The sequence below is a fragment of the Pseudomonas sp. genome, assembly GCF_033723075.1.
Classification (GTDB): domain Bacteria; phylum Pseudomonadota; class Gammaproteobacteria; order Pseudomonadales; family Pseudomonadaceae; genus Aquipseudomonas.
On the sequence record NZ_JAWVXU010000006.1, the window covers coordinates 229957 to 273531 of the forward strand.

The window sequence follows — 43575 nt, forward strand, 5'->3', positions numbered from 1 at the left end:
GCCCACGCCATAGGTGGTGTAGCCCAGTGCCAGCTCCGAGAGGTCGCTGGTGCCGATCACCAGGCCTTTGTTCAGGTTGGCCAGGCGGAACAGGTGCGAGCTGCGCTCGCCGGCCTGGACGTTCTCGAAGGTGATGTCGTAGAGCGCTTCGCCGCGCGCATAGGGATGACCGATATCGCGCAGCATCTGCAGGCAGGAGGGGCGGATGTCGATTTCAGCGGCGCTGAAACCCAGCGCCTGCATCAGCGCCATGGCGCTCTTGCGCGTGTGTTCGCCGGTGGCCAGGCCGGGCAGGCTGTAACCGAGGATCTGCTGGCGCGGCAGGCCGAGCAGATCGAAGGCGCCGGCGGTGACCAGCGCCGCCTGGGCCGAGTCGACGCCGCCGGAGATGCCGAGCACCGCGCGTTGGATGCCGCTGGCCTGGAGGCGCTTGGCCAGACCCTGCTGCTGGATCGCGTAGACCTCGGCGCAACGCGCATCGAGGCTGGCCGGGTCGCTCGGGACGAAGGGAAAGCGCGCGATGCGGCGTTGCAGCGCCAGCGGTTCGTGCGGCGCCAGGAAGTCCACGCCGACGCGGCGCCAGCTGCCGAGCTGCGCGCGGTGCTGGCTGGCGCAATCGCTGAAGCTGGTGGTGCGGGCGCGGTCCTGGCGCAGCCGGTCGAGATCGATATCGGCGACGATCAGCCCCGGGGCAGGGGAGAAGCGCAGGCTCTCGGCCAGCAGCTCGCCGTTCTCGTGAATCATCGCGTGGCCGTCCCAGGCCAGGTCGGTGGTCGATTCGCCGAAGCCGGCGGCGCTGTAGACGTAGGCGGCGATGCAGCGGCCGGACTGGGCGGCGCCGAGCAGGCGGCGGTAATCGGCCTTGCCGATGGTGGCGTTGCTCGCCGACAGGTTGGCCAGCAGCGTGGCGCCGGCCAGCGCCGCGTAGCTGCTCGGCGGCAGCGGCACCCAGAGGTCCTCGCAGACCTCCATATGCAGCACCAGCCCCGGTACCTGCGGCACCTCGAGGAGGATATCGCTGCCGAACGGCAGCGTCTGCCCGGCGATCTTGATCGTCGGCAGGATGACATCGCTGGCCGAGGCGAAGTGGCGCTTCTCGTAGAACTCGCGGTAGTTCGGCCGGTAGGTCTTGGGCACCGCGCAGAGAATCCGCCCGCGGTGGATCGCCAGCGCACAGTTGAACAGCACACCCTGCGCTCGCAGCGGCGCGCCGACCAGCAGGATCGGCAGCAGTTCGAGGCTGGCGCGGCACAGCTCATGGAGTACCTGGTCGACTTCATCGAGCAGGGCATCCTGGAAGAACAGGTCGTCATTGGCGTAGGCCGACAAGCCCAATTCCGGGAACACCGCCAGGCCGGCCTGTTGCCGGTCGGCCGCGCAGGCCAGCTCCAGGGTCGCGGCGAGGTTGCCGCGCGGATCCGCCGGTGCGACCCCGGGAGTACAGGCGGCGACCCGGAAAAAGCCGTGAGCATAGGGCGTTCGAGCGAGAGGCATCGGTCATGTCCCCGAATCCGCAGAAGCCAACAAGCAAGCCATTCTGCCATTGCGTAACGGCATGCACGCAGGATGCGCCCAGCAGCGGCGCATCGGCTTGATGTAAATCAACACGAACGCCAGGCCTGTGGCGCAGCGTGTAAGGCATTCGCTAGTGCGCAGATCCCTGCCCGCGGTAACGCACAGAATCAGCCCCACGGAGGTGCCCCCATGAGTCAATATCAACGCCTGTTTCTCATCGCCGACCGGGACATGCGTCATTCGCCGGGCCTGCAACGCGCCGCCGCCCTGGCCACCGCCAGTGGTGCCGCGCTGCATATTGCCGCCTTCGTCGAACCCTTTGCGACCCTCTCGCTGCTGGACAAGAGTGTCCAGGAAAAAACCCGCGAGAGTTATTTGCAGGAACACCGCGAATGGCTCAAGGATGAGGCTGAATTGCTGCGCAGCAAAGGCCTCAAGGTCACCACCGAAGCGGTCTGGACCAACCATCCGCTGGAGGAAATTCTCCAGCACGCGGCGGAAATCCAGGCGGACCTGCTGATCAAGGATCTGCAGCACGAGCCGGCGCTCAAGCGGGCATTCATCACCCCGCTGGACTGGCACCTGCTGCGCGAATCGCCGATACCGGTGCACCTGGTCAGTAGCACGGGCAATCAATTGCCGCGCCGCGTGGTCGCGGCAGTCGACCCGTCCAACCCGCAAGCGCAGGCAAGCGGCCTCAACCAGCGCATCATCGAAACGGCCAATGGCCTGGCCCTGCAGTGCGATGCCGAACTGCATCTGTTGCATACCTACGACCCGACGCTGGCCTACCTGACCAACGCGGTGGCAGGCAGCGTGTCCAGCGGTGGCGACCTGGTCGAAGAATTGCGCAACAAACTGCAAACCGGGTTCAACGCGCTGGCCGACGAATACGGCGTGCCGGCCGAGCACCGCCATTTCATTATCGGCGCGCCGATCAGTGCCATCGCCGACTTCACCAGGCTGAACCAGACCGATGTGATCGTGATGGGCACCGTCCAGCGCAAGGGCCTGGACAAGCTGATCGGCAGCACCACCGAACATGTCCTCTACCAGGTGCCATGCAGCATCCTGGCGGTCAAGGCGTAGCAACACAGGCCTATAGGATGGCGCTGGCCGCGGCGGCTGAGCGTAGCGATTCCTTTCACAACCAATATCAGCCGTCGCCGGGACATGGGGCATCTGCAGGCGATCGCGCTACGCGGTGATAGGTTGATCGCCGAGCCGATGGGTATCGCTACGCTCAACCGCACCCTGCAAGTACCGAGGCTCACCAAGGCGGCTGTGCGCAAGCAGTTCCAACGCAAAAAAGAGGCCCCTGCGTGTTGCCGCCAGGGGCCTTGGTCATTGCCAGCACTCAGCTGACTTTGATGTCGATGTGTTTTTCCGGTTTTATCGCTTCTGGCTTCTTCGGCATGCTGATGGTCAACACACCCTTACTGAAGCTGGCCTCGATCTTGTCGGCATCGACGCCCTTGGGCAGGTTGAAGATGCGTTCGAATGACCCGTAGTGACGTTCGGAGAGGTAGTAGTCCTTCTTCTTCTCCTCGGTTTCTTCCTTTTTCTCGCCCTTGATCACCAGATTGCCGTTGGACAGCTTGATCTCGATGTTCTTCTCATCCATGCCGGGCAATTCGGCAGTGATCTCGAAGCTCTTTTCCTTCTCGGCGATATCCACGGCAGGGATGCCATGGCCCATCAGCTCGCGCCGAAAGAATGGCTCGACGTCGAGCATCCTGCGGCCGAAGGGCAGCTGCAGCGGGCCGCGGGAAAAGTCCTCGAACAGATGATCAATCTGCTGGCGCAGGTTGGCCAACGGGTGCCAAGGGGTCGCCAACTCCGTGCGTTTACTCGCAGTGTCTTCGGTTTTTACCGGCATTTTCTTTGCGGAACTGGGCATTTTCATTCCTCCTGAAGGTCGTCCTGGAGTGGACAAAACGATTCTGCTTGCACTCATGGCCAGCAACTTTGATCTTGATCAAACCGACGCCCTTCCTTGCGGGCACTGCACCGCGAATCGTTGATCTTGATCAAACGCGTTGCACCATCTGCGGCCTAGCCTGAATTGGTACAAGCCAACTCTGGAGATCGGCATGCGCGTGGTACCGAGTACTTGCACGTTTTGCGGGGTAGGGTGCGGCCTTGGGTTACGCATCGAGGATGGCCGCGTCATCGGCGTCGAGCCTCAACCCGGCCACCCGGTCAGCCAGGGCCAGCTCTGTTCCAAGGGCTGGGCCACCAGCTTCGCCATAGACCCGCACAACCGCCTGACCCAGCCGATGATCAAGGAGCATGGACATTTCCGTCCTGCCAGTTGGGACGAGGCGCTGGGTCGGGTCGCCGAGGAGTTTCGCGCCGCGCTGGATGAGCTGGGGCCGGCTGGCGTTGGCGTGATCAGTTGCGCCCGCGCCAGCAACGAGGATAACTACGCCGCGCAGAAATTCGCCCGCGCGGTGCTCAAGACCCACAACATCGATCACTGCGCGCGCATCTGCCACAGCCCCTCGGTGGCCGGCCTGGCACGCACACTCGGTTCCGGGGCGATGACCAACAGCATTGCCGATATCGACGTGGCCGACCTGATCCTGGTGATCGGCGCCGATGTCACCGAGAACCACGCGATGATTGGCGCGCGCATGTTGCGGGCCCAGGCCCGTGGCGCCACCCTGGTGGTGGTCGATCCGCGCAAGACGCGGCTGGCCCGCCTGGCGGACATCCACCTGCAAGTGCAGCTGGGCAGCAATATCGCGTTGCTCAACGGCCTGCTGCAGATCATTTTCGCCAACGGCTGGGAGAACCACGCCTTCCTCGAGGCCCGCTGCGAGGACATCCATCCGTTGCGCCAGCATCTGGCCGGACTGACCCCGGAGCAGACCAGCGCGGCCACCGGCGTGGCGGTGGCCGACCTGCAACGCCTGGCCTTCCTCTACAGCCACGCCAAGGCGGCGTTTACCGCCTATGGCATGGGCATCACCCAGTTCCAGAGCGGCACCAACAACGTCATCGCGGTCTCCAACCTGGCCCTGGTCTGCGGGCAGATCGGCCGCCCCGGCACCGGCATCAATCCGCTGCGCGGGCAGAACAATGTGCAGGGCGCCTGCGACATGGGCTGCCTGCCGAACGTCTACCCCGGCTACCAGGACGTCGCCGACCCGGCGGTGCAGGCCAAGTTCGCCGCGGCCTGGGCCACCGAACTGGCGCAGGCGCCCGGTCTGACCTCCCAGGGCATGCTCAAGGCGGCGCAGGCGGGCGAGCTGCGCGCGCTGCTGATCATGGGCGAGGACCCACTGTTGACCGACCCGGATCAGAACCAGGTGGCCCGCGCCTTCGCGGCCCTGGATTTCCTGGTGGTGATCGAACTCAGCCTGACCGAGACGGCCAAGTGCGCCGATGTGCTGTTGCCGGCCGCCGCGTTCGCCGAGAAGGACGGCACCTTCACCAACTGCGAACGCCGGGTGCAGCGCATCCGCCAGGCCATAGCCGCGCCAGGACTGGCCCGCTGCGATTGGCAGATACTGGCTGAACTGGCCCTGCGCATGGGTTATCCGGGCATGGCCTGGGCCGATGCCGAGGAGGTCTTCGCCGAGATGGCGGCGTTGACCCCAATTTATTCCGCGATCGGCTACCCGGCCCTGGACGCCCAGCATGGCCTGCAATGGCCCTGTGATGCCGCGCATCCGCAGGGTACGGCGATTCTCCACGAGCAGACGTTCCCCCTGGGGCGCGGGCGCCTGTTGCCGGTGACCCAGGTGGCGCCGGACGAATGCCCAGACGCCGAGTATCCGTTTGCCTTTACCACCCACCGCCTGCACTTTCACTACGGTGGCGGCTCGATGACCCGCAAGTCGCCGCTGCTCGAACGCGAGATCCCGGCCGGGCTGCTGTTCATGCACCCGGCCGACGCGGTGAAGCTGGGGCTGCACGATCACCAGGGCGTGCGGGTGAGTTCGCGCCGCGGGTATCTGGAAACCCGTGTGCAGCTCAGCGATGACGTGCCTGCGGGCACCCTGGCCATGCCCTATCACTTCCATGAAGCGCCCTGTAACCGCCTGACCAACGACGCCCAGGACCCGATCAGCAAGATGCCCGAGCTGAAAGCCTGCGCGGTGAGGGTCGAGCCACTACCGTCCGGCCAGGCGCCCAGCGCCCAGGCCGGTAGCCGCGAGGTTCGTCATGCAAGCCTATAGCCTGGATCAACCGGAGCGCCTGCGTGCTCATCTGGCGTTGGAGCACCGATTGTATGAAGTGCGCGACGATGGCCAGGGCGGGTACCACTGGCAAGTGGTCAGCGCCAAGGATTTCGAGGCATTCGACCCCTTGGCCGAACCACCGCCGTTTTCCGCCAAGAGTTTTTTCTTCGCCGAGCGCGAGTTGCTGTTCCGCTTCGACGGTGGACAGTTCTACTCGGCGCTGCCCGCTGTGGTGCCCCAGGTGCTGTTCGGCCTGCATGCCTGTGACCTCAAGGCCGTGGTCTACCAGGATCGCTTCTTCGCCGCAGACCCGCATTACCAGGCGCGCCGCCGCGTCACCCTGCTGGTGGGCGTAGATTGCCTGCACAGCTGTGTCGGCGGTTTCTGCAGCATCGTCGGCAGCGGCCCGACGGTAGGCGAGCAGACCGCCGATCTGATCCTGTTGCCACGCCAGGACGCAACGGCCGACTGGCTGTTGCTGGTCGCCAGCGAGGCCGGCCGCGCCGCCTTGCGCGGCCTGCGCTTGCCGCTTGCCAGCGATGACTGGCAAACCGAGCGTAGCGCCAACGAAGCCTGCGTGGCGGCTGAGCAGGGGCCGCAGCAAGAGATAGTCGACGGCATCCTGTCCCTCAACACCGGGCGAATCGACGCCGATACCTGGGAAGCGCTGGGGCTGCGCTGCCTGGGCTGCTCCGGTTGCACGACGGTGTGCCCGACCTGTTCCTGCTACGCCCCGCTGGACCGTCTCGGCGTGCCGGACAATATGCAGCGCGAACGGGTCTGGGACTCCTGCCTGTACCAGGGCTTCCAGCAAGAGGCCAGTGGGCACAATCCCAGCGTCACGTCGGGGCAGCGGGTGCAGCGCTTCTGGTCGCACAAGTTCGGCGATGGCTTCAAGGCACAATTCGAGGCCTATGGCTGTGTCGGTTGCGGACGCTGTGACCGGGTCTGTCCGGGCGGCATAGGGGTGCACGGGGTGATGCAGAGGGTGGCACAGCCATGATCAATCCAACGCCACGCAAACTGCTGTTGCTCGACCACTACGCGGACGGTGAAGAGGCGCGCCACTTCAGCCTGCGCATCGACAAGCCCTTGGACGGCGATCTGGCGGTGATCCCCGGGCAATTCTTCATGCTCGCGGTGCCAGGCTTCGGCGAAGCGCCGTTCACCTACCTCAGCCTGCCGGACCAGCAGGGTCGCTTCAACGCTCTGGTACGGCGCATGGGCGCACTCACCCAGGCCTTGTTCGAGCAACCAACGGGCGCCGTGCTGGGTTATCGCGGTCCCTTCGGCAAGGGCTGGCCGCTGTTCTTCTGTGCGCGCCGGGTGCTGGTAGTGGCGGGAGGCTGTGGCCTGGTGCCGTTGGCCGGGGTGATCGAAGAAGCCAGCCGGCACCGCCTGCCGGTGCAGCTGAGCGTCATCTATGGCGCACGTAACAGCGCTGCCCAGGTACTGGGCAGCGAGCGCGAGGGCTGGCGGCGGACCCTGCACTTCATCGAAACCTGCGACGAGGCCAAACCGCTCCAGCGCCAGGGCTCGCCGCTGGATCACTTCGACGAACTGTTTGCCGCTGAACCGCCTGAGGCGGTGCTCTGCTGTGGCCCCGAGGCGCTGATGCTGGCGACCGCCGAGGCGTGCGTGCAGCGCGGCATCGCCGCCGACAAGATCTGGCTCTCGCTGGAACGGCGCATGCACTGCGCCGATGGCCTGTGCGGGCATTGCTACCTGGGCACCAGCTACGTCTGCAAGGACGGCCCGACCTACCGTTATGACCGTTATCTGCAATTGCAGGCCGGTGGCTATCGAACATTCATTGCGCAGGATCAGCGGCTCTGTTGAGTCGGCACCCGGGGATTAGTCTATGCGAGCAGCCATCATCGAAAAAACCGCAACGGACCTGCGGGTCAAGCCCAACTGGGATGACAGCCCCGAAGCCCGCGCGGCCTTTTCCTGGGGAGCCCAGGCCAAGGGGTTGGCCGGCCTGCCCGATGGCGGCCTGAACCTGGCCTACGAGGCCGTCGACCGGCATGCCCATGGCCGGCGCAGGCGTCATGTCGCGCTGCGCATCCTCGAGCGCAATGGCGGCCATTGTTCGATCAGCTACGCGCAGCTGAGCAGCCTGAGCAACCGTTTCGCCAATGTCCTGCAGGGGCTTGGCATCGGTGCCGGGGCGCGTCTGTTCGTGCTCTGCGAGCGCGGCCTGGAACTTTACCTGGGGGTGCTTGGTGGCTTGAAGAACGGTTGCGTGGTATCGCCGCTGTTCTGCGCCTTTGGCCCCGAACCGCTGGAAACCCGCCTGCGCCTGGGCGAGGGCAGCGTGTTGCTGACCAGCGAGACCCTCTATAGGCGCAAGATTGCCGGCATCCGCGAGCGGCTGCCGGCGCTCGAGCACGTGCTGTTGTACGACGAAAACGGCGCCACCAGCACCCCGCCGGAGGGCACCCTGAGTTTGCACAAGCTGCTGGCCCTGGCGGCGGAAGACTTCAGCATTGCCCCGACCACTGCCGACAGCCCGGCCTTGCTGCACTTCACCAGCGGCACCACCGGCACGCCCAAGGGCGCCCTGCACGTGCATGGCGCGGTGCTGACCCATTACGTCAGCGGCAAGTACGCCCTCGACCTGCACCCCGATGACATCTACTGGTGCAGCGCCGACCCCGGCTGGGTCACCGGCACCTCCTATGGCATTCTCGCGCCGCTTCTGCTGGGTGTGACCAGCGTGGTCGACCGTGGCGAATTCGATGCCGAGCGCTGGTACAGCATCCTGGAAAAAGAAAAGGTCAGCGTCTGGTACACCGCGCCCACGGCCATTCGCATGTTGATGAAGGCCGGCCCCGAGCTGGCCCAACGGCATAATTTCGCCCAGCTGCGCTTTATCGCCAGTGTCGGCGAGCCGCTCAACCCGGAGGCCGTGTGGTGGGGCAAGGAGGTGCTCGGCAGGCCGATTCACGACAACTGGTGGCAGACCGAGACCGGCGGCATCATGATCGCCAACACCCTGGCCATGCCGATCAAGCCCGGTTCCATGGGCAAGCCGCTGCCAGGCGTCGAGGCGGCCATCGTTACCCGCGGCGAGGACGGCAGCCTGCAACTGCTGGCGGACGAGCAGGTCGGCGAACTGGCGTTGAAGCAACCCTGGCCGGCGCTGTTTCGCACCTACCTGGGCCAGGAGGAGCGCTACCGCCGCTGCTTCGTCGGCGACTGGTACCTGAGTGGCGACCTGGCCCGCCGCGATGCCGACGGCTATTACTGGTTCGTCGGCCGCGAGGACGACGTGATCAAATCGGCGGGCCACCTGATCGGCCCGTTCGAGGTGGAGAGTGCGCTGATGGAGCATCCGGCCGTGGCCGAGGCCGCGGTGATCGGCATTCCCGACGCGTTGCTCGGCGAACTGGTCAAGGCTTTCGTTTCGCTGAAGAGCGGCTTCGTGCCCAGTCAGGCGCTGCACGACGATCTGCTCGGCCATGCGCGCAAGCGTCTTGGCGCCGCGGTGGCGCCCAAGGCGCTGGCGTTCCTGCCGAGCCTGCCGCACACCCGCAGCGGCAAGCTCATGCGCCGCCTGCTCAAGGCCCGTGAACTGGGCCTGCCCGAGGGCGACACCTCGACTCTGGAGAAGCCGGCATGAGCGCGCCCGTACCGTTTGCGCGCGACTTCGCCCTGGCTCTGCTGCGCGACATGCTGCGCATCCGCCGTATGGAGGAGCGCGCGGCCGAGCTGTATGGCGCCGGCAAGATCCGGGGGTTTCTGCACCTGTATATCGGTGAGGAGGCGGTGGCGGTCGGCGCCCTGCATGCTCTGGCGCCCGACGATGCGGTGCTCGCCACCTACCGCGAACACGGCCATGCGCTGATTCAGGGCGTACCGATGACGGCGATCATGGCCGAGATGTATGGCAAGCAGGAAGGCTGCTCGCGCGGGCGCGGCGGCTCGATGCACCTGTTCGACGCCCGAACGCGCTTCTTCGGTGGCAACGCCATCGTCGCCGGCGGCTTGCCGCTGGCCGTCGGCCTGGCCCTGGCCGAGCGCATGCAGGGCGGCAGCCGGCTCGCCGCCTGCTTCTTCGGCGAAGGCGCGATGGCCGAAGGCGCCTTCCACGAAGCGCTCAACCTGGCCGTGCTCTGGCAACTGCCGGTGCTGTTCTGCTGCGAGAACAACCTCTATGCCATGGGCACCGCCCTGGCACGTTCGCAGTCGCAGACCGATCTGTGCGCCAAGGCCGCCGCCTACAAGATCGCCACCCAGGCGGTGGACGGCATGGACGTGGTCGCCGTGCACCAGGCCACCCGCACGGCGGTCGAGCAGGTGCGGGCGGGGCTGGGGCCGTATTTCCTCGAATACCAGACCTATCGTTTCCGTGCCCACTCGATGTTCGACCCCGAGCTGTACCGCGAAAAAGCCGAAGTCGAGCAGTGGAAAGAGCGTGGGCCTATCCTCGCCTACAAGGTCCGGCTGATGGCCGAGGGGTTGCTCGACGAGGCAGGCCTGGCGGCACTCGAGGCCGAGGTGGAGCAGGAGGTGGAAGCCGCGGTGGCTTATGCCGAGGCCGGCAGCCCGGAGCCGCTGGCAGACCTGTGCCGCGATGTCTACACGCCGGCGCCCGAGCCGACGAACCCGGAGGGTGCGCCATGAGCCCGCGCACGACCTACCGCGAAGCGCTGCGCGACGCCTTGCGCGAGGCGTTGCAGCGCGACCCACGGGTGTTTCTGATGGGCGAGGACGTCGGCCGCTATGGCGGCACCTATGCCGTGTCCAAGGGATTGCTGGAGGAGTTCGGTGAGGAACGCATCCGCGACACGCCCTTGTCCGAGCTCGGTTTCGTCGGCGCCGGCATCGGTGCGGCGCTGGGCGGCATGCGGCCGATCGTCGAGGTGATGACGGTGAACTTCAGCCTGCTCGCCCTCGACCCGATCATCAACACCGCCGCGACCCTGCGCCATATGTCCGGCGGCCAGTTCTCGGTACCGCTGGTGCTGCGCATGGCCACCGGCGCCGGGCGCCAGCTGGCGGCCCAGCACTCGCACAGCCTGGAGGGCTGGTACACGCATATTCCCGGCCTGAAGATCCTCGCCCCGGCGACCCTCGAGGACGCCCGCGGCATGCTCTGGCCGGCGTTGCAGGACCCCGATCCGGTACTGATCTTCGAACATGCCCAGCTCTACAACCTCGAAGGCGAGCTGAATCAGGCCGAGCCGGTGGACATCAGCTCGGCGCGGGTGCGCCGCGAGGGCAGCGACCTGAGCCTGATCGCCTACGGCGGCACCCTCGGCAAAGCCCTGGCGGCGGCCGAGCAACTGGCCGGGGAGGGCATCGCCGCCGAGGTCATCGACCTGCGTGTGCTGCGCCCGCTGGACGATGCGACCATTCTCGCCTCGCTGCGCAAGACCCGCCGCGTGCTGGTGGTCGACGAAGGCTGGCGCACTGGCAGCCTGGCCGCCGAGATCATCGCGCGGATCGTCGAGCAGGCGTTCTACGAGCTGGATGCAGCGCCGATGCGGGTGTGCAGCGCCGAGGTGCCGATCCCCTACGCCAAGCACCTGGAACAGGCCGCGCTGCCGCAGGTGCCGGTGATAGTCGCGGCGGCCCATGAGTTGTGCGGCTAACCAGTCGGTAACGGTTTGTAGGAGCGGGGGATGTAGGAGCGGGGGGACGCCTGGTTCCATGCCCGCGATAGCTTTGTGCGCATGGTGCCAGGCATCGCGCCCACCCCGAATCGATTCGACAGGAGCGACGCATGATCGATTTCAAACTGCCATCCCTCGGCGCCGACATGGACGAGGGCACGCTGCTGGAATGGCGGATCAAGCCTGGCGATACGGTCAGGCGCGGCCAGGTGATAGCCGTGGTCGATACCGCCAAGGCCGCAGTCGAGGTGGAGTGCTGGCAAGACGGCGAAGTCTTCGAACTGCTGATCGAACCCGGCGCCAAGGTGCCGGTGGGCACGCCGATCGCCAGTTTGCTGCAGGCCGGGGAAAGCGCCGCAACCGCGCGCCGCCAGGTACCGCCCAAGCCACCTGTTGAGCAGGCTGTACCGGCGCCAAGCACACCGGCCGAAGCCGTGGCGCCGGCCAGCCGGCCTCGGGTTTCCCCGGCGGCGCGCAAGCGTGCCGGCGAACTGGGCCTCGACCCGGCGGCGCTGATCGGCAGCGGGCCGCATGGCGTGGTCACCCTGGAAGACGTCGAAACTGCCGGCCGGGCGCCGGCGCCAACCGAACGCGGCCCGTCCGATCGCCAGGCCGCCATGCGTCAGGCTATCGGCGCGGCCATGAGCCGCTCCAAACGCGAGATCCCGCATTACTATCTCAGCCAAACCATCGCCCTCGGTCAGGCCATGACCTGGCTGCAGGTGCGCAATGCCAGTACCACACCAGAGAATCGACTGTTGCCCGGCGTGCTGCTGCTCAAGGCGGTGGCTCTGGCGCTGCGCGAGCATCCACAGCTCAATGGTTTCTGGCGCGAGGGCGCCTTCCAGCCGGCCGCCGACATCCACCTCGGCGTGGCCATCGCCCTGCGCCAGGGCGGCCTGATTGCGCCGGCGCTGCACGCGGTCGCCGACAAGTCGCTCGACCAATTGATGGGCGAATTCGCCGACCTGGTGCAGCGCGCCCGTAGCGGCTCGTTGCGCAGCTCCGAACTGAGCGACGCCAGCCTCACCGTCACCCAACTCGGCGATCAGGGCGTGGACACGGTGTTCGGGGTGATCTACCCGCCGCAGGTGGCCCTGGTCGGCTTCGGCTGCATCGCCGAGCGGCCCTGGGTCGAGAATGGCCAGCTCTGCGTGATGCCCAGCGTGGTCGCCAGCCTGGCCGCCGATCACCGGGTCAGCGACGGTCACTATGGCGCGCGTTTTCTCGGCGAAGTGCGACGCCTTCTGCAAAGCCCGGACAACCTCTGAGGAGCATGACAGTGGATCGACAACAGCTGCGCCAGCAGGTGCTCGAAGAGTTGCAGCACATCGCGCCGGAGCTCGAGCCAGAGATGTTGCGCAGCGACCGCCCGCTGCGCGCCGAGGTTGACCTCGACTCAATGGACTGGCTGCGTTTTCTCGGCGCCTTGCACCGGCGCCTGGGCGTGAATATCCCCGAGGCCGATTACCACAAGCTGGATAGCCTCGATGCACTGGTCGACTATCTGGAGCCGCGTCTGGCCGCTTCGTCGCCCTGATGCAATAGCAACAGCAGCACTTGATCTGCATCAAACCGAAGTTTGCGGCGGCTGATTAGGGTGAAGCCTCGTTTCTTGGGCGATTCCCTTGCGGAGTCGGAGGAAGCCTTGCGCATGACTACCGACCATATTTCTCCTGACTCGGCTCAAAACACCGCGGCGCTGCCTGCCAGAGGTTTTAGCCGGGTGGTGGCCTGCATTGGCACGGGTGAGCCACTCAGCAGGGTGATCCAGCATGCTATTGCGATGGCCAACAGCCTGTCTGTTCCGCTGCTGTTGCTGCGGGTATTCGTCACTCGCCCAACCGGCGAGGAGCGCCAGGATCCACTCGACTGGGAGATTCGCCGCCGCGAGGCCTACGGCCGAGTGGAAGTCCTGGTCGAACAGTATCGACACCTGTGTGGGGGCATCGAGGCCGAAGTCGTCGAGGGCCAGGCGGCCGAACAGATCAGCCTGTGGGCGCAAAGGCACCCCAACGAGCTGATTGTTCTGGGCTCCCACGGCGAATGGCGGCCGGAAGGCTGGGGACTGGGCGATACGGCGCGCGAAGTGGTCGATCATGTCCCGGGTTCACTGCTGTTAATCCCCTGTTCGGCGCCAAATATGCCGAAAACGGGGTATCGACGCCTGTTGGTGCCGCTCGATGGTTCCTGCCGGGCCGAGAGTGTATTGCCCTTCGCCATGCACCTGGCCAAGGCGCAGCACGCCGAACTGCTGCTGGTGCACGTGGTGCCGCCTACCGCGTTGACTGAAGTAGGGCCGGCCGAAAGTGAAGACGTCGAATTATGCGAACGTCTGCTGCGGCGCAATCAACGGGTTGCCCAGCAGTACCTGGCACGTTTGCAAAGCCGCGCCAGCGAACATGGCCTTATGGTGCGCGCCAGCGTGCTCTGCGAAGACGTGCGCAGCAGCTTGATGCGTATCTCTGCCCAGGAAGGTGTGGATCTGATTGTGCTCTCCGCGCACGGCTGCAGCGGGCGTCTGGATATGCCCTATGGCAGCGTCACCAGCTTCCTCATGACGCATATCCGCCAGCCCTTGCTGGTCATGCGCCAGCAGCCGCCGTTCAACGCCTTCGAGGATGCCGGAGGCGGTCAGTTGGAAATGCGTTTTGCCTTGCAGAGGGTACGGTGAACCTTACTGAACCCGGTCCTCCCAAAGGGTTGCTCGATAGGGTGGCCAGCCAGTTGCGCGAACGCCATCTGCTGGTCGCGGGCCAACCCGGTGATTTGTTGGTGTGGCTGCATATCGATAAGTTGGAGGCATGGCTGCAGGCCGCACAGCGGCATTGCCTCGATCCGGCACCGGAAGTTGCAAAAGCTGCCGAGTGGTTGCTGGACAATGACTACCAGGTGCAGCGCGCGGCACGGCAAATTGGCGAAGATCTACCGCGCGAGTTCTACCGGCGCCTGCCTTGCCTGAGCAATCCGGGCGAGGAGGGTATTCCGCGGATTTTCGCGGTTGCCCAGGGCTATCTGCACGCCTCGCGCCTGCAGTTGTCGCTGCCCGGTGCCGTACAGTTCGTCAGCACCTACCAGGCCGATGCGCCCTTGACCATCGCCGAATTGTGGGCGTTCCCGACCATGCTGCGCCTGGCCTGTGTGGAGATTCTGGTCAGCGCGTTCGGCCGTTTGCTACCGCAGCTGCAGGCGCCCTTCGAACCGACCCGGCATTGCGTCGAGCTGGCCGCCTTCGACGACACCGAATGCGTGGCCCGTGCCTTGGCTAACCTGGGCATCATTGCCGCAATTCCCTGGAAGGATTTCTTCGAACAAAGCAGTCGTGTCGAAGCGACTCTGCGCACCGACCCTGCGGGCGTCTATCCGTATATGGACTTCGACACCCGAGATCGCTACCGCAAGGCACTGGAGGAACTCGCAACAGGCGCGCAGTGCAGCGAGACTGAGGTGGCCGAGCAGGTACTGCAGCACGCCCTGGCCGGCAATCCGGCGGATGCCAGCGGGCATGTCGGTTACTGGCTGATCGGCCCGGGACGCGAGCACTGCGAGAGCGCCCTGAGTTATCGGCCAAGCCTGGCTGCGGCCTGGCGGCGCTGGCTGTTTGGGCATGCCGGACAGTTCTACGCCGCGGCGCTCGGCCTGGCCGGTGGCGTCGCCTTGCTGCTGCCAGCCTGGTATCTGGCACTGGTCGGTGCGACTCCGACGACCTGGGCTCTGGGCATAATGTTGGCCGTGCTACCGGCCTCGGTGCTGAGCATTACCCTGGTGCACTGGCTGGTCACCCTTAACCTGCCGCCACGGGTGCTGCCCAAGCTCGACTTCAGCAAGGCCATCGCCCACAACTGCGCCACGGCCGTTGTGGTACCGGTGCTGCTAGGCAGCACCGACGAAGCCATGGAGGTGCTCGAACAGCTGGAAATGCACTACCTGGCCAACCCGGACCCGCTGCTGCGCTTCGTCCTGCTCAGCGATCATGCCGATGCGCCTGCGCAGCGCATGCCCCACGATGCAGAGCTGGAACAGTTGCTGGTTGAGGGTATTCGCCGGCTCAACCTGCGCCATACCGACAACGATGGCGGGGTTTTTCACCTGTTGCAACGCCCGCGCCGGTACAACCCCGGTGAGGGTTGCTGGATGGGTTGGGAGCGCAAGCGTGGCAAGCTCGAACAGTTAAATCACTACTTGCTGGGCGCCGAGGAGGGCGCTTTCAACCTGCATGAAGGCGACCCTGCGGGCTTGCGCGGCATCCGTTTCGTGGTGACGGTGGATGCCGATACCGGCTTGCCCGCGGGGACGGTCGCGCGGCTGGTCGGTACCCTGGCCCATCCACTCAATGGCGCCGAGTTCGACCCCCTCAGTGGTCGGGTACTGCGTGGTTACACGGTGTTGCAGCCGCGGGTGGAAATCGCCCCGGAACGCGGCAACCGCTCGTTGTTTGCACGGTTTTATACCGGCGACACGGCCATCGATATCTATACCCGGGCGGTTTCCGACGTTTATCAGGATCTGTTCGGCTCCGGCATCTTCGTCGGTAAGGGCATCTACGAGGTCGCGCCTTTCCAGCGCAGCCTGGAAGGCCGCATCCCGGAAAACAGCCTGGTCAGCCACGACCTGTTCGAAGGTATCCACGGCCGCGCCGGGCTGGTCAGCGACATCGTGCTCTACGAGGGTTTCCCTGCGTCCTACCTCGACTATGCCCGCCGGCAGCATCGCTGGCTGCGCGGCGACTGGCAATTGCTGCCCTGGTTGTGGCGCAAGGTGCCGGCCAGCGATGGCTCCAGGCTGAGCAATCGCCTGCGCCCGCTCGACTGCTGGAAGATACTCGACAACCTGCGCCGCAGCCTGATTCCACTGTCACTGGTAGCCCTGGTGACGGCCGGTTGGCTGTGGTTGCCCGGCTCGCCCTGGGTCTGGACCCTGCTGGCCGTGGCCACACCGGGGGCCTCACTATTCACCGACCTGGTCACAGGCCTGGCAGCCGGACGCCGGCGCGGTGCAGTTAAAGGCATGTTCAGGCGCTTGCGTGACCATGCTGGGCGCTGGTTTTTGGCATTGGTATTTCTGGTCAACGATGCAGTGATTGCACTCGATGCGCTGGGCCGTACCCTCTGGCGACTCATGGTCTCGCGTCAACACTTGCTCGAATGGACCACTGCTGCGCACCAGGCACGGATGCTCACCGAGCGCGGCTCGCGCGCTTATGTCTGGCGGCACATGTGGGGGTCGCCGGTATTTGCCATGCTGCTGGGCAGCCTGCTGGTGCTGCTCAATCCAGCTGCATTGCTGCCTGCCGCGCCCTTGTTGCTGCTCTGGCTGCTGGCCCCGGAAATCGCCCTGGGCATTGCCAAGCCACGCCGGCCGGTCGTGGTTGAGCTGGATCAGACCCAGCGCACCTTCCTCCGCCAACTGGCGCGACGTACCTGGCTGTTCTTCGAAACCTTCGTCGGCCCCGACGACAACTGGCTCCCCCCGGATAATTATCAGGAAGAGCCCTACAGGGAGATCGCCCACCGCACTTCGCCGACCAATATCGGCATGCTGTTTCTGTCCACCCTAGCGGCGGCGGACCTGGGTTATGTCGGCGCCAGCGACCTGTCCACCCGCATCCGCCGCGGTCTGGACACCCTGCAACAGCTCGAACGTTACCGTGGCCACTGGCTCAACTGGTACGACACACGCCTGTTGAGTCCGTTGGAACCACGCTATGTCTCGACCGTCGACAGCGGCAATCTGGCGGTCTGCCTGTTGACCCTGCAACGCGGCTGTCTCGAAATCGCCTGCGGTACAGCGCTGCGCGAGCAACGCTGGGCAGGTCTGGTGGACGCGGTCGAGCTGCTGCGCGCCGCCCTGAGTATGGTCGAGCATGCCGAGGTGCAGGAGTACTTGGCGGCCTTTGTCAGCGAGTGCCAGCAAGCCAGTGGCAATGCGCTCGGTCTGGACGCGTTGCAAGAGCAGGAAAGCGTGTTGCGGGTGGCGATAACCCAGGCCATCACCCGCCAGCAGGGGTTGAGCGTCCAGCAGCTCAAGGAGATCCAGTGCTGGCTTGAGCGTATCCATCATCACCTGCTCGATATCCGCCGCGACCGCGAGCGTCTGCAGCCCTGGCAGAGCCTGCTGGAAGCGCCGCTGCCAGGCCGCAGGCAGTTGGTAGCGCAACTCGCCGCCTGCCTGCCGACAAGCATGAGCATGAGCGAAGTCGCCACCGCCTGCATTGAAGCTCAGGCCTTGCTGGCCAGCTTCGTTGCGACCGACGAGGCTGATCAACACTGGCAGAGTGAACTCAAGCTGGCGCTGGACAACGGCTGCCAGGCACAACAGCGGCTGCGGCAGCGTCTGTTGGAGGACGCCGCGCGGGCCGAGGCGATGGCCTTGGGCATGGACTTCAGGCCGCTCTACGATGAGCAGTCGCGGCTGTTCCACATTGGCTACAACCTCAGTGCCGACCGCCTCGACAATCACCATTACGACCTGCTGGCGAGCGAGGCGCGACTGGCCAGCTATTTCGCCATCATGAAAGGCGATGTGCCCCTTGAACACTGGTTCAGCCTCGGCCGGCCACTGGCGCAGATGGCCGGCGGGCTGTCCTTGCTGTCCTGGAATGGCTCGATGTTCGAGTACCTGATGCCGCCGTTACTGCTGCCCAGCCATGCCGGCTCCCTGCTCGGGCAGAGCGAGCGTGCCGCCGTCGAGGTGCAACGTCAGCATGGCCGCGACAAGGGCGTGCCCTGGGGCATTTCCGAGTCGGCCTTCGCTTCGCGCGACCCTGAACACCGCTACCGTTACCGGGCCTTCGGGGTGCCCGGGCTGGGCTTGCGCCGCGAACAGGCGCGCGACCTGGTGGTGGCGCCCTATGCGACGGCGCTGGCCCTGGCTGTCAACCCGGCCGCCGCACTGGATAATCTGCTGGTGCTGCAACGCCTCGGCCTGATCGGCAGCTACGGACTCTACGAGGCGGCAGACTACAGCGCTGAGCGGGTTGCCAGTGGCCGGCAATTCACGGTCGTGCGCGCATTCATGGCCCATCACCAAGGCATGATTCTCGCGGCGCTGGACAACGCCCTCTGCGCCGATGTGCTGGTGCGGCGTTTTCGCGAAGAGCCGCGGGTGCGGATCATGGAGCTATTGCTGCATGAGCGCGTCCCGCAGGAACTGCCTGCACAAGCTCAGCGCATTGAGGCGCGGCAGGTGCCTGCCAACAGTCGGGTGGCACCACCGCATGCCTGGGTGCCCAAGAACGCCGAGCTGTTTCCCCAGGTTCATGTCCTCGGCAACGGCCGCCTGTGCAGTTGGATATCCACGGCCGGTGGCGGCGGGCTGAGCTGGCATAAGCACGCGCTGACACGCTGGCAGGGCGATGCCACCCGCGACAGCCAGGGGGTGTGGATCTACCTGCGCGACGAGCAGAGCGGGGCGCTGTGGTCGGCTGGCCGACAGCCGACCGGCGTATTGTCCGAGCATGAGCAGGTGGTCTTCCATCCGCACATGGCGGAATTCCAGCGTTACGATCATGGCATCCGCCTGCGCATGGAAGTCGCAGTCGCCGCCGCCGACGACCTGGAAATCCGCCGCCTGACCCTGAGCAACGAGAGCGATCGACAGCGCACCCTGCAACTGACCAGCTACGGCGAAGTGGTCCTGGCGCCGCCGCTCGATGACGAGCGTCACCCGGCATTCAGCAAGCTGTTCGTCGGCAGCGAGTATCTCCCGCAGCTGCATGCCTTGCTGTTTACCCGGCGGGCGCGCCATCCCGGGGAAAAACCGCCGCTGCTCCTGCATCGCCTGGTGATCGACGACCCGCGCATGGCGGTGGTGAGCTTTGACAGCGACCGGCACAGCGTCCTCGGTCGCCACGGCGATGAGCGCCAGCCACAAGGCGTCCTTCACGGGCTAAGGGGTAACAGCGGCTGGACGCTCGACCCGGTAATGGCCCTGCAGCTGGGCCTGGTGCTCGAACCCGGCGAGCACCGGCAGTTGGCCTTCCTGACCCTGGCCGGCGGCTCACGGCAGTCGCTGCTTGAACACGCCGAGCGCTATTCCACCCTGGCCGCGCTGGAATGGGCTTTTGCCGATGCGGCCAGCGAGGCCAGCCGGGAAGCGCGCCAACTGGGCCTGGAACCGGCCTGGCTGGTGGAGTTGCAACTGCTTGCATCCTTGCTGCTGCATCCACATCCGACCCTGCGCGGCGCAGCGACGACCCGGCTGGGCAATCGTCTGGGCCAGCCGCGGCTGTGGGGCATGGGCATCTCCGGCGATCGACCGCTGCTGCTGTTGCGCATCGGCCATGGCGAAGAAACCGGCCTGCTGCGCACCCTGGTGCGCGGCCAGCGTTTCTGGCGGCGCCACGGCCTGCATGTCGATCTGCTGGTGTTACGCCTGGGCGCCTCCAGCTACGCCGAACCGCTGCGCGAACAATTGCACGCGTTGCTGCAGGAAGCCGGGGGGCAGGATGAGTTACCCAGGCACAGCGGCGGCGTGCACCTGCTGTTCGCCGATCAGTTGCCGGCCGACGAAATCGGCCTGCTCGAAAGCGCCGCGCGGGTGGTGCTCGACGAGTCGGCCGGAACGTTGGCCGAGCAACTGCAGGCCGCCATGCTGCCGCGGCCGTCGCTGCCGCCGTTCAGTGGCACGGGCCGGGCGTTAGCGGATGTCGACAGGCCCTTGCCGCGGCCGAGCGATCTGCGTGCGGATAACGGCCTTGGCGGCTTCAGCGCCGATGGCCGCGACTACCTGATTCACCTCGATGCGGACCAGCGCACCCCGGCCCCCTGGTGCAACGTGCTGGCCAACCAGGGCTTCGGCAGCATCGTCAGCGAGGCCGGCCTGGGTTTCAGCTGGGCGCTGAACAGCGGCGAGAATCGCCTGACGCCGTGGAGCAACGACCCGCTGGCCGACTGTGCCGGTGAGGCGCTATATCTGCGCGACGAGGAAACCGCGGCGATCTGGACCACTACGCCATTGCCGGCAGGCCAGGGCAGTGCCTGCCAGATTCGCCACGGCGCGGGCTACAGCAGTTGGCGGCGCAACAGCCAGGGCCTGGAGCAGGAGCTGCTGGTCTTCGTGGCCCTGGAGGATCCGCTGAAGATCGTCCGCCTGCGTCTGCACAATGTCAGCCCGCGGCCACGGCGGGTCACTGCGACCTACTACGCCGAATGGCTGCTCGGGGCGTTGCGTAGCACGGCGCGGCCCCATGTGGTCTGTGAATATGCGCGCGACAGTCATGCGCTGTTGGCGCGCAACCCATGGAACCCGGAGTTTGCCGAGCGGGTCGCGTTCCTCAGCGCCAACCGCCCGCCACACAGCCTGACCGCCGACCGTCAGGATTTCCTCGGTCTGGCCGGCCATCCAAGCCGTCCCGCCGGGCTGCAACGCTGGGCGCTGGGCGGACGGATCGAGCCGGGTGACGACCCCTGTGCCGCGTTCCAGGTGCACCTGGACATCGCCGCCGGTGCCACCGTCGAGGTGGTGTTCCTGCTCGGCCAGGGCAGCGATCGCGAGCAGGCCACGGCATTGGCCCGCCACTGGCAGCAGGAGGGCCAGGTCGAGCAGGCCCTGGCCCAGGTCACCCAGCACTGGGATCGCCTGCTAGGCGCGGTTCAGGTGCAGACCCCCGATCCGGCCTTCGATCTGCTGGTCAATCGCTGGCTGCTTTACCAGACCCAGGCCTCGCGCATTCTGGCCCGCGCCGGCTTCTATCAGGCCGGTGGCGCCATCGGCTACCGCGATCAGTTGCAGGACGTGCTGGCCCTGTTGCACTCCGACCCGCAACGCGCCCGCGCGCATATCCTCGCCTGCGCCGCTCACCAGTTCGAGGAGGGCGACGTCCTGCACTGGTGGCATCCACCGCAGGATCGTGGCGTGCGCAGCCGCTGCTCGGATGATCTGCTGTGGTTGCCCTACGTCACCAGCCAGTACGTCGAGGCTACCGGTGACCGGAGCATCCTCGACGAACAGCTGGCGTTTCTCCAGGCGCCGCCGCTGGCCGCTGACGAACACGATCGCTACGCGCGCTACCTGCCTGGCGGCCAGCTTTACTCGCTCTACGAACACTGCAAGCGGGCGTTGCAGCACGGCAACACCCGGGGCAGCCATGGCCTGCCGTTGATCGGCAGCGGTGACTGGAACGACGGCATGGACCGCCTCGGTCGCGATGGCCGTGGCGAGAGCGTCTGGCTCGGCTGGTTCGCGGTGGCGACGATGAAGGGTTTTGCCGGCTTGGCCGAACGTCAGGCCTGCTTCGATGAGCAGATCTACTGGATCAAAGCGGCCCAGGCGCTGACCCGGCAGATCAATGAGGTGGCCTGGGACGGCGACTGGTACCTGCGCGCCCTGGACGACGAAGGCCGGCCCCTGGGCAGCCACGTGGACGATGAGTGCAAAATCGACTCGATCTCGCAGTCCTGGGCGGTGCTGTCCGGTGGGCATGCCAACCCCCGGGCGCGACACGCCGTCGAACAGGCCGCCGCCCAGTTGATCAGCCAGCAGCACCGGCTGATCCGCCTGCTCTGGCCACCGTTCGCCAATACCCAACGGGAACCCGGCTATATCAAGGCCTACCCACCCGGTATCCGCGAGAATGGCGGCCAGTACAGCCATGCCGCCGCCTGGCTGGGCATCGCCTTTGCCGAACTTGGCGATGCCGCGGGTGCCTGGCGGATTTTCCAGCTGATGAACCCGATCCACCAGACCGACAGCCCCGAGCGGCTGGCGCGCTACCGGGTCGAGCCCTATGTGCTGGCGGCCGATATCGCCAGCGTCGCGCCCCATTGCGGGCGCGGCGGCTGGACCTGGTACAGCGGCTCGGCGGCCTGGACCTGGCGCCTGGCCATCGAGTCGATCCTCGGCCTGCGCCTGCGCGAAGGGCGGCTGGCGATTGCGCCTTGCCTGCCGCCAGGCTGGCCGGGTTTCAGCGCGCAGATCCAGGGCGAACAGGGCGCGCTGCGCATAGTGGTGGAGAAAATCACCAGTACCGAAACCGGCTGGCCGCGTATGACCCTCAATGGCCAACCGCTGCTGGAAGAAACCGTGGCGTTCCCCCGCGACGGCTCCACCGCCGAGGTCAGGGTCTGGCTGTACTAGCGCCCGGATCGGGCTCGCCACCACATCCTACAGACCTACAAAACCGTGTTCACTCCAGCGCCTGTGTTCCTTCAGTCGCGCTGCCAGTGGATGCTGACGTGGGTCTGGTCATCGTCGTAATGGTATTTGGTCTGGCCCTTGTAGGCTGAATCCAGGGCGTGACCGATGCGATTGGCCAGGTGGATACCGGTGGTGGTGACTTGCACGACATCATCCTGGGTCGTCACGTCGATGAGACGTTCCATGGCGTGCTCGGCCTTTTCCAGTGTCTCGGTGTTGTGGATCAGGTTGAGGATTTCGTCGTGATGGGCCTGCAGAAATTCCCCTGACAAGGTCAGGGTGCCCGCCGGAACCTTGTCTTCAATGCGCCGGCAAGCCGGACAGACAACCTCCGTGACATCGGCAGGGAGGCTGGTTTGTGGGGTTTGCCAGGCCCAGCTGCCGGCTTGATAAAGCGCGCTGCATCTGGGGCAGACCGCGGTACCAGCACTGCGCGGGCTGAGGGTTGGATCGTGCCGGTTGGGGCTGAACAGTTTGTTTTTCTGACTCTGCTGATACTTGTCCATGACATTCTCCGCGACGCAAAAACAGTGGATTGAGGGCTGGCTTGGAGACCAGGCTCGACAAGCCGCCACCTGTTATCTGTTTGCACCGATTTGCGCCAAGGCATCTTGATGTACATCAACGCGAGTCGCGGATGGCCTGGGAGCACCAGCAGCGCTGACAGGCGGTGCGTTGCCCGGCTGTCTGGCGGGCATCCAGTCAGCCGCCGTGGCGCAGCACCTCGATGCGAAACGCCTGCTCATAAGGCGGCACGTTGCATTCGATGATGTCGCCGGGGGCGATCTGCAGGCGCACGCCGACGATATCGGCATGCACCGGCTGGGTGCAGACGCAGCGATCGACCAGCACCGCTGCACGCACCCGCTGGGCCCCGAGGCGCGACAGATAGGCGCAGGTGCGCAACAGCGAGTGGCCTTCATATAGCACGTCATCGACCACCAGCAGGGTGGTGCTGGACAAGTCCAGCGCGGCCAGTTCGGGGCTCTCGGTCAGTGCGGTTTGCGCATGCAGCAGGCTGAGGTCATCGGCGTAGCGTTTGACCTTGAGCGCATACAGGGGCAATTCGGCTTGCCCGGTGAGTTGCGCCAGCTGCTGTTGCAGCAGGCGCGCCAATGGCTCGCCACGGCGCAGGATGCCCACCAGCGCACTCTGTCCGGGCGGTAACAGGGCCGCAGCCTGGTGGGCCATGCTGCGCACGATGGCGGCGAGTTCTTCGCTGTTGTACAGGCATAGCCTTTGCCCGGTGGATTTTCTCTGCATGGGGGTTGCCTCCATCTGAACGCTAGACTGGCAGCGGACGCAGCGCCGGGAACTCTTCGGGAGTCAGGGTTTCCTTTTCCAGCAGCAACTGGGCACCTTGTTCCAGCTCGGCGCGTCGACTCTGCAGCAGGGCCTTGGCCCGCGTATAGGCGCCATCGATCAAGGCCCTCACGCTCAGGTCGACCTCGCGTGCAGTCTCTTCCGAGTAGTCTTTCTCGCGCAGGCCGATCGCCTGTTCGCCCAGGTAGCTGGCACTTTGCCGCTCCAGCACGGCTTGGCCGAGTTCTGCGGTCATGCCGAAGCGGGTGACGATCTGTCGGGCGATATCGGTAACCTTGGCCAGGTCGTCGGCGGCACCGGTGGAAATCTCGTTGAAGATCAGATCTTCCGCCGCGCGTCCGGCGAGCAGCACCACCATGCGGTTCTTCAATTCTTCCAGGGTGATCAGGAAGCGATCCTCGGTTGGCCGTTGCAGGGTATAGCCTAGCGCGCCGACCGAGCGCGGGATGATCGACACCTTGTGCACCGGGTCCATGCCCGCCAGGCTGGCCGCGGCCAGGGCGTGGCCCATTTCATGGTGCGCCACCACCTCGCGCTCGTGGGGCTGGAGCAAGCGCCCGCGGCGTTCGCTGCCGATCACGATGCGCTCCACCGCGGCAGTGAAGTCGGCCATGCTCACCGCATCGGCGCCGCGGCGGGTGGCGAGAATGGCCGCCTCGTTGACCAGGTTGGCCAGGTCGGCGCCGGAGAACCCCGTGGTGATGCCGGCGATGCGCTCCAGGTCGAGGTCGGCGGTGGCCTGGATGCGCTTGGCATGCACCTTGAGAATGGCCACCCGGCCGCGTCGATCGGGGCGGTCGATGACGATCTGGCGGTCGAAACGGCCGGCGCGCAGCAGGGCCGGGTCGAGGATCTCCGGGCGGTTGGTGGCGGCCAGCAGGACCACGCCTTCGCGCGGGTCGAAGCCGTCCAGTTCGGCGAGCAACTGGTTGAGGGTCTGTTCCTTTTCGTCGTTGCCGCCGAAGGCGCCGACCCCGCGGGCCTTGCCCAGGGCGTCCAGTTCGTCGATGAAGATGATGCAGGGCGCGGCCTTGCGCGCCTGCTCGAACAGGTCGCGCACCCGTGCGGCGCCAACGCCGACGAACATCTCGACGAACTCCGAACCGGAGATGGAGAAAAACGGCACGTTGGCCTCGCCGGCCACCGCCTTGGCCACCAGAGTCTTGCCGGTACCGGGCGGGCCGACCAGCAGGATGCCCTTGGGAATCCGCGCGCCGAGGCGGCTGTACTTGGGCTGGTCTTTGAGGAAGGACACCACCTCGAGCAGCTCGGCCTTGGCTTCGTCGATGCCGGCCACATCGTCGAAGGTCACCCCGGTATCGCGCTGGACGAATACCTTGGCCTTGGACTTGCCGACGTTGACCATGCCACCGAAGCCCTGTTTCTCGGCAAGGCGCCGAAACAGGAACGACCAGAGGGCGAAGATCAGGATAAAGGGCAGCAACCAGCTCAGCAGGTTGCTGATCAGGCCGCCCTGGCGGGTGCCACTGAAGGTCACCTGCGACTGCGCCAGGGCCTCGGCCAGATCGGGTTCGACCCGCACGGTGACGAATTGGCTGCGGTTATTGATCGGTTCCTTGAGCTTGCCGGTGATCTGCTGCTGCTCGATGCGCAGGTCGCTCAGTTTCTCCTCCTTGAGCAGGCGCATGAACTCGCTGTAGGGCAGGGGTTCGACTGCGCTGCGTGTCCCCCACCAGTCCTGAAACACCAGGAGCAGGCTGAAGGCGACGAGAAAGAACCAGAGGTTCCATTGCTGCTGCTTTTCCATGACTCCTGCCCTCGGGGGAATGGTTCTTCAAGGCTATGTGTAACCCTGGCGGCCGGACGGGGTATTGATACCCGTCAAGCCGCGGTCGCTCAGGCTGTCGGTTGCGCCTGTCACCGCTAAACTAAAAAGAGGATAGAGCAGGTTGGAGGTGAACCATGGCCCTCCGCGAGGGTTTTAGTGGAACCATTGGCGACACGCCGCTGATTCGTCTCGGCAAGCTGAGTGCCGAGACCGGTTGCGAGATCCTGGCCAAGGCCGAGTTCCTCAACCCCGGCGGCTCGGTGAAAGACCGCACGGCCCTGGGCATCATCGAGGACGCCGAGCACAGCGGCCGCCTGGGACCGGGTGGTAGCGTGGTCGAAGGCACTGCCGGCAACACCGGCATCGGTCTGGCGCATATCTGTGCGGCGCGCGGTTACCGCTGCATCATCGTGATCCCGGATAACCAGTCGCGGGAGAAGTTCGACCTGCTGCGCCAACTGGGCGCCGAGGTGCGTCCGGTACCGCCCAAGCCGTACAACGACCCGGACAACTACCAGAAGATCGCCGCTCGCCTGGCCGCCACCTTGCCCGGGGCGATCTGGGCCAACCAGTTCGACAACACCGCCAATCGCGACGTGCACTACCGAACCACCGGGCCAGAGATCTGGCGCGATAGCGAGGGCAGGGTGGATGCCTTTGTCTGTGCGGTCGGCACCGGCGGCACCCTGGCCGGCGTGGCGCGTTATCTCAAGGAACACAAGCCGGCGGTGCGCATCGTCCTTGCCGACCCCATGGGCAGTGCGCTCTATCACTGGGTGCTGGACGGCGAGTTGCACGCCGAGGGCAAGTCGATCACCGAAGGTATCGGCACCAGTCGGGTGACTGCCAATCTGCAGGACACACCCATCGACTCGGCGCTGCAGGTGGACGACCAGCAGTGCGTGGACATGCTTTATCGCCTGCTGCGCGAGGAGGGTTTGTACGTCGGTGGGTCGAGCGGCATCAACCTCTGCGCGGCACACCGGGTTGCCCTTGAACTGGGGCCGGGACACCGCGTCGTGACCTTGTTGTGCGACCGCGGAGGGCTCTACGCCGGGCGCCTGTTCAATCCCCAATGGTTGCGCGAAGCCGGGCTGCAGCCGCCGGCCTGAGTGGGGCAGGGCAGCTTCATCGCTGCTCTATCCCCGGATCGAGCAGCGGTGCCAGCACGGCACGCATGCTGCGCCAATGCGTGCCTTCCCAGAACAGGCGCCGACACTTGTCGCAGTACATGAAACGCGAATAGCTGTAGCCGATACGGCTGGGCAGGCGCTCGCGGGCCTCCTCCTGATCGATCGGCCGCAGCGGCAGATTGCAGTGCAAACACAGGCTGAACGGGCATGCACTGCCCGCCAGGTCGAGTCGCTGGAACAGCTCGCGCACTTGCAGGGCGGGCTTGTGGGCCCGCACGTAGCAGCCATGGTCGATCAACCGGCGCTTGAGCAGCTCGCGGTCGCGGGTCAGCACGATGCGCCCCTCGCGCGCGGCTATTTCGGCGATCTCCTGGTCATCGAAGGCGTTGTCGTAGAGGGTATCGAAGCCGGCCATGCGCAGCAGGCGGGCCAGGCCGCCGAGGTGGGCATCGGCGATGAAGCGCAAGGCCCGCAACGGCTGCTCGCGCACCTTGAGCAGGGAGCGGATGTCCAGGCGTTCGAACTTGGGGTAGACCGCTACCCGGTCGCCGTCCGCCAATAACCGCTCGAAGCCGACCGACTCGCCGTTGACCAGTAGCAGTTCGACCTCGGTGTGGGGCACGCCTAGGGCCTCGATCATGTGCTTGGTGGTGGCTGCGCGGGCGCACACGCAGTCGAACTCCCGACGCCGGCGCTCGGCCGGCAGAAAGTCGTTGAGCTCCTCGTAGAAGCGAAAAGTGGCGCGGACCATGACTCAGGCCTAGCCCTCACGGGCCGCGGAAATTCTTGAATTGCCAGGGATCGTCGAAGTCGAGATCCGCGGGGAAAAGGCCGCGGTGGTGCTCGAGCGGGGTCCAGTCGCTGTACACCCCGCCCACTTCGCCGAGATAGGGCCGACACAGCTGCAGTATCGCCGCGTGGGGCATTTCGTCCGGCTCGACGATGCCGCGCCTGGGGTGCTGGATGGCCCAGATCACCCCGGCCATCACCGCGCTGGTGACCTGCAGGCTGGTGGCATTGTTCTCCGGGCACAGCGCCCGGGCCTGCTGGATGCTCAGGCGCGAGCCGTACCAGTAGGCGCCGCGCGGGTGGCCCATGAGCAGCACGCCGAGGGCATCCACGCCGTCGCTGATGTCCTCTTCGAGCAGGCGCTGGCGCCGCTGTGCGTGCCAGTTGCGGCCGGCCAGTTCATGCAGCGAGAGCACCGCCGCGTCGCAGGGGTGATAGGCATAGAGCACCGTGGGGCGGTACTCGGGCGCGAGTGGATCGCCGATGGTCAAGTAGTCGGCGATGGAGATGGATTCGCCATGGGTGATCAGAAAACCCAGTTGCGGCCCGGCCAGCGGCGTCCAGCTGCGCACCCGGGTGGCCGCGCCGGGGCGGGTCAGGTAGAGGGCGGACTGACAGCCGAAAGCATGCTGCGCAGCGTCGGGGGGGAGGTAGCGCTCATGACTGCCCCAGCCCAGTTCGGCCGGTTGGCAGGCCTCGCTGAGAAACCCGGGTACCGACCAGGTGTTGACGAACTCGCCAGCGGCCTTGGGTTCCAGACTGAATTGCGAATCGCGTTCGGCGATATGGATACTGCACACCCCAAGCCTTTGCGCCAGCCGCGCCCAGTCCGCGCGCGAGGTCGGTGGCGTATCCTTCAGACCGCTGTCGGCGGCCAGCTCGAGCAACGCCTGCTTGAGCAGATGGGAAATCAGGCCGGGATTGGCGCCGTGGGTCAGCACCGCCGTTGGCTGTTTGCCGCGTCTGCGGCGCAGGGCCAGAACGGCTTCGCGCAGGGCATAGTTGGAACGTTGCGAGAGCGACAGCGACGGGTCGTCATAACCGCCGGACCAGGGTTCGGTGCAGGTGTCCAGATAGAGTGCGCCACGCTCGCGACACAACTCGATCAACGCCAGGCTGGAGACGTCCACCGAGAGGTTGAGCAAAAAGTCACCTGCTACGAGCCGTGGCTCCAGCACCTGTCGATAGTTGTCCCGGGTCAACTCGAAATGGAGGAGGGTGATCCCATGCTCGCGGGCCAGGGGCAGCCCCCAGTGATCGGCGCTGATGATCAGCAGTTGCTCGGGTCTGAGGTCGATATGACGCAGCAGGAGCGGCAGTACGCCCTGGCCGATGCAGCCGAAGCCGAGCATGACCAGGCGTCCGGCGAAGCGCTGTTTGGCGGAAGACGTGAACAATGTCCGGCTCTCCAGGTAATGCATGCGCCATGGCGCAAACAGAATAGGCTAAGTCTGGCCGTTCAACGTGCTGACGCAAGGGGCAGGCCTGTAGCTGCAGCTCAGGGATGACGCCGGCTTGATGTGGATCAAGGTCTCTGCCGCGCCGGGTCAGAACAGCGCGCTGGCGATAGTGAAGTAGATCAGCACCGAGAACAGATCCTGGATCACCGTAGCCAACGGCCCGCTGCCGAATGCCGGGTCGAGGGAAAGACTGTTCAACAGCCACGGCAAGGTCATGGCTGCCAGGGTTGCCGTGGCGCAGGTGGCGAACACCGAGAGTCCCACGCATAGGGCAATCTCGGCGCTGCCCCAGCGCCACCAGACCAACGGGCCAGCGACCAGGGCCAGCGCCAGACCGATGGCCAGGCCCACCAGCAGTTCGCGACCGATCATCTGACGCATCCCGACCCCGACCGAAAGACCGCGTACGACCACGGTTTCAGTCTGGGTGCCGACCGCATCGGCGAGATAGACAATTCCCGGGATGAAGAAGGCCAGGATGATCTTGCTCTGCAATTGCGCCTCGAACTGGCCGACGAAGTCCGCCGCCAACAGTGCCCCGACGAGGCCGACCAATAACCACGGGATGCGATGGCGAAAGCGCCGCCGCACCGGTTCCTCACTGCTGCTGCGCGCGGCCTCAGCGCCCTTGGTAAAGCCTCCGAGGCGCGACAGGTCTTCCTCATGTTCGCAGAGCAGGACCGCGAGCAGGCGATGGGGCGGAATCACCCCGACCAGGCTGCCCTGCGCATCGACGACCGTCAGCGCCGACTCCTCATGGTTTACGGCGCGCCAGGCGGCGATTTCCTGATCCACGCCCGGCGCGACTATGGGCGCCTGCGCGTCCATCAATTGAGCCAGGGTGATATCCGCGGGTGCACTGAGCAGGTCTTCGATCCTCACCAGGCCGAGAAAGTGCCGATCCTCGCAGACCATGACGTGGCTTGCGCACTCGTAACGCTGGCCGAGCATTTCCAGGCGTGCGGCATCGACTCGGCGGTCCGGCGCAAACACCGGAACCTCGATGGTCGCGTGCTGTGCAGCCGTTTCGAAGCTGATGTGATCACTGCTGAGGATTGTGTCATGCGACATGGCGATCTCCTGACGCGACGCAACACTGCCTGGGCCTGGCTGGCCGGTGGGGCGGGGATGTCTGGACTATAGCTCTGGCCAGCGCACAGGGCGCAACGCCCCGGCCGAACTGCAAAAGTTCGACCCACCTCAGGCGCAGGCAGCCGTGACGAGGCAGCGCAACCGGATCGGTTTGATATAGATCAACGTCACAGGCGATCAGGCGGCGCAGGCTAAGCCGTGTCTATATGCATCGTCCGACATGGATTTTCGCTCACAAGAGAGCCAGGGCAAGGTGCCAATGGGGCAGGGCGGTGGCAACCGGAGTTCTGGAGGTTCCCATGAATCAGTACCAACGACTGCTGCTGATAACCGATCCCTCCATGCGCCAGTCTCCGGCCCTGCAAAGGGCTGTGGCGTTGGTCGAAGCCTGTGGCGGCTCCCTGCACATGGCCGCGATCAGCGGGCCATTTGCCACCTTGTGGTTACTGGACAAAAGCACCGAAGCGCAGGTGCGCGACGATTTCCTCATGCAGCAGCAGGCGCGGCTCAAGGCTGAAACCGACCGGCTCAGTGCCAAGGGCATTGCAGTGACGAGCGAAGTCGTATGGACCACGACGCCTGTCGAGGAAGTCCTCAAGCATATGACACTCACCCAGGCCGATCTGGTGATCAAGGACAGCCAGCATGAGCCGCTATTGAAGCGTGCCTTCATCACCCCGCTGGACTGGCAATTGCTGCGCGAATGCCCGGTACCATTGCATTTGGTCAGTGCTGCCGAGCACCCGCTGCCGCGCAAGATTGTCGCCGCAGTGGATCTGTCACAACCTGAAACCCGGGTCAGTGGCATGAACCAACGCATCCTCGCTGCAGCCAGTGACTTGGCCCTGCAATGCAAGGCCGAGCTGCACCTATTGCACGCCTATGAACAGTCGCCTGCCTACCTGGCCTATGCCGCGGCCCCGGTCGGTTGGACACCCGAGTTTCTGGAGGAGTTGACCAGCTTGATGCACGCGACCTTCAATCAGTTCGCCGAGCAACATGGCGTGCCGCAGCAGCGTCGCCATGTTGTTCAGGGCTCTCCGACCAGGGTCATCAGCGACTTTGCCACGCGCGAGCAGATGGATGTGGTGGTAATGGGAACGCTGGATCGCAAGGGGCTGGAAAAAGTCCTGGGCAGTACCACCGAGCAGACCCTGTATCAGATCCCCAGCAGCATCCTGACGATCAGGCCGGACTGATCCAGGCTCGGCGGCTGTGGTGCAGCGGACAGCTGGTGGGGTTTGGCCGCGGTTTAGCGTCGAAATTATTGTGCAATACGCGCAAATCGCATCCTGATTGAGAAGGGCCGATCTACGTCTGAACGCGAGCAGTAAAACCCAGTTGCGGATGCTTCGGTAACAGCCCTGGGGCAAATCGGTCTCGGTTAACAGGCCGTTGAACAACTACCGGTTAAAGCCGCTGGCTACGGATCAGAACGAATCGATAATGCGCCCGAGCACGGCCATTGCCTGTTCGCTCTGGGCGCTCCAGGGGTGGCCGTAGTTCAGGCGTGCGCAGTTGCCGAAGCGCCGGGTGGCCGAGAAGATCGGCCCCGGGGCCAGGCTGATGCCCTGGGCCAGGGCCAGCCGGAACAGCTGCAGCGAGTCGACCTGCTCGGGGAGCTCGAACCAGAGAAAATAGCCGCCGCTTGGCCGCGTTACCCGGGTGCTGGCCGGGAAGTGGCGGGCGGCGGAGGCGAGCATCGAGGCCTGTTGGGTTTCCAGGGCGTGGCGCAGCTTGCGCAGGTGGCGGTCATAGCCGCCGTGCTGCAGGTAGTCGGCCAGGGCGGCCTGGGCCGGCACCGAAGGCGAGATGGTGGTCATCAGCTTGAGCCGACTGATCTGCTCGGCATAGCGTCCGCCGGCCACCCAGCCGACCCGGTAACCGGGTGCCAGGCACTTGGAGAACGAGCCGCAGTGCATCACCAGACCGTCGCGGTCGAAGCTCTTCACCGGTTTGGGCGGCTGGCTGCCGAAGTACAGTTCGGCGTACACGTCATCCTCGATCAGCGGCACCTGATAACGCTGCAGCAATTCATACAGCGCGCGTTTCTTGTCATCGCTCATGCTCGCGCCGAGTGGGTTCTGCAGGCTGCTCATAAACCAGCAGGCTTTGATCGGCAGGCTGGCCAGGCGCTCGCTTAGCACGTTCAGGTCGATGCCTTCACGCGGGTGGACGGGAATTTCCACGGCCTTGAGCTTGAGGCGTTCGAGCACCTGCAAGGTGGCGTAGAAGGCCGGCGCCTCGATGGCGACCAGATCGCCCGGCTGGGTCACGCACTGCAGGCACAGATTGAGTGCCTCCATGGCCCCGCTGGTGATCACCAGCTCCTCCAGCGGCAGCATCACGCCGCTGACCATATAGCGCAGGGCGATCTGCCGGCGCAGGTTGGGATTGCCTTCGGTCATGTCGGCGATCACCGCCTGGGGCGGCATGTCGCGCACAGTCTGCGCCATGGAGCGGGCCAGGCGCTGCAGGGGGAACAGGTCGGGGCTGGGAAAGGCCGAGCCGAACGGCACGGTGTCCGGGTCCTTCAGCGAGGCGAGCACCGAGAACACCAGCTCGCTGACATCCACCTCGGTGGTCTGCGTCGGCGGCTGGCAGGTTTGCGGCTCGGCCAGGGAATGCCGGGCCAGCTCGCGGACGTAGTAGCCGGAGCGGGCGCGCGCCTGGATCAGACCGCGGTCTTCGAGCAGGTAATAAGCCTGGAACACCGTGGACGGGCTGACCCCATGGGTACGGCTGGCATGGCGTATCGAAGGCACCTTCTCGCCGGGGGCGAGCACGCCGGTGCGGATCAGTTCGGCAATCTGGTCGGCGAGTTTCTCGTAGCGTTTCATCGTGTCCGTAGGTGCGCTCTGCAGATCAGCGCACTCTACGGGGAGTTGCGTTGCCATGCGACTGTCAGCGCCCGCGCGGCGAGAGAAAGGTGCTCTGGGTCTGCGCCTGCTCGCTGGCATCGGCCAGGTTATGGATCGCGAAGCGCACGGGCAGGGCGCTAGCCTCAGCCTGTTCACTTTCCAGCACCACGGTCACCGGTACATCGAGAATCTCACCAGGGTTCAGCTGCAGCTGCTGCGGGGCATCCAGGCGCAGGCCGGGGCTATCGACCAGCGCCAGGCCATAGCGCTGCGGTTGCTGGGTCTTGTTGATCACCTTGAGCAGGTAGGTGTTCTCGATCTGCCCCAGCTGGTTCTCGCGGAACATGCTGCGGTCCTTGGCCGAATCGATGGACAGCATAGAACGCGCGCTCAAGGCCCAGGCAAAGGCGGCAAGCATCAGCACCAGGGCGATGCCATAGCCGATCAGTCGTGGCCGCAGCCAGTGGGTTTTGCCGCCTTGCAGTTCGCGCTCGGAGTGATAGCCGACCAGGCCTCTGGCGTAGCCCATCTTGTCCATGACCGAATCGCAGGCGTCGATGCAGGCCCCGCAGCTGATGCAGTCGATCTGCAGACCGTCGCGGATATCGATGCCGGTCGGGCACACCTGCACGCACATATAACAGTCGATGCAATCACCCAGCCCCTCGGCCTTGTGCTCGCTGTCCTTCTTGCGCGGGCCACGGCCTTCGCCGCGCTTGGCGTCGTAGGCCACCAGCAGGGTGTCATCGTCGAACATCGCACTCTGGAAGCGCGAGTAGGGGCACATATGCACGCAGACCTTCTCGCGCAGCCAGCCGGCGTTGAGGTAGGTGGCAGCCATAAAGAACAACACCCACACCAGGGTGCCGCCCTCCAGTTGCAGGCGCAGCAGGTCGCTGGCCAGCGGGCGGATAGGCGTGAAGTAACCGATAAAGGTCAGCGCCGTGAGCAGGCTGACGCCCAGCCAGATCCCGTGTTTGGTACTGCGCCGCGCCAGCTTGTTCAGCGACCAGGGCGCGGCATCCAGCTTGACCCGCTGATTGCGCTCGCCCTCGGTGACCTTCTCCGCCCACATGAATACCCAGGTCCACACGCTCTGCGGGCAGGTGTAGCCACACCACACCCGCCCGGCCACCACGGTGATGGTGAACAGGCCGAAGGCGGCAATGATCAGCAGCGCCGAGAGCAGGGTGAAATCCTGCGGCCAGAAGGTCGCACCGAAGATGTAATAGCGATGCTCGGCCAGGTTCCACAGCACCGCCTGGCGACCGTCCCAGTCCAGCCAGGCGGTGCCGAAGAAGATCAGAAACAGCAAACCTGCACCGTACAGGCGCAGATTGCGAAAGCGGCCGCTGAAACTGCGGGTATGAATCGGCCCGCCAGCTTGTGACGGCGTCAGGCGGATAGGCTGGCGCGGGTCGATGGTCTCGATGATCTGCGCGGGAATACGTTCGCTCATTACGGGCCTCGTCGGGCTTTATCAGGCGAGGCGAATGATGCGAGTGCGGCTGTTTGGATAACAGACTCAGGTTTTCAAATAAAAAGCGGATCAGATGGTGGGGGAGGCTGGGGGTGTGGTTTTAGTGGGCTGAGGAGTTGGTGGTGGCAGCAATCGGCCCAGGCTGTGTAAAAACTCCCGCTGAAATTCGCGGTTGGCGTCGCTACGCGAAATCTTTGAAATTTGACCGGGTTGGGATGCTCAGAATTCATTTTGTGGAACCAAGATTTGCTGAGCTACTACACAACCATTGCCACCCAGGCGTTGACAGCCGGGCTCTGCCGCGCCTTCCCTGCGACCCATCGTCGTTGCTAGCAGAATTGGGAGGCAGTGGAGCTGGCGACGCTGAAGTGGGTGGACTGGTTCAACCACCGATGGCTGCTGGGGCCCATCGGGGGCATGGCACAAGCCGAGGTCGTGGCCTTTTACTATCGACAACTTACCGAGTCAGCCCAAGCGGCATTACTCATACCAAAGAGCATCCGGAATAACGCCGCCGTCCTCACCTCATCAGACTAAAAGGCAGACCAGCGGACTTCCTGGCAGATATTCATCGGCTGAGGCAAGGCGGTCGGCCAGTTAGGCTCCATACACTTCACTACGAGTTAATCGCGCACAACAACAACGCGAGAAGTAGTGATGAACCTATATCAGCCTGACTTAGTTACCCAGCACAGCGGCCATATTGGTGCTCGCCAGACCCGTGTCGAGGACGCTGCATTGTTGCGTGGCCTGGGCTGCTATGCCGACGATGCTGCCACCCCGCCCGGTACTCTGCATGCTGCCATTGTCCGTTCACCCCATCCCCATGCTCGCATCACTTCCGTGGATTTCTCCCAAGCGCTGCTGATGAAGGGTGTGCACGGCGTACTCGTTGGCGAGGACGTCAAGCGTTGGGCCCTGCCATTCCCGGTCGGCGTGCGCCAGCCGATGGAGCATTGGTGCATCGCCGTGGATAAGGTGCGCTACGTCGGTGAGCCGGTGGCGGTAGTGATAGCCGAGAGCCGTTACCTGGCCGAAGACGCCCTGGACGGCGTACGTGTCGACTATGAGCAGCTGCCGCCGATCATCGATCCAGAGGCCGCCACCACAGAACAGGCGCCGGTGCTGCATGAGGCAGTCGGCAGCAACGTGGTCAACGAGCGGCATTTCCGCTACGGCGAACCGGAACAGGCCTTCGAGCAGGCGCCGCACCGAGTATCGTTGAAGGTGCGCTTTCCGCGCAGCTCCTGCACCCCCATCGAGTGCTACGTGGTGCTTGCCCAGTACGGGCGCGCTACCGGTATCTACGATGTGCTGGCCAACTTCCAGGGACCCTATGCGCTGCACACGGTGATGGCTCGCGCGCTCAACGTGCCGAGCAACCGCCTGCGTCTGCGCACGCCGAAAGACTCCGGCGGCAGCTTCGGTATCAAACAGGGCGTGTTCCCTTACGTGGTGATGATGGGGCTGGCGTCACGCAAGGTTGGCGCCCCGGTGAAGTGGGTCGAAGACCGTCTTGAGCATCTTCAGGGCGCGTCCTCTGCGACCAATCGGGTCACCGAGATCGAGGCGGCGGTACAGGCCGACGGTCGCATCACCGCCCTGCGTTATGACCAGATCGACGACTGCGGCGCCTACCTGCGCGCACCGGAGCCGGCCACCTTCTATCGCATGCACGGCAACCTAACGGGTGCTTATGCGATTCGTAATCTGCTGGTGCGCAACCGCGTGGTGCTGACCAACAAGACCCCCACCGGCCTCAACCGAGGCTTCGGCGGCCCGCAGGTGTACTTCGCCCTGGAGCGTCTGTTGCAGCATATCGCCGTGCAGTTGGACCTTGATCCGCTGGAGGTGATCCGCCGCAACCTGGTACCGGCCGACGCCTTCCCCTACCGTGCGGCGGCCGGCGCTCTGCTGGATTCCGGCGATTACCAGGCTGGCATCGATTTGGCGGTCAAGGATGGCGGTCTCGACGAGCTGTTGCACCGCCGCGACCAGGCGCGCAACGAAGGCCGGCTGTACGGAATCGGCTATGCGGCGGTGATCGAACCGTCGATCTCCAACATGGGCTACATCACCACCGCGATGACCCCCGAGGAACGGCGTAAGGCCGGGCCGAAGAACGGCGCGGTGAGCACGGCGACCATCAACGTCGGCCCGCTCGGCGATGTCAGCGTGCACGTCTCCTCGACGCCCCAGGGCCAGGGGCACCAGACCGCAGTGGCGCAAGTAGTCGCCGATGTACTCGGCGTCGCGTTGGAGTCGATCGTGGTCAACGTCGAACTGGACACCCAGAAGGATGCCTGGTCGATCGCCTCGGGCAACTATTCCAGCCGCTTCGCCGGCGCGGTGGCCGGTGTGGTCTACCAGGCCGCGCTGAAGGTGCGTGATCGCCTCGCCGCGATTGCCGCCGTGCAACTGCAAGCCAAGCAGGAAGACATCCGCTTCGGCGGCGGCAAGATTTTTGTCATCAACGGAGGTCTCTCGGCACCGTTCCACCGCATCGCCGGCGCCACCCACTGGTCGCCAGGTCTGCTCCCGGAAGGCGAGCCGGGTGGCCTGCGCGAGACAGCATTCTGGAGTCCCCCGCAGCTCACGGCTCCAGACGACAGCGATCTCATCAACAGTTCGCTGTGCTACGGCTTCGTCTTTGACATCTGCGGTCTGGAGATCGACCGCGTCACCGGCGAGATTCATATCGACCGCTACGTGACGTGCCACGATGCCGGCCGCCTGCTCAATCCCGCGCTGGTCGACGGGCAGATCCGCGGCGGCTTTGCCCAGGGGCTTGGCGCGGCACTAATGGAGGAGTTCGCCTATGGCGAGGACGGTAGTTTCCTCTCTGGTACCTTCGCCGACTACCTGGTGCCCACCGCACCGGAAGTGCCCGACCCAGTGATCCTGCATCTGGAAACGCCGTCGCCGTTCACCCCCCTGGGGGCTAAAGGCGTCGGCGAGGGCAACAACATGAGCACGCCGGTATGCATCGCCAACGCCGTGGCCGATGCCCTAGGTCGCCCCGACATTCGCCTGCCGCTGACACCGTCGAAAGTGCGCAGCATGATTGGCATCGACGAACCTCCGCGGCCGGCCGGCATGCAGCAGGACGACGGTTTTGACGCAGAACCGGCCGGCGGCTCGGCCCTGCGCGCCAACGATGCGGTGGTGATCCCGGCCCCGCCACAGCAAGTGTTCGACACCCTGCTCGACCCGGCCACCCTGGCTGCGATCATCCCGGGATGCCATGCCCTCGAGCTGCAGGGCGAGAATCGCTACCGTGCGGACGTTACCGTCGGCGTGGGCATGATCCGCGCACGCTTCGAGGCCAAGGTCGCCTTGAGCGAGCTGGACCCACCTCATTCGTTGCGCCTGTCCGGCTCTGGCACCAGCTCCATGGGCTCGGCCCAGGGCCACGCCAGGGTGCGTTTCGTCGAGTTGGAGAACGGTCACACGCGTTTGGAATACCGATACCAGGTCGTAGTCAGCGGCAAGGTCGCCGCGGTCGGCAGCCGCATGATGCAAGGGGCCTCGAAAGTGATCATCGGACAGATTTTCACCCGCCTGTCGCAGCGGGTCAGTGGCCAGGCGATCGCCGACGGCTGGTGGGCGCGCTTGCGTGCGCTGTTCGTCAGGCTGTTCGGCAAAGGAGGTGCGCAATGAAACCGGCTGCTTTCGATTACGTACGCGCCGAGAGCCGCCGCCAGGTACTCGAGCTGCTCGCCGAGTATGGCCAGGAGGCACGCATCATTGCCGGCGGTCAGTCGCTGATGGCGGTGCTGAACATGCGCCTGGCCCAACCCAAGCTGCTGATCGACATCAATCAGGTCGCCGAGCTGGACTATATCGAGCTGCGCAAGGACTGCCTGGCGGTGGGCGCCGCGGTACGCCAGGCGCAACTGCTGGCGCGGCCGACGCTGGCCGACGAAGTACCGCTGCTGGCCCTGGCGATGCCTTGGATCGGCCACTTCCAGACCCGCAACCGTGGCACCGTGTGCGGCTCTGTGGCCCACGCCGACCCTAGTGCCGAGCTGCCACTGAGCCTGGTGACCTTAGGCGGCGAGATCGTCCTGGAGTCGATCAAGGGAAAGCGCGTGATCAAGGCTGCCGAGTTCTTCCAGGGCATTCTCACCACCGACAAACGCGCCGACGAAATGGTCGTCGAGGTGCGCTTCCCGCTCAAGCGCGAGGGCATCATTTATCGCTTCCAGGAAATCGCCATGCGCCACGGCGACTTCGCCATCGTCTCGCTGGCCGCCTGTATCGGCATCGACGAGGTGCGCCTGGGTGTCGGCGGGGTCGCCGATCGTCCGGTGATGCGCAGCCTGCCGCGCGGTGCGGCGTTACCGGACGCGCTCAACGAAACCGCCTGGTCGCTTGATGCCCAGGACGATGTGCATGCCAGCGCGGCCTACCGCCGGCAACTGGTTCGCGAGCTGGGTCACCGTCTCATCGAAGGAGTCTGAACATGCGCGTAACCGCCGAACAACGTTTTGCCGTCCGTCTCGAGCTCAATGGCCGCACGCGCGAAGGCCTGGCCGAGCCGCGTACCCAGTTGTGCGATTTCCTGCGCCACGACCTCGGCGCCACAGGCGTCCATGTCGGCTGCGAACACGGCGTCTGCGGCGCCTGCACGGTGCTGGTGGACGGCGTCGCCATGCGCTCCTGCCTGATGCTCGCCGTGCAGGCCCACGAACGGCGCATCGAGACAGTCGAATCGCTGGCCGACGACGACACGCTCAGCGACCTGCAGCAGGCATTCCGCCGTAATCACGCCCTGCAGTGCGGTTTCTGCACTGCGGGCATCCTCATGTCCTGCGTGGATTTCCTCGAGCGGCAGCCCGACCCGAGCGAGGCCGAAGTGCGCGACATGCTTTCCGGGCACCTGTGCCGCTGTACCGGTTACACCGGCATCGTCCAGGCGGTGCTCGAAGTGGCCGCCCAACGTCAAACGAACGAAGAGGTATAACAATAATGTTCGATCTCGGACGCAGCTTCCTCGCTGCCGTAGAGCGCCGCCCACTGGCCATTGCGGTCAGCGACGGTACAGTGAAAAAAACCTACGAACAGTGGTTCGTCGATATTCAGTGTGCCGCCCACGGTCTCGAGTCACTCGGGCTGGGCAAGGGTGATCGTCTGCTGGTGGCGATGCAGAACCGCTGGCAGATGGCGACCTTGCATTGGGCCTGCCAGTTCGCCGGCATCGTCATGACTCCGCTGAACTGGCGTTCGACCGCCGAGGAGCTGGCCTACTGCATCGAGGATGCGCAGATCCGCGCACTGGCCTACGACGACTCTACCGCTACTGCGGTGGCTGCCTGCACGGCCGCCATCGATCTACCGCGGATCGCCGTCGGTGAGCGAGCCGCCGCGGGCGACCTGAGCTTCGCCGAGTTGTGCGCCGAGGCACCAGCAGCGACTATCCTGCGTGCTACGCCCGAGGATTTCTCCCTGCTGCTCTATACCTCAGGCACCACCAGCAAACCCAAGGGCGTGCCGCGCCGGCATTGCGCCGAACGCGCCGCAGCGGTCGCCCATGTGGCGCAGAATCTTTATCGCCACGGCGAATGCACCCTCGGCGTAATGCCGCTCTACCACACCATGGGCGTGCGCTCGCTGCTGGCCATGGCGTTGATCGACGGGCATTTCGTCTGCGTACCGAAGTTCGACGTCGAGGCCACCCTGCAGGCCATCGAGCGGGAGCAGGTCAGCAACCTGTACCTGGTGCCGACCCTCTATCACATGCTTATCGAGCACCCGGCGTTCGCCCGCGAGCGGGTCGCCAGCGTGGAGAAGATCGGCTTCGCCGGCGCGCCAATGAGCGACGGACTGATGCGCCGCGTCGAGCAGGCATTCCAGCCGCAGTTGTTCGTTAACCACTACGGCAGTTCGGAGATTTACACCTTCACCATCGACCAGCAGGCCAGCCGCAAGCCTGGTTCCTCAGGGCGCAGCGCGCTGAACCAGCGGGTGCGGGTGGTGCCGATCGACGCCGAATCGGCACAGGTGCAGACCAAGCCCATGGAGGAGGGCCAGATCATCGCCGACCTGGCCAGTGACGAGGCGTTCGAAGGCTACCTGAACCGCCCCGAAGCCACTGCCAAGGCGCTGCGCGATGGCTGGTATTTCACCGGTGACACCGGCTATTTCGATGAGGACGGCGACCTGTTTGTCACCGGGCGGGTGGACGACCTGATCATCACCGGTGGCGAGAACGTCAGCCCGGTGGAGATCGAGAACGTGCTCTCACTGCACCCCGCCGTCGAGGAAGTGGTGGTGGTCGGTTTGCCGGACGAGCAGTGGGGCAAGATCATCGCCGCCTTCATCAAGCTGCGTGCCGAGGTCAGCGAAGGCGAACTGGATGCCCACTGCATCACCTCCGGCCTGGCCAAGTTCAAGCGGCCGCGGCGTTACCAGTTCATCGAGCAGATTCCCAAATCCCCCGTTGGCAAGGTGCTGCGCCGCATCTTGCTGGCTCAGCACCAGGAACAGGCCCAAAAAGGCTGACCGCTCATTATCCCGAGGACATCTATCATGCAACTGCAAGCAATCCAGCAATTTCTCGAAACCCCGTTCGATGGCTTCCATGTCGAGGTCGATGCGGCCCGTGAGCGCGCCGATATCATCCTCAACCGTGCGCCGCTGAACGTCATCTCCATGGGCCAGCGCGACCAGCTGCGCCAGGTCTTCGAAGCGCTTGACGCGCATCCGCAGGTGCGCGTCATCGTGCTGCGCGCGGTGGGCGAGCACTTCTCCAGCGGCGGCGACATCAAGGGCTTCCTCGAGGCCTCGCCGGAGCACGTCTCCAAGCTGGCCTGGAACGTCGCCGCGCCGGTGCGCTGCGAGAAGCCGGTGATCGCCGCCAACCGTGGCTACACCTTCGGCGTCGGTTTCGAGCTGTCGCTGGCCTGCGATTTCCGTATCGCCTCGGAGACTACTCGCTACGCATTGCCCGAGCAGAATCTCGGGCAGATCCCCGGTTCCGGTGGTTCGGCGCGCCTGCAGAAGATCATCGGCGTGGCCCGCACCAAGCACATGGTCATGCGCGCCAAGCGCATAAGCGGCGAACAGGCCTACGAGTGGGGCATCGCCACCGAGTGCGTGGCGGACGCCGAGCTGGAAAGCACGGTAGACGCACTGGTCGATGAACTGCGGCGCTTCTCGCCGCTGGCCCAGCGCACGGCCAAGCGCTTGATCAACGACAACGAAGACGCGCCGCTGAGCGTGGCCATCGAGATGGAAGGACACTGCTACAGCCGCCTGCGCAGCTCGTATGACTTCAAGGAAGGCGTCGAGGCGTTCCACAGCAAGCGGCCGGCGGTATTTCGCGGCGAGTAATCTTCCCGTCGGGGCTTGCCTGCGGCAGGCCTCGGCAGACAACGGCCATACCGCAGTACAACAACAATCGCGGAGAACGGGTCATGCCTGGCAATAAAGCGAACACTATTTTTGCACCACCTACTGGCGCCTCATCGGGCTACTCACTCCGAGAGGCATTCACCATCAAGTCGGTCAGCGCTGGGGTAGTAGCCGCGCTGTTCGGCTGTTCCGGGCCTGCGCTGATCGTCATCAGCGCCGCCGAAGCCGGCCATTTGAGCGATGGCCAGACGGTTGCCTGGCTATTCGCCATCTACGTGCTCGGCGGACTGATCAGCATCGGCATGGCGCTGCGCTACCGCCAGCCGATCTGCGGCGCTTATTCGATCCCTGGCGCGGCGATCATGATCGCGGCACTTGGCGGTCTGGACTTTCGCGAGGCGGTCGGCGCCTTCATCATGAGCGGCGCGCTGGTCTTGCTGCTCGGCTTGAGCGGGGTGATTGGCAAGTTGATGCGCTGGCTGCCGATGCCCATCGTCATGGCGATGATCGCCGGGGCGATGATCCGCTTTGGTGTCGGCGCGGTAGAAGCGGTCGGCAGCGTTCCGCTGATGGCCGGTTTGGCGGCGCTGACCTACTTCCTGGTCATGCGTTTCGTCAAGGCGGTGCCGCCGGTGCTGGCTGCCGGGCTGGTGGGCTTCGCCGCGGCCTTGGCGCTGGGCCTGCTGAAACCGGCGGATGTGGATATCGCCTTCGTCATGCCGGCTTTCACCACTCCCATGTTCACCTTGGCTACCTTCTTTGCCATATCGGTGCCGCTGGCGGCGCTGGTAATCGGTGCCGAGAATGCCCAGGCCACCGGCGTGCTGATGGTCGAGGGCTACAAGCCACCGGTCAATGCGATGACCGTGGTGAGCGGCGTGGGCGGCATGCTGGCCGGGTTGTTGGGCGGGCACAACGCCAATATCGCCGGGCCGATGACGGCGATCTGCGGTTCCGAGCAGGCCGGCGACGATCCGCGTCAACGCTACGGAGCGACCCTGGTCAATGGCGTACTGTTCGCCCTGTTTGGCGTATTCGCCGGTGTCGCCGTGCCGTTCATCCTCGCCTTGCCGCGCGAGTTGATTCTGGTGATTGCCGGCCTGGCGATGATCGGCGTTTTGCTCAGCGCGTTGCAGCAGGCCTTCCACAAAGAAACCGGTTGCCAGATCGGTGCATTCGTCGCCCTGGTGGTGGCCATGAGCAAGTTCAGCCTGTTCGGTATCAGCGCGCCGTTCTGGGCGCTGGTGATCGGCGTGGCGGTGTCCTGGTTGCTTGGCGAGTTGCGCCGTGAGCGGGCCGCCTAGAGTCGCGTTGCCGTCGGCCAGTAACGACAAATCGCACACTTCTTAAACGTTGTATCCCACGAGAGTTCCCACTGCCACACATGGACCTGCAAGAGGCCCGTGGGAACTCTTTTGCCTAAAAACCTAATAAGAAAGAGAACTTACAACAATGATCTTTCCCTTAACTCGCCCATGCAAACCCACCCATTGCCTGATCTACACCGGCTTGCTGCTGGGGTTGCCGTTCCAGGTTTTGGCTGCCGACAGCGATTTTTTCAAGGACGCCACGGCGACCCTGCAAGCACGCAATTACTACTTCAGTCGCGACTTCTCCGACATCGTCGGGCCGAACCAGCAGTCCAAGGCCGAGGAGTGGGCCCAGGGTTTTATCCTCAACTTCAAGTCCGGCTATACCCCAGGCCCGGTCGGCTTCGGTGTCGACGCCATCGGCCTGCTCGGGCTCAAGCTCGACAGCAGCCCGGATCGGGTCAATACCGGCCTGCTGCCGGTGACCGACGAGGGCAGGGCGGCCGATGATTACAGCCGC

The 43575-nt window shown here is 65.1% G+C and carries 30 protein-coding genes and 1 pseudogene (1 of these 31 only partly in view); 21 read left to right on the forward strand and 10 right to left on the reverse strand.

Going from position 1 to position 43575, the window contains the following annotated elements; genetic code table 11:
- Window positions 1-1494, reverse strand: the 5' portion of a protein-coding gene (locus tag R3355_RS09875; RefSeq protein ID WP_318961036.1) for an NAD(+) synthase. Its footprint begins 546 nt before the window's first position; only the first 1494 of its 2040 coding nucleotides appear in the window; its start codon is at window positions 1492-1494; its stop codon lies off the left edge, out of view.
- A gap of 210 nt (window positions 1495-1704) precedes the next feature.
- Between R3355_RS09875 and R3355_RS09880 the strand changes: the two genes are divergently transcribed.
- The gene (locus R3355_RS09880) at window positions 1705-2604 is read left to right on the forward strand and encodes a universal stress protein (RefSeq protein ID WP_318961037.1); all 900 of its coding nucleotides are present in this window, start codon (window positions 1705-1707) and stop codon (window positions 2602-2604) included.
- Between the two features lie 268 nt (window positions 2605-2872).
- Here the strand turns inward: R3355_RS09880 and R3355_RS09885 are convergent, their stop codons facing one another.
- Window positions 2873-3415 carry an Hsp20/alpha crystallin family protein gene (locus R3355_RS09885; protein WP_318961038.1) on the reverse strand — a complete coding sequence of 181 codons (543 nt, stop codon included), beginning with the start codon at window positions 3413-3415 and terminating at the stop codon, window positions 2873-2875.
- A gap of 193 nt (window positions 3416-3608) precedes the next feature.
- Between R3355_RS09885 and fdhF the strand changes: the two genes are divergently transcribed.
- From fdhF to R3355_RS09935, 10 genes are all read left to right on the forward strand, one after another.
- On the forward strand, window positions 3609-5702 hold the full coding sequence (fdhF, locus tag R3355_RS09890; protein WP_318961039.1) for a formate dehydrogenase subunit alpha: 2094 nt from the start codon (window positions 3609-3611) through the stop codon (window positions 5700-5702).
- Window positions 5689-6708, forward strand: a complete 1020-nt coding sequence (locus tag R3355_RS09895) for a 4Fe-4S dicluster domain-containing protein (protein WP_318961040.1) — start codon at window positions 5689-5691, stop codon at window positions 6706-6708. The genes fdhF and R3355_RS09895 overlap by 14 nt, the downstream gene beginning before the upstream one ends.
- On the forward strand, window positions 6705-7544 hold the full coding sequence (locus R3355_RS09900; RefSeq protein WP_318961041.1) for an FAD/NAD(P)-binding protein: 840 nt from the start codon (window positions 6705-6707) through the stop codon (window positions 7542-7544). The genes R3355_RS09895 and R3355_RS09900 overlap by 4 nt, the downstream gene beginning before the upstream one ends.
- 22 nt (window positions 7545-7566) lie before the next feature.
- Complete coding sequence (gene acsA / locus R3355_RS09905) at window positions 7567-9330, forward strand: acetate--CoA ligase (RefSeq protein WP_318961042.1); 1764 nt, start codon at window positions 7567-7569, stop codon at window positions 9328-9330.
- Window positions 9327-10334: a pyruvate dehydrogenase (acetyl-transferring) E1 component subunit alpha gene (pdhA, locus tag R3355_RS09910; protein ID WP_318961043.1), complete on the forward strand. Its 1008-nt coding sequence runs from the start codon at window positions 9327-9329 to the stop codon at window positions 10332-10334. Before acsA ends, pdhA begins: the two co-directional genes overlap by 4 nt.
- Window positions 10331-11305, forward strand: a complete 975-nt coding sequence (locus R3355_RS09915; protein ID WP_318961044.1) for an alpha-ketoacid dehydrogenase subunit beta — start codon at window positions 10331-10333, stop codon at window positions 11303-11305. The genes pdhA and R3355_RS09915 overlap by 4 nt, the downstream gene beginning before the upstream one ends.
- A 131-nt stretch (window positions 11306-11436) precedes the next feature.
- Window positions 11437-12597 carry a dihydrolipoamide acetyltransferase family protein gene (locus R3355_RS09920; RefSeq protein WP_318961045.1) on the forward strand — a complete coding sequence of 387 codons (1161 nt, stop codon included), beginning with the start codon at window positions 11437-11439 and terminating at the stop codon, window positions 12595-12597.
- Window positions 12598-12608: 11 nt separating this feature from the next.
- Window positions 12609-12866 (forward strand): acyl carrier protein, encoded by a 258-nt coding sequence (locus R3355_RS09925; protein WP_318961046.1) that lies wholly within the window; start codon window positions 12609-12611, stop codon window positions 12864-12866.
- A gap of 114 nt (window positions 12867-12980) precedes the next feature.
- Window positions 12981-14000, forward strand: coding sequence for a universal stress protein (locus R3355_RS09930; RefSeq protein WP_318961047.1), 1020 nt, complete (start codon window positions 12981-12983; stop codon window positions 13998-14000).
- Window positions 13997-22402, forward strand: coding sequence for a GH36-type glycosyl hydrolase domain-containing protein (locus R3355_RS09935; protein WP_318961048.1), 8406 nt, complete (start codon window positions 13997-13999; stop codon window positions 22400-22402). The genes R3355_RS09930 and R3355_RS09935 overlap by 4 nt, the downstream gene beginning before the upstream one ends.
- Before the next feature lie 71 nt (window positions 22403-22473).
- Here the strand turns inward: R3355_RS09935 and R3355_RS09940 are convergent, their stop codons facing one another.
- The 3 genes from R3355_RS09940 to ftsH all read right to left on the reverse strand — a co-directional run bounded on the left by R3355_RS09940 (window position 22474) and on the right by ftsH (window position 25553).
- The gene (locus tag R3355_RS09940) at window positions 22474-22968 is read right to left on the reverse strand and encodes a BCAM0308 family protein (protein ID WP_318961049.1); all 495 of its coding nucleotides are present in this window, start codon (window positions 22966-22968) and stop codon (window positions 22474-22476) included.
- Window positions 22969-23164: 196 nt separating this feature from the next.
- Complete coding sequence (locus R3355_RS09945) at window positions 23165-23725, reverse strand: phosphoribosyltransferase family protein (protein WP_318961050.1); 561 nt, start codon at window positions 23723-23725, stop codon at window positions 23165-23167.
- A gap of 22 nt (window positions 23726-23747) precedes the next feature.
- A complete protein-coding gene (gene ftsH / locus R3355_RS09950) occupies window positions 23748-25553 on the reverse strand; it encodes an ATP-dependent zinc metalloprotease FtsH (protein ID WP_318961051.1) in 1806 nt (601 codons plus the stop codon).
- Window positions 25554-25708: 155 nt separating this feature from the next.
- On the opposite strand from ftsH, the gene R3355_RS09955 reads away from it, so the two are divergent.
- Window positions 25709-26686 (forward strand): cysteine synthase A, encoded by a 978-nt coding sequence (locus R3355_RS09955; protein ID WP_318961052.1) that lies wholly within the window; start codon window positions 25709-25711, stop codon window positions 26684-26686.
- Window positions 26687-26702: 16 nt separating this feature from the next.
- Here R3355_RS09955 and R3355_RS09960 read toward each other — a convergent pair whose 3' ends face one another.
- The 3 genes from R3355_RS09960 to R3355_RS09970 all read right to left on the reverse strand — a co-directional run bounded on the left by R3355_RS09960 (window position 26703) and on the right by R3355_RS09970 (window position 30027).
- Window positions 26703-27458 (reverse strand): Mut7-C RNAse domain-containing protein, encoded by a 756-nt coding sequence (locus tag R3355_RS09960; protein WP_318961053.1) that lies wholly within the window; start codon window positions 27456-27458, stop codon window positions 26703-26705.
- A 16-nt stretch (window positions 27459-27474) separates the two neighbouring features.
- Window positions 27475-28893 (reverse strand): homospermidine synthase, encoded by a 1419-nt coding sequence (locus tag R3355_RS09965; RefSeq protein ID WP_318961054.1) that lies wholly within the window; start codon window positions 28891-28893, stop codon window positions 27475-27477.
- 150 nt (window positions 28894-29043) lie between these two features.
- Window positions 29044-30027: a magnesium transporter gene (locus R3355_RS09970; protein WP_318961055.1), complete on the reverse strand. Its 984-nt coding sequence runs from the start codon at window positions 30025-30027 to the stop codon at window positions 29044-29046.
- A gap of 320 nt (window positions 30028-30347) precedes the next feature.
- On the opposite strand from R3355_RS09970, the gene R3355_RS09975 reads away from it, so the two are divergent.
- The gene (locus tag R3355_RS09975) at window positions 30348-31247 is read left to right on the forward strand and encodes a universal stress protein (RefSeq protein WP_318961056.1); all 900 of its coding nucleotides are present in this window, start codon (window positions 30348-30350) and stop codon (window positions 31245-31247) included.
- Window positions 31248-31478: 231 nt separating this feature from the next.
- On the opposite strand, the gene mapR is transcribed toward R3355_RS09975, so the two are convergent.
- Together mapR and ccoG are read right to left on the reverse strand one after the other, a co-directional pair.
- Window positions 31479-32888, reverse strand: a complete 1410-nt coding sequence (mapR, locus tag R3355_RS09980) for a GntR family transcriptional regulator MpaR (protein WP_318961057.1) — start codon at window positions 32886-32888, stop codon at window positions 31479-31481.
- A gap of 64 nt (window positions 32889-32952) precedes the next feature.
- Complete coding sequence (gene ccoG / locus R3355_RS09985) at window positions 32953-34368, reverse strand: cytochrome c oxidase accessory protein CcoG (RefSeq protein WP_318961058.1); 1416 nt, start codon at window positions 34366-34368, stop codon at window positions 32953-32955.
- A 366-nt stretch (window positions 34369-34734) separates the two neighbouring features.
- On the opposite strand from ccoG, the pseudogene R3355_RS09990 reads away from it, so the two are divergent.
- The 8 genes and pseudogenes from R3355_RS09990 to R3355_RS10025 form a co-directional block, all read left to right on the forward strand.
- Window positions 34735-34926, forward strand: a pseudogene (locus R3355_RS09990) (hypothetical protein); the annotation flags it as partial.
- A 120-nt stretch (window positions 34927-35046) separates the two neighbouring features.
- The gene (locus tag R3355_RS09995) at window positions 35047-38049 is read left to right on the forward strand and encodes a xanthine dehydrogenase family protein molybdopterin-binding subunit (RefSeq protein WP_318961059.1); all 3003 of its coding nucleotides are present in this window, start codon (window positions 35047-35049) and stop codon (window positions 38047-38049) included.
- A complete protein-coding gene (locus R3355_RS10000; protein ID WP_318961060.1) occupies window positions 38046-38852 on the forward strand; it encodes an FAD binding domain-containing protein in 807 nt (268 codons plus the stop codon). The genes R3355_RS09995 and R3355_RS10000 overlap by 4 nt, the downstream gene beginning before the upstream one ends.
- Before the next feature lie 2 nt (window positions 38853-38854).
- Window positions 38855-39355, forward strand: a complete 501-nt coding sequence (locus R3355_RS10005) for a (2Fe-2S)-binding protein (RefSeq protein WP_090441613.1) — start codon at window positions 38855-38857, stop codon at window positions 39353-39355.
- A 5-nt stretch (window positions 39356-39360) separates the two neighbouring features.
- Complete coding sequence (locus R3355_RS10010) at window positions 39361-40893, forward strand: AMP-binding protein (RefSeq protein WP_318961061.1); 1533 nt, start codon at window positions 39361-39363, stop codon at window positions 40891-40893.
- Between the two features lie 27 nt (window positions 40894-40920).
- On the forward strand, window positions 40921-41724 hold the full coding sequence (locus tag R3355_RS10015) for an enoyl-CoA hydratase/isomerase family protein (protein ID WP_090441622.1): 804 nt from the start codon (window positions 40921-40923) through the stop codon (window positions 41722-41724).
- Between the two features lie 83 nt (window positions 41725-41807).
- Window positions 41808-43049, forward strand: a complete 1242-nt coding sequence (locus R3355_RS10020) for a benzoate/H(+) symporter BenE family transporter (protein WP_090504726.1) — start codon at window positions 41808-41810, stop codon at window positions 43047-43049.
- 148 nt (window positions 43050-43197) lie between these two features.
- The coding region (locus tag R3355_RS10025; RefSeq protein ID WP_318961062.1) for an OprD family outer membrane porin at window positions 43198-43575 on the forward strand (378 nt) is incomplete at its 3' end.

Excerpts from the sequence above, each read along its gene's own strand:
- R3355_RS09880 (WP_318961037.1), top strand. The coding sequence starts at position 1,705 with ATGAGTCAATATCAACGCCTGTTTCTCATCGCCGACCGGGACATGCGT.
- R3355_RS09885 (WP_318961038.1), bottom strand. The coding sequence starts at position 3,415 with ATGCCCAGTTCCGCAAAGAAAATGCCGGTAAAAACCGAAGACACTGCG.
- fdhF (WP_318961039.1), top strand. The coding sequence starts at position 3,609 with ATGCGCGTGGTACCGAGTACTTGCACGTTTTGCGGGGTAGGGTGCGGC.
- R3355_RS09895 (WP_318961040.1), top strand. The coding sequence starts at position 5,689 with ATGCAAGCCTATAGCCTGGATCAACCGGAGCGCCTGCGTGCTCATCTG.
- R3355_RS09900 (WP_318961041.1), top strand. The coding sequence starts at position 6,705 with ATGATCAATCCAACGCCACGCAAACTGCTGTTGCTCGACCACTACGCG.
- acsA (WP_318961042.1), top strand. The coding sequence starts at position 7,567 with ATGCGAGCAGCCATCATCGAAAAAACCGCAACGGACCTGCGGGTCAAG.
- pdhA (WP_318961043.1), top strand. The coding sequence starts at position 9,327 with ATGAGCGCGCCCGTACCGTTTGCGCGCGACTTCGCCCTGGCTCTGCTG.
- R3355_RS09915 (WP_318961044.1), top strand. The coding sequence starts at position 10,331 with ATGAGCCCGCGCACGACCTACCGCGAAGCGCTGCGCGACGCCTTGCGC.
- R3355_RS09920 (WP_318961045.1), top strand. The coding sequence starts at position 11,437 with ATGATCGATTTCAAACTGCCATCCCTCGGCGCCGACATGGACGAGGGC.
- R3355_RS09930 (WP_318961047.1), top strand. The coding sequence starts at position 12,981 with ATGACTACCGACCATATTTCTCCTGACTCGGCTCAAAACACCGCGGCG.
- R3355_RS09940 (WP_318961049.1), bottom strand. The coding sequence starts at position 22,968 with ATGGACAAGTATCAGCAGAGTCAGAAAAACAAACTGTTCAGCCCCAAC.
- R3355_RS09945 (WP_318961050.1), bottom strand. The coding sequence starts at position 23,725 with ATGCAGAGAAAATCCACCGGGCAAAGGCTATGCCTGTACAACAGCGAA.
- ftsH (WP_318961051.1), bottom strand. The coding sequence starts at position 25,553 with ATGGAAAAGCAGCAGCAATGGAACCTCTGGTTCTTTCTCGTCGCCTTC.
- R3355_RS09955 (WP_318961052.1), top strand. The coding sequence starts at position 25,709 with ATGGCCCTCCGCGAGGGTTTTAGTGGAACCATTGGCGACACGCCGCTG.
- R3355_RS09960 (WP_318961053.1), bottom strand. The coding sequence starts at position 27,458 with ATGGTCCGCGCCACTTTTCGCTTCTACGAGGAGCTCAACGACTTTCTG.
- R3355_RS09970 (WP_318961055.1), bottom strand. The coding sequence starts at position 30,027 with ATGTCGCATGACACAATCCTCAGCAGTGATCACATCAGCTTCGAAACG.
- R3355_RS09975 (WP_318961056.1), top strand. The coding sequence starts at position 30,348 with ATGAATCAGTACCAACGACTGCTGCTGATAACCGATCCCTCCATGCGC.
- mapR (WP_318961057.1), bottom strand. The coding sequence starts at position 32,888 with ATGAAACGCTACGAGAAACTCGCCGACCAGATTGCCGAACTGATCCGC.
- ccoG (WP_318961058.1), bottom strand. The coding sequence starts at position 34,368 with ATGAGCGAACGTATTCCCGCGCAGATCATCGAGACCATCGACCCGCGC.
- R3355_RS09995 (WP_318961059.1), top strand. The coding sequence starts at position 35,047 with ATGAACCTATATCAGCCTGACTTAGTTACCCAGCACAGCGGCCATATT.
- R3355_RS10000 (WP_318961060.1), top strand. The coding sequence starts at position 38,046 with ATGAAACCGGCTGCTTTCGATTACGTACGCGCCGAGAGCCGCCGCCAG.
- R3355_RS10005 (WP_090441613.1), top strand. The coding sequence starts at position 38,855 with ATGCGCGTAACCGCCGAACAACGTTTTGCCGTCCGTCTCGAGCTCAAT.
- R3355_RS10010 (WP_318961061.1), top strand. The coding sequence starts at position 39,361 with ATGTTCGATCTCGGACGCAGCTTCCTCGCTGCCGTAGAGCGCCGCCCA.
- R3355_RS10015 (WP_090441622.1), top strand. The coding sequence starts at position 40,921 with ATGCAACTGCAAGCAATCCAGCAATTTCTCGAAACCCCGTTCGATGGC.
- R3355_RS10020 (WP_090504726.1), top strand. The coding sequence starts at position 41,808 with ATGCCTGGCAATAAAGCGAACACTATTTTTGCACCACCTACTGGCGCC.